Origin of the sequence: Bacillus sp. GC_Bacil_1 (genome assembly GCF_026540675.1) — a bacterium.
Classification (GTDB): Bacteria; Bacillota; Bacilli; order Bacillales; family Bacillaceae_G; genus Bacillus_A; species Bacillus_A cereus.
This window is the reverse complement of record NZ_JALNUG010000030.1, coordinates 1-40,846: the sequence shown is the minus strand read 5'-3', so window position 1 is coordinate 40,846 and position 40,846 is coordinate 1. Positions and strand designations below refer to the sequence as shown.

Here is a 40,846-nt window from a genome sequence, read left to right as displayed (position 1 = left end):
AGATGAAGATAAAGATAAAATGGAATCTTGACATAAATCAAGAAACGAAAAGAGGGGGTGACAATATGTCTGAAACTATGGGGAGTCGCATACAAAAGGTTCGTAAAGAAAAAGGAATAAGACAATATGAACTTGCTGAAGCGATTGGTGTAAATCATACAGCAATTTCACTTTACGAATCCGGTAAAAGGGAACCACGTAAAGATATACTTGAAAAGATCGCTCTTGTGACTAATGTTTCTATTGATTACCTTTATGGATTAACTGATAACAAGGTTTTAAATCAGGACAAGTTAAATAAAGAAGAAATAGAAGCAGCAAAGCTTATGGAACGTATCATGAAGTTACCACCTGAGAAGAGAAATATAATTAATAATTTAATCGATAACTTTTAAAAACAAAAAAGAGAGCTTCTCAGCTCTCAACATTTTTCCCTCATATTCTTCTTTTTTCGGCAATCATCTGTTATGATGAGGGATAGATACATACTTTTTTAAACAACTAACTTTATATAAAAATAAAAAAACCCCCGACAGAAGTTTTTAGATGGTAGAAGGTTGGTCGCCAGAACACCATTTAAAAACCGGAAACAGAGGTTTTGTGCATACGTTAATTTAATTGATACTTTGATAGTATCATAAACTCAAAAAAACGTAAATACAAATCCTTTATTTTGCTATACCCAATTTTTGTCGGGGTAAGAAAATGGAGGATTTTTTATTATGGCTAAAATGAAGAAATGGAAATTAGAAAGAGAATATGTACAGGTTCCAAATGAAACGGCGGTTGCAGTTGAATTGCGTGAATCAGAACCGGAAGAATGTATTTCACTACAAGCATTAGGATTGATAGTTAACCTTTGGTCTTACAATACAGAAGAATGGGAATTACATAAAACAGAATTGTACAAGCGTTATGGTAAAAACAAAGAAACATCCGTAAAGAATGCTTGGAAAGAGTTAATGGATGCTAACTACATCATTGAATATAAGTTCCGTGTAGGTAAGCAATGGGATTACGAATACTACTATCGTATTAAGCCTTTCACAGATGAAGAACGTAAAGAAATCCTTGCTTATGCTGAAAAAGAACACGGTCAAATTTGGGGACTTGATTTTCAAGACCTCAAAATGAAGACCTCAAAATCAAGAGATAATAAAAAAGAATTAAAGAAAGATATTATTAAAGAAAAAGAAGAAGAAGAAATTATAACTAACCTTGTTACTGAATCTATGATTCTTGATTTAATGAATCAAAAGATTAAAGAACGAGAGATTACAAACACAAAAACTATTAAAGCTATCCACGATGTCGTATCTAAATGTAAAGCAATTGGATCGACAGATTTAACTGCAGCTGAAAACTATGTAATCAAAGTTGTGGAAGAAAAGATGTCTAAGCTTGGCCAGAAACAGAAAGTAAGACAAGGTAAAGCAAAAGTATCCGGTTCTAAATATGTGCGTACTGAAATGACTCCGGAATGGGTTGGAGAAGAAGAGAATGAATCATCAACTGTGGAAGACGACGGACAAGCTAAAGAAGATTTAGAGGAAAATCAGAAACGCTTAGATGCTTTATTAGGTAAAAATAAAAAAGAAGAGAACTGATTAACAGCCCTCTTCCACAAAGAGTAAAATAATGTAATATTTTACCGCTACTAATTGGTAAACTTTTCTTTTATAGTGGAATTATATTACAACAAATCTTTGTTTTGAAGTAACATCTTAGAGTAAACAGCCATATGTTTAGCGTACTTACCTTGTTCGCGTCCATTTAACTTGTTGTAGTCTCTTTTAACATCACTTAATAGTAAATCTAGCAGAGAGTCATCTCGTTCGTCATTGAAGCCGAGAAGGACGTCTGATGAAACGCCAAAAATGGAACAAAGAGCTTTTATACTTTCCACATCAGGTTGATGACGATCTGTTTCCCAATGTTTAATTTGACCTAGACTAAAACCATACTTATCAGCAAATTCATCTTGTGTAAGCCCTAATCTTTTTCTAAAAAATTTTATTTTCTGTCCAATTGTATTCATATTTTAAGTATAGTAATTGTTGTATTTATATACCATAAAAGTTAGATATACAATCTATAAAGTTAATTTAACTAACTTTAATTCATGTAAAAAATAAATATAGAACGATTGTTCTGTTAGTGGTAAAATATTCATGTACTATTAAATCATTAGTTAATATGCAAAATTGCATGTGCACCGAAATCTTGATTTATAGCGATAAAAAAACTTTCTCAATATTTAATTTGCAAGTGTATTGGTAAAATTGTAAAAATTCGTGATAAAATTTGTTTAACAAAAAAATGAACGAAAAAAGACCCATATGAGCGTGTTATCAAGGAGGCTCCTACACTCACCTTAATAACCGTTCCCTAACCATCGCTTAGGAAACACTTGCCACATACGAGTCACATCTAAGTATAACACAAAAATGCAATATTCTTCCCTCGTATTTTGTTTCCGCCTTGAGAAAATCCTGTTAGGATGTGGTTCGTTTTTCTGGAAGGGGAATATTGTTGTGGAAAGATTAATTAAAAAGTTAGATGCAGAAAGAGAAAGCAAAGATATCAAAGTTAGAGGATTAGCAAGAATAACTGGAATAGACCGAAGTGTAATTGAAGAAGGTTTATCAGGCAAAACACAAGAAATGAAATTAGAGAATTTTATCCCTGTTGCATCTAATGTGTACGAAGATCATTCAACTAGAAAAGAAGTCATTAACAATTTTATTCTACGATGCGAGAAGGATTTAAACATTGTGAAGGCACTTTGTTACTGCCAAGGTCAAGGCGAATACGACGTGATCTCACAACTTATAGATAAACACCAAGGAACTAGGACGTTAAAAAAATACTTAACTATATTTGAACTATATAATCAACGAAACTTGAATAAGAAGACAGGCAAGGAATTAGAGAAGGCGCTTGATGAAGAAACATTTTCTAAATTACCAGAATGCCAGGTACTAGTGAACATGCTATATGGATTTGCAATGTACGACATTCCGAACTGTCGGGCGATCGTTCCTTATTCAGAAAAAGCAAAAGAAAAAATACCTTTAATTAAAAATAAATTCATTCGAGAATGTCTTGAAATGCAATATAAAGAGAGAGCTGCATATATCAGACTATTATCGGATGAAGTAGAAAAATCTCGTAAGGTATGCTGGGACATTATTGATGCAAAGTCAGACTATCAGATGATAAAGGCATCAGCGTATTGTTGCTTAGGGGAAAGCTACCAATATGAATGCTTGGAAACGTCTGAAAAATATCTCTTAAAAGCCATTGAATTATTAGAAGAAAATAAAATTGATAAAAAATCAAAAAAATATTGCTCGTTTAAGACAACTTTATGCCATATATATATAGACAATGCTTTCCACATTGAAAAAATTGATCGCAATTTTCTAGATGTAGGAGAAGAAGCACATTACCAACTTAAATTCGGCGATGCTGAACTAGGGGAAAAATTATATTCCGAAATGAAGATGACGCCCCATCGAAAAGCATCCCGCGCTAAAGTGAAAGGTGATATAATAGCTTTAAAAGAAGCATTGGTTGATTTTGAAAGAACAGGGAATTTATTCTATGCGAATGGCATAAAAAGAGAGATATTAAAGGACGAGGTGGAGTAAAATGAAAAGTTTATTATTAAGCTTAATTTTATCATTAGGACTAGGAACAGGTGCAGCAAGCACTCAAGCTGATACACAAGTTGCTCAAGCATCTGTAGATCAACCGGTTGTACAATACATGATGGTTGATCCAGGCGGTCACTAAGAACAAATAACAACTACATATAATCAATTCGAAAGACGTTACTATTAATTTAGTGACGTCTTTCCTACTTTCTGGGAAAGGCTGATTTTATATCACGTGATTAAAAAACCAGCCACCTAAAATATACCAATATAAACTGGGGAGGAAAATTACTATGATGAATCAAGGGGCAGCTTTACAAATCGAGAAAGAAGTTAGTGTGGAGGAAAGAGTACATAAATTAAGTATCATCATGAAGAAGGCAGAACAAGGCGATTTGAAAGCAATTGCACTTTTAGAACAAATTAATATGTTGACGAAATAAGAGCTTCGGCTCTTTTTTTATTCAAGATAGGACCAGTGTACTCATCACTTTCTAACCGGCTGTTAAAGTATGTTTTTAATAAAAAAATATGAAGAACATATTATAAAAAGCATAAGCATATTAATTTTTTAAGATTTTTGTTATAATCATTTTAGTACTACTACAGTAATACTTGTTTGTCCATAATAAAAAGAGAGAGGTTGCACCCTCTCCCTTGGTAACTGATATCGTAAATCGATCGGTTGCTAAATATTATTTACGTTTAGAAGACTTACCACGCTTGCGAGGCTGACGGTGAGTCTTCTTTTTATTTTTAGAAGTAAGTTTTTTAAATCCGTAGGTAACTGCTTCTTTTATGATAGTTCTTAAGATTTCTAGCACAATCAATATAGCGATCTCCATGTATGCACCTCCTCTCCCTCTAAAAATACTTGAGAAAGGATAGCAAGCCGACCGCCTAACGTTATCAGTTGGTTTTATCATAACATGAAAAATGACGAAAAAAGTAATGAGTGTTATCAAAAATAGATATATTTTCTACATTTTTTAAAGTTTTTTTAATTTTTGCCCTAGAATATAATTTCACATACCACAATGGAAGTATTTTATTTAAATATGTATACAGGGGAATTGCATGATATTGAAAGGGATATCGCTATTAATAGCAAAATAGTTATCAATATTACTATTGCTATCTTTATCTTTATCTTATAAACTATCAATAGTAAAATTGCTAGCAATATTAATAGTACTAGCAATATCATTATTGAAAGTTGAGGTGCTAATGTTATGACTGAAATCATTGCTGTATCAACGAACAAGGGCGGTGTACTGAAAACAACTTCCGTCACAAATTTAGCTGGTGTTTATGCAAGAGAAGGTAAGAAAGTTTTAATTATAGATACTGATAATCAGGGAAATGCAATCATGAGTTTTGGTAAAAATCCTCGTAAATGCAAAGTAACTATTTATGATATTTTGATTCATGGCGATATGGCTGAGAAAGGAATTATAAACGTACATAAGAATATTGACATGATTCCAGCTAACCATGATATGTCTAAATTTGATTTTAAAATTCTTCCTAATTTAAATATGTATCCGAATATGTTTGGATTATTGGCTGTAGCAATGAGAGATATTGTGGATCTATACGATGTGATTTTAATTGATACCCCACCAACTTTAGGATTAGTACAAGGTAACGTACTAGCTTTTGCAAATAAAGTTTTAATCCCATTCCAACCAGAAGCTTATTCTGTAGAATCATTACAAAATATATTAGAAATGATTAAGGAGTTTAAAGAAAAGAAAAATCCTAATTTAGAAATAGCAGGTGTTTTCGCAACATTGGTTGATGGTAGGACAAATATTCATAAAGCATTTATTGATAAAGCTAAAAAATATTGTAAGAAGAATAAAATTAATTTTTTAGAAACAGTAATCCCACAATCGGTTAGATTTGCGAACGCTGTAGCATATGAAGGGAAACCAGCGGTAATCCATGAACCTTATCATGAGGTTTCTCGATCTTACTTTAAATTAGTAAAGGAGATGTCATAGATGGCTAAGAAAAAGGAAACTATACTTGATTTTGATAATGATCCGGAAATTGTAGAAGAAGAAGGAAAAGAAGAAAATCCTCCTGTAGTTAATGATGGTGCTAATGATAATGGTAGTAATAGCAATAGTAATATTAATAGCAATAATGCTAGCATTTTGTCATCTGTCCTATCCAAGACTACAAAAAAGCCGAAGAAGATTTATACAGGATTTTATTTAGATGAACCTGTTAAAAAAACAATTGATAAAGTCGTAAAACAAAACAAAGATACGAATAAATCAGAGCTTGTAAATGACCTTCTAACAGAAGCGTTTAAACAAGCCGGATTAATGAAATAGGCCCCGCAATTAAGCAGGGCTTTTTCTTATGACTTCACTGCTAGTTTATCCATAAAATCATGTATGGATGTCGCTTGAAAAATACGTAAATTGGAGGATTGGATATCATATTTTTTATCAGTGATTATGAGGATGTTAGGGAAGAATTTTGATTCTTTTGGTTGCCACGATTCGTCGTGCCATTCCTGACTGTGGAAATATAACTCATACCTGTTAATCTTATCTTGCATAATCTTCTTGCTGTAAACGGACTTCTGCACTTCAATAAAGAATGGAGATCTGCGCCATATTGTAAATGCATCTGGTTCCATAAATTCTTTACCGTACTTTGGTTCTACTTTAAATAGTTTCGGTTTTTCATAATGAATGAGTTGTTTATATACATCCACAATGCCGAGGAAGTGGGGAATCTTTTGGCTAGTCTTTCGAATGGTAGAAGGTTGAGGGAAATATATAAATGGCTGCTGTGTGATATTGGCATCCACATGACCGTCTCTCCTTAATCGTTTCATGACTGTATTGCAGCAAGTAACTGCGTTTTTTACTCCTTGAAAATACAAATCGATAATATCATCCCTAGACATGCATCTGAAACGCTTCAAATCGCCCAGTATCGCTTTATCTCTACTATTCATCATCTAACACCCCAAACAATTTAATATCTTCTTGTGGATGATTCTGAAGCTTCATATCCTCTTTCGGAATGCGATAAGATTCAACAATTTGTTTCGCTTTGCTTAATTCTAAAAATGGAGCTTGCACTTTCTTTAGTCCGTTTAGTTTTAGAATCATTTGGCCCGATTGTTCCAAGTATTCTGAACCAGGTGTACCCATGATATTACTGTTGATTGTATCGGCACATTTAAAGCCCATTCTTACTGTCATATTGAGTTTTAACTTACCATCTAATACTTTTGCATCAGGACGTTGCGTAGAAAGCATGAGGAAGACTCCTAGCGCTCTACCGACAGCCGATATCTTTTCGATTGTGGACATACATTCCTTTTCGTCTTGCAACATGGCCACTTCATCAATAGCAAGTAAGATATACGGCTTCTGATTATCAGGATTCAATTTGTTGTATTCATCGATATGGTCCACTTCATACTCTTCCATCAACTTTCTACGTTCGCGTATTTCCTTCCACACTTTTTGCAGCATTATCTTCATTTCAATTTCTTCCATGCAAACCTCTTTTACGTGTTTGACTCTTCGTAAAAAATGAAATTCAGAGTTTTTTAAGTCGCCCAGGTACAAATGTAATTTATCTGGGGACATGTATTGAATAAGTGTGGACAACACAACACGTACCATACTACTTTTCCCGCTTCCTGTTTCCCCAGCTATAAGTAAATGTGGTGTATTTGAACCAACCATGTCGTATACAATCATATTTCCGAATTGGTCACGCCCTGCCACAACAGGAAGACGATGTTGTTTTAGTAACGGCTGCCATTTCTTATAACTGTAATTGTATGGTTGTAATCCGGCATCCGAATGAAACACATTGAGGACAAACTTTTTAATATCACCTTCAATCGATACATTACGTCCTAATATTTGTTGAAAACAAAACCATTTCTTTTCAATTGTCTTCGGATCCAAACCATTCGGAATGGTAAATACATATCTAACACTATCTTTTGTGGAAGAAACGGAATGTATCTTTGGATAAATTGGTACTTTCCCACCTCTTGTTTGATGGTCCATAAATAACCCTGCTTTTCCGAATACCTCTATAAGTTGGTTCTTTAAATTTTGTTTATGAATCCACTCTTTGATGATTCCCATTTCACATCCTCCTAGAACATGATTAAGATTTTGATAAATACATAGCCAATGAAACAAACTCCCCCTATTCTCATTCCGTGATACATTCCATCGCTTAAAAGTTTAGCGGCTGCAACGTGATCATTCTTTACAAGGTGTTTCTCTAATATTGCTCCACCAATTGTTGTTGCTCCTAAAACGCCTAAAGAAATAAATGTAGTTATCATATAAAACTCTCCTTTATAAACAGAATTTAGAATCCTTTTATTACATGGGTTTATAGGTCTAATACCTTGATAGCGTTACTTTGGTAGCTAACTTGATAGCTACTTTGATAGTACAAATACTAGTTACCTTGATAGCAATTATGCTATTTACTTTGGTATCTACTTTGATAATAAGTTTGATAGCTACTTTGGTAGTGACCTTGATAAAGCATATGGTGTATAGCTTGGACAATTTCTTATTTTTTTGCATTAGTTTAAAAAAGTAAGAAATAGGTCAAGCTGTGATTGAGGTGATAAGCGTGTTCGGATTAGGAAAAAAACGCACAAAATTTGGTCACTATCTCGATAGGAATGGGATAGCTCAAATCGAATTAGAAAGAACATCGAAACTAAGTACAGCAACAATTTCTAAAGTGTGTAATGATAAAAAATATAGACCGAAGTTTTCCACAATAATTCAAATTGTTAAGGGGATGAAGAAGTTAGGGAAGAACATAGATGAAAATGATTTCTGGATGTAATTAGATAAAAATCTTACAATTTTCTTCTTTAATTTTGATATAATCATATAGTTGGTAATATCAATTAGGGGGAAACGTTTATGAAAAAAGCTTTCAAATTCGGTTGTTTTGGGTTTATTGCATTATTTGTAATACTTGTTATTGCACTAATTATCGATATATCTAATGACGATCCAAAAGAAAAAAGTAAACCGAAAGAAACTGCTACAGTAACTGCAAAATGGGAAGAAAAAATTAAAGAAGTTGCATCGAGTGATAAATCTACAACTGAAAAGTTTGATGAAGTAAGCAAATACGCTCAAGGTTACAAACCATCCAAAGATGAAGTTAAACAATTCGGTGACGAAATTATTAAAGAATATAAAGATAAAAACTATATTAAAGATGTATCTAACCATGAATACATGCTAAAAAACCTTTTCAAATCACAAATTGTTGATAAAAATGCATCAGATAAAAATTTAAAAGATTTTGCTTTTGATTTCTGGCAAAACTCTAAATATAATTACCGTGGTGTTGAAAATGCAACAAGTAGCGCTACTCAAGCTAATGAGCGCCAAATGGATAAAGCTTTAAGTAAAATGAATAAATAGAAGAAATAAAAAAGCCGCCCAACAGGACGGCTCTTATCTTTTATTAAACTATTCTTTTGTATAGAAATATTTAAGTCCTTTAGCATCTAACCATGCTGTTGCTCGATCTAGTTCATTACCTTGGCGGTAATTTGTCTCAAATCTAACTAAACCTTGCTTGTCCCCACCAGAAATGATACGAGATTCATACCCTAAAGAATCCATTATCCCTAAAATTTCTGGTACTAACGCTGTTCCAAATTCATACGTAACAACTTTATTAAATTTATCCACTATAATCTCCACCTTTCCTGCTTCTTGTGTGCTATTTGATTTTTTAATGCTAGATGCTCTATTCACACATTGATTTTTAAACCACTGAACACGTCCTTCATCTAACATTCGATGTGGACAGTACTTTCCGTTTCGTTCTTGATGAGTCTTAACTTTACTAATTGGTATATCAAACTGAATCATTAATTGAGCAATAACTTCAATTGTATTCAATTCAGCCTTGCGATACCTTTCTCCACCTGATTGTGAATAGCAAATTTCAATTCCGATACTATGACGATTCCCTCTTCCGTTAGCGCCATCTCCTGCATGCCATGCGTTTCTGTTAAAAGGAATTAATTGAATAGCTTCTTTGTCGTCCGCAGCTATATGAAACGATGTTCCAGTGCTATTGTTAGCGACATTATTTCGCTCATTTATAGCTGGAGCATCGTTATACGTATTGTGGAATGTAATCTCGGTTGGATTCATCTCATGCGGACATAAAGCATCGTATCGACTTTTTGACACTAACATTTGTTTAATATCCATTATTCAACATCTCCTTTTTTATCTTCTTGTTTTTGTTTACCGCCCAAAACCTCAACTGCATTTGTCAAAGATTGTGGAAGGGGAATTCCCATTTTTCCTGCATTTTCTAAAAGTGAAAGCAATTCATTTCCGATAAAGAAAAAGATTGTAGCTTCACGAATAGCACTATTTGTCCCTATGGCTGCATCAGCTTGAGCGGCTGCTCCGACCAAAAGAAAAAGCACCACCTTTTTGGCGATGCCTTTGAATCCTACTTTACTTTTTAATTCTCCGTTATATCCTGCTGCAATTACTCCTGTGATATAGTCGATAGCTGCCATGATTAGTAGAACCCTCAATGTTGTATCCCACCCTCCCAAAAAGTACCCGCAGAAACCACCGAAGGTAAAAATAAATGATTTTATTAATACATCAATACGATCCACATTCTTTCCTCCTTTGCAAAATAAAAAATCCTGCTTATGCACGCTTTTACTAACAATTATCAATACAACTATTTATAATTATTAATTGCATTTGTTTGTTGTAGAGCTTTAACAATATATCACCTACCTTTTTTTACGTTGTTATTCGTTTCCAATCCGATACCAATGCAGTACCTGTTGCTATGTAGCCAATACCACCAACAACAGCGATTTGACCTATAAACAAAGGCGTAGCGGCAATCGAAGTTAATGTTTGATCTGTCTGACATGTAGATGTAACTATAGATCCTTCATTGCCTAGCGCTTTTCCTGATGTAAGTATTCTCGCTGAGTTAGCCGTATTATTTTTAAGACTGTTCAACATATAAGAAACCGAACTCGTTGTGTCTCCGCCAACAAGTAAAGCATATGAAGCGTCTGACATATTACGAACTTTATTGCTAATAACATGCGATTTGATATTTGGTCTAATGAACACTTGTGTGCCGCCATCAAATTCATTGTCTGTTATTGTTTGATAATCACAATATGAAACATAAAATGGATTTGATGTGCTCCCTTTAATTTTATTCTTTGAGTAAATAGCAGTTCCACCTACACCAACATGCCTGATGCCATTGACACAACTTTCAAGTTCATTATTCTCTACAATAATATATTTATCTATATCAGATTCTACACGAACCCCATAAAGACAGTTCTTTATTTTATTATTTAATGCTCTGACAAATTTATATAATGTATCTGTAACGTAGATACCATCAACGGCATTAGACCCTTCGATTTCACATTTTTCAATGATTCCTGACCCTGCACCACTAAAACGAATAACATGGACACCTGTTGAACTTAGGTTTTTCAGTTTACTATTAGATACTGTGCAATAACTAGATTGTAAAGACATTGGTAAATTATTAGATACTAAGATACATTCTCTTAAATGAGAATAATTTAAGTTAACGTTATCTATATGAGCATCTAATGTTTCCCAGATGCATATGTTTTGTCTATCAGTCCTATCAATAGTGATTTCTTTCAAATAAGCTGTTTCTGAGTAAGCTACTGCAATTCCATAGCCTCCACCTATATTTCCTGGAAGATTTCTAATAATCAACCCTTCAGCTCTAAAATTATTAATCCTATAAGCTATAATTCCACTGCAAGTACTTGTAGAATTTGTGCATATCACTTTATCCATATTTCCATCTAATATCATTTTACCTCTAAATGATATATTTTTTTTTATAGGTACCGAAGCATCATAATCCAAAGATATTCTCGGATTACCTGAATTATCGACTCTTGTAGTGAAAAAACCAATACCATTCGGGTATGTCCCGCCTAACATAGTTATCATAGCGCCATTTGATTCGACTATCATGTTATCGTATAACACTACTGGTACACCATCAAAGACATAATCATTTTTAGGGATTTTAACTGTCCCTATTCCGTTATTTTTTGCATAATCAAATGTACGTTGAAATCGAGGTCTATCAGTTTTTTCGGGATAAGTAACAGGGAATTGATCTACGCTTATTTGTAAATTGTTCAGAATTTGAATTTGGGTTGCGTTTTTCTGAAATTCTTCATCCAAACGTGATTTTAAAGTTTCATGAGCAGTTCCCTCCGTGTCTATTCTTGCCTGTGCAGCTTCAACTGATGAATCGCCATTAATAACAATTTCGTTTAATTGCTTTTGTATATTAATAGATAATTCATTGGCTTGTTCTGCAAATTCTTTTGCATCGTGAGCTTCTCTATAGGCTTCGCTATTCAATACATCTAATTGCATTTGTTCTAGTTGCCAAATCAATTCTTCTAATTGAGAAATATAAGTTTTAGATGGAATCCTATTAGTCAATGCATCTGGTAATGAAACGATAACAAAATCTTGAGTTGTAGCTTTTACAGTTGAATTCTTCTCTACAGTAAAATATGCTTGTTTAGATTTCCCCACAGATGCGAATGTTTGCGCTGGGAATGTATATTCAAAATGACCTTTCGCTGCATCTATCATAACGATTCCGTTTTTATCCCTTACAGAAGTATTGTCAGGTTTAGAGCATTCGAAATATACGTCACTTCCAGTTAGGTTATATGGAATAAAACCGTCAACAACATATACATCCACGGTATTACTGGATTTATCACCTACCCTTCCAGTGACAATAGAATTGAGTTGAGCGTGTTGTGTTTTATTAATGTCTAAAATCAGTTTAGTTTTCATGTCATCAATCCTTATTAATTAGATTTAGCTGCTTGTACTGCTTGTTGTTGCAAGTTAGCTAAACAATCTGAGCACACATTTAACGTGCCTAACTTATGCAAATGAGCATTCTTTTTGCACATATCACAAAATGTATCTGTTTTACGTAAATAAACCTGGTCATGATCTGAGAAAATTTCAACTACATCACCAGGTTTCACGCCGATATCGGCTAATTTATCTAAAGGAACTTTTACTGAACCATCTTCATTAATTGTTACTGTAACACCTAAATATTGATATGCCATGCGGACCTCCTAAATTGAAATGTTAATAAACGCCCATCCGCTTGAACCTATATGAAGGTAGGCTCCCCATCCTTTACTCCCATTCATATATTTGATAGTTCCTAAAGCGTCAGGACCGCCACCAGCAATATTCACTCCTTGCGTACTCACTTGAGTATTAAACGCCACCGTACCGTTTGTATTGAATGTAATTCCATTTGTTCCTTTTACGAATAAACGATCTCCGGACAATATATCCATGTTACTTGAAGCATCTAAGCGAATAAGATTAGCGAATGTACTAATTTGTTTATCTGAACGAAAATCGATTCCGTTTATACCAGTTAGAACAATGGAATTTTCTCCATTGATTGTTGTATTTCCATTCAAGTCAAACTTAATAAGACTTGCGAACCCAGTCTTACCATCAAAATCTTTCCCTTTTACAATCCCTATGTTCGCAGTATACCTACCATTAAAGGGTTGTTGAGAAATCATTAGTGTGCCATCAGCTATATTGTTATAGTCAACATTTGAATGCATTAATATTGTTGGTTGAATTTCGTTGTATAAGTTTTTGTAATATCCAATAAATAACCGGTTTAAATTTGATTCCATTAACCTAATAAATTGTTTTTGCAAGTTTACATACGTTGTTCCGTCGTCGGTTCGTATTGTAGAACCGACAATCTCGCCACCTCGTACTAAGTTACCGTTTAATGTCCCAGCTGTAATGAAATCGGCGACGATCCTTCCATCCATTGTGATTGCTGTATTATATGGTCCATTAATGCCTGTGGAGGAATAACCGAAACCATTGATATTCCATTGCCACACTTTTTTAGCGGTTCTTTCATCAGCTGTATCCATAATCAAAATTCTTTCTGGATATATACGAACATGGCCACCAAAACCGCTATTGATTAAATTCGTAGCATTCTCTCGTGCTTGTTCTAATATAGAACTTTCCATGTTATTAACATTTTTTTCTATGTTATCAACTCTACCTGTTATATCAGCGAAGGACTCTTTATAATTACCTAATGTCAATTCGATATATTCATCATTGATAGGGTCGTATTTGTAATGAATAACTTTAGCTTCAATTTCGAAACCGTCTTCTTCGTGTATAACTGTTACTGTATCTCCCATATATACACGTTGTAATACCGCAAAATCTTTATATTCTTCAGTTTGTGACAACTCTTGAAACTCTACTTTATATGTCGCTTTCGGAAAATCAACATGATGTTCATCGTACATTTTTTTAGCAGCATCGCGTAACATTTCATATGCTTGTGGTAACGGAACTGCGTCTTCGTCGTCAGCGTAATCGCCAACGGCTGCTTTTATATGATCGAATTCAACAACTCTAATTTTAGGCTTAATGTACTTGCTAATGTTATAGCTGTCCACATACTTCTCTGGTAACAATAGTCCATCAAAACCTTTTGGCATCATCCGAGTAATAACATTTGTCCAATCAACGTCTGATTCATATCCCAATAAATCTTTCTTATGTTGAATCACAACGCCACGATCTCTACCCCGATCTCTTAGCATGTGGACGGTGAAATTATCCCTTTTTAATTCCCCGCCCCAACGACTAAGGAAAGAATTGTCCTGACTGTTATCAAGTATTGCTTCGACTGGATTTTTACCAACTAAACGAGAACTAGCAATTGTACTTATATCGCTAATGAAATTAAAATTAGTGCTATATTGCACACGTTCTTTCATTTGTTGTAATGCTGCTTGTCCATCCTTTTCTTGAATAAATGTATCTTCAATTAAGTTATCAACGAGATCATAGAATACGTGATAACAAAATACATGTAATTCACCCATAGAAGGCGCTGGCCTTGCTACACGAAACAATTGATCACCGTCAGGTGTTGGCGCTTTGATTAAACATTGACCACCTATTTCTAATCCATGTGGGGCGAATAACGGATATTTAAAACTTAAGACATATAAACCATTTAATTCTTCTTCGATAACTGCATCGTAAATATTATCATCTAAAATACCTATACCATTGTGTGTAAAATCTGTTTCAGTTGGTTTATATAGTGTAATCATAAGTAACGCCACCTTGGATCAATTTGTACACTCGTAACAGTTCCAGTCCATTTTATTGTGTTTTCACCTTCAGAGAATGTGGGAAAATTACCGATCATATTACTATTCATCGGTGTAGTGTTCGAATATGCTTCTTTTAATTCGGAATCAATTACTACCGAACTATTTACATTTCTAATTAAGAATGAAACATCATTTATCGTAACGGTAATTGACCCACTACCATAAATCGTTATTTTAGGTAATGAATGTTTTGTACCATAGTTTACAAGAGTAGTTGTTGCAGTTATTTCCATTGGTTGTAGGATAGCGTATTCAAATGGGTCAGCTATAAAGGTCACTTCAAACTGTCCATATTCTTCAATCTCATTGTTTATATCGTCTATCTCCACTTTTTTTATCTTTCTAAACACGTTGTCATCTGTGAAAGAAAGAGTCTTTGCACTAAGTATCCATGCTTTTATACGCCTTAATAAAGGTTTAATGTTTTCATCTTCTAATAGATTAAAATTTATCTTAAAAGTAACGTCTTCATAACCATTCTTCTTTGTTAATGATCCGTTTTCTCTTCCTGGAACTTCAATTAATTCTATCTTTTCTTTTGCTGTTGGTATGTTAGGACGCTCTACCATACATAGATGATAGTCACGTCCTAACATTTCATTGATTCGAACGTCAAACACGTTACGTCCTCCCTTTACCTATATTTAACATTTGTCCTTTCTTTGCAAGCCAATCATCAGCTTTTTCGAACATTTTATTTAAATCATTGTCATTTCTAACAGTGGTGTGGAAAGTAACTTCGTTTTTAATTTCTTGTGGTTGAGACTTAACGACAGTAACCCCAGCCGAGCTCGCTAATGTGTTTCCTGCTAAATCAGGCAAATTAGAAAGTATTCCGCCCCCACTCATTGTTTTGCTTATTTTACCTATAGCGTCTCCTAGAGTTCCACCAGAAAACGTTTGAGCTTTTAAAGGTGCAAAACTTCTAGCTAAACTCATTGGCGCTAGAGAAGCCATTGCAGGAGCCGCTGAATCAGAAGAGGAAAATGCAGGTGATGCACTTCGACCCTCCACAGTTATACTCGCTGAACTAGCAAATGGATTTAATTTGTTTAAAACATCACCAGCGCTATTCCACGCTCTCGAAATTGTATTAACAATACCGTTCATTACTTTGATGATGGAATTCCATAAGCCATAGAAGAAATCAATCACACTATTTATTGGTTTATAAACGCCTTGAAGTACATCGAAAACATAATTCCAATTACTACGAACTACACTAGAAATATAATTAAATACTCCTGATACACCAGAACTCATAGTGTCCCAAGCGCCAGTTACCTTAGAAACGATATTGTTCCAAATACCTGAAGTTATAGAATAAACTACATTCCATGCGCCACCGATTCTACTTTTCACTTCATTTACTGCATTACTAATATTCGAAGTTATCGTATTCCAGACTCTCGAAATAGTAGAAGTTATTTCGCTCCATTTATTGGAGGTTGTGTTTTTAACAGAATCCCAACCCCTTGTAACAGTATCTTTTGCTTTATTTATCTTGTTTCCAATGTATCCAACGATTGCATTCCAAACATCAGAAATAAACGTCGAAACCGCGTTCCACGCTTGAGAAGTTATATTTAATACATAATTCCAACCTTGCTGTATTTTAAGTTTGATAGGGTCCAGAAATGCATTTACAGTATCAGTGATCCATTGCCACGATTCACGGATTATATTAGTAATCCAATTCCACGCTGTACTAGTTGAACTTGTGATTGCATTCCACAATTCACTGATAGTATTAACTAACATATCTCTATATTCTGTAAAAGTAGAGGAAATAGCGTTCCAAGATTCAACGATGTAAGGTTTAATCCATTCCCAGAATTGTGTTACCGGTTCTTTTATTAATTCCCATCCTAAAATGAAAGCAGTTAACAATAGTTGTAATGGTAATGTTATTATTCCGAAAAGGATATCCCACGCAGTTTGAGCGATTGTTTTCAACCCTTCCCAGAATGCAGAAAATCCTGATTTAACAGTTTCCCACGCAGTAGAGCAAATGTTAACGAATGAATCCCAAGTTGTGGAGAACCATTCGATTATACCTGTCCACAGTGTATTTGCTATCTCGCCAAATTGAGTCCAAAAATTAGACCATGCAGCTTTAAACTCTTCCCATTTCGTACTGAAGTATTCGACTATAGAATCCCAACTAGTTGATATCGTCTCCATCAAACTAGCCCAACCTTCAGATGCTCCAACAGAAATACTAGTCCATAATTCCGACATCCATGTTGTAAATTCACTCCACTTTTCTTTTAACCAGTCGGTAACTCCACCCCAGTTATTGAATATCGCAATTACAGCAACTACGATTGCAATGATCGCTACTATTGCTGCAACAACAGCAGCTACAGGAGCACCGACGAATGCCGCAATTGTTGTTACTAATGTTCCGATAGCTGTTCCAAAAGTAGTTATCCAGCCGACGACAGTCATTACAACACCTATTATCGATCCTATGGCGGATATAATCGGACCAAGTATTAAGAGAAATGGACCTAACACGGCTATGACCGCCATTATTACACCTATTACCTTTTGAGTTTCTGGCGATAAACTATTGAATGCATCTGTTAAACCTTTTACAGCATCAACAATGATTGGCATTACTTGTTCAGCTAATTCTAAAAATACTTTACCTAAAGGTTCTAAAGCTTTTTGTAGTTCTCGATAAAGTGATTGGGCCTTTTGACCAAACGCTTCCTCTTGCGTCATTACAAGGTCTTTCATTTTTCCATCTGTTCGTTCTAATTCATCATTTGCATCTGTTAAGCTATATACAACCTTGTTCCCTAAATCTTCAAATTTGACGCCAAATATTGAAACTCCAAGTTGTGTAGCCAAAACTTGATCATCCATACCTTTTAATTCATTAATAACAGCTTTAAATACATCAGCAGCAGGACGCTTACCAGCTTCAAACTCTTTCCATAAACCTTGTGTACCTTTTGACATTTGCCCCATCGCGTCAGATACACCTTTAGAACCATCTTGAACACGGATACCAAACTCTTTAACTAAATCGTTGACATAATCTAGATTGTAAGCACCTGCATCTAATCCGTTTTTTAAGATTGATAACATTTCGCCAGAAGTAAAACCAGCCTGTTTAAATAATGGAGTATATTCAGCTAAGTTATCAGTGAATTCATTTGATACATCTAGTCCCGCTTGTAATCCAGCTGTGATAACATCTAACGCTTGATCTCCAGTCAGTCCATATTGTGTCATTAAGGCTGAAGCACCACGAGTTGTTTCGTTTAAATCTACATCAAAAGTTTTAGATAATGCCATAACACCTTCTGTGACACTTTGCAGTTCCTCAAGTGGAACTTGCTTCATGTTTTGCCATACTCTCATGACAGCATTATCAACTTCTCGTAAATTCTCGCCCCATCCGTGTAAGAATACCTCTTCAGCTACTTTACCCACATTCTCAGCACCTTTAGCCGTTAGGCCTAAAGACGCTTGAATTTGCTTTTGCGAAGTATCAAAGTCATTCGCCCATTTTCCTGTAATGCCCATTACACCAGCAATTGCAGGAGTTACAGTGCTGGTTAAGTTAGAACCGATTTCTTTTGTCTTTTCTCCTACTTCTTTTAATTTATTACCTGTTCGTTCAGCAACATTTGCTTGTTCTCTTAAAGATGTACTTGTTTGTTCAACTTCATTTTTTAATCGCATTTCAGCGGTTCTAGCTTCATTTAATTTTGTTTCTAATTTGTTAACTTCAGCTGAATTTGAGCCATATGCGCTTTTTGCTGCTTCTAGTTGTTGTTCTAGGTTTTTAACTGAACGTGCGCTTAATTCTAATTGTTCACCCAAATGTCTTTGTTGCATTTGTAGTTTTTCTGAAGCCGATAAGCTACTACCTAACGCGACACGTTCCTCTTCTAAAGCTGATTTCAATTTGTTGGTTTCTGTTACTAATAGGGATTCGGCACGTTGTAATTCACTTAACTTTTGCTTCGACTTCGCAGATTCACTATTCCGTTCCGCTTCAGCTTGCCGCGCACGATCTAACGCTTGTGTCGTCAATTGAATCTTATTTGACATTTCAGCTTCAGCAATTTGAGCTTTTCTCATTGCTTCTTCGAGCTTTTTTACTTCAGTAGAGTTTTCTCCCCACACTTGTTTCGCTCTTTGTAATTGTTGAGCCGTTTCTTGTGTCTTCCTTTTGGCTAGTTCATATTGTTTCTCAAGTGTAGATAGAGAAGATGCATGTTTATCGACTTCTGATCCAGTCAACTTCATTTGCGTTTGTGTCAACTTTAATTCTTGATTCAAGGCTCTATTTTCGCGGTTTATATCGTTAATATTCTTTTTATAATCGGCTGTATCAGCTCTAAACTTTATTACCGTTTCCTTTGAAGGAGTAGCCATTTATTTTCCACTCTCCTTTTCCTGGATATAGGCTTTCCATCCTTCGTAAGCACTTTTGTTTTCCGCTATCCTTTGAACGTCACGTAAAGGTAAATGCCAGAATGTTTCCTCCGAAATTTCGAAAATAAAAACGTAGAGACTATACAAGTCCGCTATGCATTCTACCTCGAAGTTTGGAAGTTTTAAGCCTTTTTTCCAGCTTGTTTTTGGAAATTGCCAGCCATATTATTTTTTTGTTTTTCTTTAGCTAATACAGCCCCAAAAATTTCAAACGCTTCAGAAATGTTGATTTCGTATTGTTTCGTGAATGATTCAAAATCAAGGAATTCTTTTTGGTTAGCTTGACGATAAGAAGCGTAAACAACACGAATAGCATCTAATAAATCAAGATTTTGAGAACCTCCGCCAGCAACTAATAAAGTCCCTAAAAATGTTTTATTGATAATACCTTCTTTTTCTAAAGTGAATAAAGTCCATGCATTCAAATTCGCATTAACTTTTACTTCCTTTTCCTCTCTTGTTTCCGGGTTTACTAATGTGATAGTTTCCAACATATAAATCTCTCCTTTTAGACAAAATTAAAGAGCGCTAACTAGAGCGCCCTAAGTATTTTTATATTTTTTTATTATGGAGTAACCGTTTTTTGTAGTTCGGCAGGATCAAACTTAGTTAACCATTTCGTTTGAATGTCCGCTGGTAAGTTAATACCTTCGTAATAGAATTCCCCGTAAGCATCTGGTAAAGCTGTAATTTCTAATTCGAATTCAGCTAATTCATCCGCTCCATTTTCAATACTCTTCACAAATCCAGTAGCAGCAGAACATGCAGGGAACGCAATTAAACGGTTGTTTTCTTCAAACGTATCGTATTCTTCAGCAACAAACGCGAAATCTTTACCCACACTATCAATCCCATAAGAGTAAACATTATCAATCAAACCATCATTTTTAAGCCCAAAAATGTCACGAGCAACTTTTAATTCCATATGACCCGAAATTTTAACCGTTACTTGTGTTGGTTTAGATTTTTTCTTTTTAGTTACACCGCCGCAAATTTTTGCGATTGATTTGATTTCTGTTTCTGCATCTAATTTACCAATACATCCGAAAGGGCTTGTTACTGATTCACCTTTAAAAAGTATACTTGCGTTCTTAATCTCGACGGCATCAAATGTGTCAATAGTAGTTGTAGGCATTTAATTTCCTCCTAATGTCTTATTAATTTCTTCTATCAAGGCTTTATTAAGCTCTTCGACAGATTTATTTGTTTCTCTATCCACACCATGTAACATGAAATCTTCAGGCTTGTTCCCCTTACTTTTACCGACACCCAAATCAGGAAACACCAGGTAAGCGTATTTGACTTTAGGTTTTAAGGTTAAAGTTAGGTTTTCTTTTAAAGTTCCTTGAATAGACTTAGATAGTTTGGCATGTGGTTTCTTTCTATCTGAAATAGGGATTAATCCCAGGATAGACTTTTGCATAATTGGTGAAATCTTCTTTTTTAACTCTTCATTAATGATCTTCTCTGCAACGTTTGGTAATCGCTCAATATTTCTTTGATACGCTTCAAATTGCGCCGAATCAACGCTAAACTTAGCAGACAAGTTTGATATTCCTCGTTAATTCAAATGTGAGTACATCCACAAAGAATTCAGTATCTTTCTTTTTCATTCTGTCTTTGAGCGATTTATTGCAAGTGTGGCCAGTTTTAGAAAGGCTGCCCATGAATTCCAATTGTAGAGTGTCCAAGTCTTCTCTATTTTCCGAGAAGAAATAAACAGTAACTTCTTGGTTGTAATTTGTAGCGCCTGTCCTTTCGAATCCGCCAGTTTCAAACACCACATGATTAATTGTGGATAGATTAGCTTCATCTTCTTGTACAATGTCCTGGTAAACTTGAGCGCCACTGAAGAATGATTCTAAGTGCTCAACCAATTTAAGATTGTACTTTTCAATAAGTTCATTCAGTGTCATCAAGACCACCAACCTTTTGTAAATATAAATACATACCATTTTTAAAACGATCAGCTTTAATGATGCTATAAGAAACGCCACGCAATTTGAGAGTTAGGTTGTCCACATCTTTTCTCTTGAATATAGGAGCATACAACGTTTCAATCTTCATATCTAACTGTTTCCCCACACTATTCACTAGCTGTATATCAATCTCACGACACGAAAGTTCTGCAAATCTAAGTTTGATAATCTCGACATTTTCATATCCAATTACTTTCTTAGTGGCATTTCGAATAGTTTTCTTCTCCATGACACTTACAAACCCGTCATTATAAGTCTTTCTATGCCGTTCGATTGCCATTACACTTCCCTCTCTTTAAGAGCTACATGTAGAATTAACCTTGAAAGTGGTTTTTCAAAGTTATCTTCAAATTGATCTAAAGCGTTGTTATATTCGTATCGAATGCGGTTTATCACTAACTCTCGTGCGGTTAAATTGACTGTTAGGTCTAATTCAGCGCCTACTAAATCATTAATATAGTAAACAGAACTACCTATTAACTTTACGATGTGATTGTCTTCTTCAACCCACGTAATCCCTAGTGCTTCTTTCACATCATCAAACAAATCAAAAGGCGACACTAACGCCGCCCCTGATTCAATTTCACTCATAAAGGTTCACCCCTTTTTTACTCTCCTGCCGCTACTGCTGGCGCTGGTGTAGGTTCAACCATTGTTGTAATATCGAATACTAAGAATGATTCATTTTCTTCAGCGCGGCCATTTGCGTACATCTTAGCGATATATAAATCTTCATCTTCGATAGCGCGAGTTTGGTCATAAACATCTAAACGTTGAGCCCCACCTAGTCCTAAGAAGTAATCTTTCGCCATACCAGCAATTAATTTACCTTTTGGTACCGCATGTGATTTAATAATCTTCCCTGGAATTGGTAATACATTATATGAATAAGTTCCGTCTGCATTTGGTCGAGTAGTGTAACCGTAAATTTTAGCCCAATAATCAAAAGGGTTTACAATCAGTAATACGTTTTCCGGATTACGTTTTCCATCTTTAGTAAGAGGCGCCATGATTTTGTTACCTAGAGTGAATGGAGATAAGTTTTTTAATTCTCCTGATACAGCTTTATCGGCGTGAACGCCGTTTGCAACTGTCAGTAAGTCTTTTAACATTCCTATAGGTTGATCTTTACCAGTACCATTAACGATTGCTAATTCTAGAGCGATTTTTAATGATTCTACTAATACAGTACGAACATAACGATCTAACCAAACTGGGCCAAGATCCAACATTGATTTACATACAGGCATGAAAGCGGATAGTTTGTATTGGTTAACATCAATCGTTTCAAAACCTTCGTCTAAAAGTTCTTTATGAGCAGCGCATAATTTGCCCCAGAACGCCGTTTGAACGTCACCCTTTTTAAGAATCCATTCAGTTAAAGCGCCTACGTTAACAAAGTTGATTTCGTTTAACAACTCATGATTTTGTGTTAATTCTTCAAATACACGCTCGATTACAGTTGGCGGTACTAATGCTTCAGTACCAGCGAATGAAGCGCCTGCAATCACTTGATTATAATATTTAGTTTCTTGACTAGTTAAAGCACGTCCACCGCGTGAAGCTAAAATAGCTTGATCACTAGATTGAACAGATGCTTGTTGTAAAATTTCTTTTTGAATACCTTCAGCGAATTGAATTAATGCATTATCTACTTGTTCCGGCGTACCAGACGCTAATACCTCGCTTAATTGTTGACGATTTGCAATTTTAGATTCTAAGTCTTTACCCATTGTAAAGTACCTCCTATAGTTTGATAGATTTTAATAATGAAGCCATAAAATTTGCTGATTTTTCAGCATTTTGAATACGTTTGTCACCTTCGTTTTCGATAGGTGCTTCTTCTTCATGTTCTTCAATAACTGGTTCTTCGCTGTCCGCACTTTCTATTGAATCTACAATTTCATCACAGAAACCATAAGATTTAGCTGTTTCAGCAGTCATGTACGTTTCGTTGTCTAACAATGCTTCTAATTCGTGGAATTCACCGTTAAAACGGTTTCTATAAGATTGAATCAATGCATCGTCAACATCGCGTAACATTTTTGCTTGCTTTTCTAACGAATCAGCATTACCGTACGCATAAGTTGAAGCCCTATGAACCATCATTGTTGTATTAGATGGCATGATAATTTTGTCAGCTCCCATTGCGATTAAAGAAGCAGCAGAAGCAGCTAATCCATCCACATAAGCAGTAACTGTAGCCTTATGGCTTCTTAGGTAGTTACAAATCGCGATACCTTCAAATGCATCACCGCCACCAGAATGAATGTGTAGTTCAATTTCGTCAGCATCAATGTTGTCGAACATTTCGCGAGTCTTTTTAGCGTTAATATCGCCCCACCAACCAGCGCCAACAGTCCCATGCATATAAGCGACTACTTTTTTACTGTTCTCCTGATTCTCCATCATTAGGAACTTCGGTTGAATCTTTTCCATTTCCATCATTTTCACCCCCTTCCATAGTTCCGCTTATTCTTGCTCTCTCATAGTTCTTAGTGACATAACGTTCGTTAGCCCAATCTTCTTCTATTTGTTCTTTTCCTAATCGTTCTAATACATCGTTTATACTCATGCCACCGACTGCAAATAACTTGTCCACCGAATTAGCAAACTTAGTAAGATCGAACAATTTGAAGTTATCCATGCTAAATTTGACGTATGTTTTATTCAAATATTCGTCTCTTGTAAACATTTTTTTGTTGTATTCATTTACAATCATTTCACCGATAGGACGAACCGCGAAAAGTATGAAATTGTCAAGGTCACCTTGTTGTTCTTTCGAGCCTGGGTCCGGTATTCCACTTAATAATGATGGTGGAATGTGGAAAGCAGAAGCCACGAAATCTAGCATATCTTTAGCAAGATTTTTAATGTCTCTAGTATCTAGATTGCGAGGATCTTTACTTTGATCTTCCATTATTACGTTGTCAGGAAGGAAAAGAACTGATGCTAACTTCTCAGGGTCCATATAATCTTTCATTTTTTCTTCAAACAGTTCTTGAGCAGCTTTACCATCTTTATCTGTTAAGGAATTCATGAATCGTCCCTTGAATAGATATCTTTTTCTTCCGTTTCCACGATAGTCAGACAATGCTTTCGCAAGCAATAACCCATACGAGTTATAAAGACTATCAATAACACTGTTTATCGACTCTTTAGAAAGCTTCAAGTGTAGAACGTCTTGTTCTTTAAAATCTTTCGTTAAAAGATGATTGTTAATTGAGATGCTTTTGTAAACATACTCATTAAAACCATTAGTAGTTTCACGATGAAACGATTCGGCTACCCACAGTTCTTCTCCTATAGGTAAAATTAACGCTTCATTTTCGTAAATTAACTGATGAACAACCTTACACCAAAATTCATGAGCATTTTCGTTCTTATTTGGCGCTACATTTAATTGATAGTAGTTCAAACTTCTCTTTAACTTACCGATTCGATAAGATTCAAAGTCACAAGCCACTAAACTACGAGCAATTAAATCAATCGCAGCGTTGACATACAATTTTTTATAAGCGATTTCAGCTTTCAGTGTCATTACACTGCAATCAACCTCTGGAATCGTCCCATTATCACTTGTACCTAAAACAAAATTAAAAAGATTACGAATACCCATTTTTTCACCCCCTTTCTTAGAATGACCATACTTGCATATCGTTTAAATCGACTGCATAGTCTTCGAGATCACCGTCGAAATTGAGGGCGTGTGTGAATGCGAAAAACCCGTCAGTTTTTCTTTTGACAGGGTCGATTTTTTTATATTCTTTTGAGCCATTACCTAATTCATCCACATAAATATTCCCACAATACCAACGCATAACAGGGTCATCGTGAAAAACAATATTGTGATTGATGAATAAATGTTGGATTAACGGGTCTAACATCGCGTGGATATACGGACCGCGTCGCACTACTTCAACTCTTTCGTTAAAACCAGCTTCTTCTAATAAAGGTTTCAATAATACAGAACGGAATTTATCAATCGCGATACGTTTAATGTTGTATGTTTTCGCTTTTTCTAAAAACCAATTGATAACTCGTTTTGGCTCGATTTCTTTATCGTATACAATCGTGAAGAGTCCTTTTTCTAAACCGATATCGATAATATCTTGATTAATATCCTGCATTTTCAACGCCTGGTGCCATATGAAAGTGTGGTGAATCCAATAACTCTTCCCTTGTCGTTTAAATAGCAAACCGACGCTGCAGAAGTCGCGTAATTCTGCGTAATCCACACCACCAATACATTCATATTTGTGTAAATCATCAGGTAAAGGTTGATCTGTTGCAAGAATATCTTCATAGGTAGCGATTTTATGTTGAAATAACTGCTTAGGAATATTCATTCTTTTTGTCATAAACTCAACATGCATCGGAATGTTCGTCTGACAATCGGCCCATTCTTCTTTCATCGTTTCGAATAGCTCCGTATTATCTCTAAGAGAAGGATTAGCTTTTTCCCAGTTAGCGATATCTTCAACCTCTTCTTCTGTATCTAATTTACAAATGAAGGGGAAAATCTTGCTTTTTTCAACTTCTCCGCTTAGGATCATACGTGCTTTTTCTTTATAGTCGTCTAAAACGCCACCACGAACATAACCGTCAGTAGTTAAATAAAATGTTCTGCCGTCTTTCACTTTACCTAAAGCCGAACGGAATACTTTAATTGACTTATAATCTTCATATTCGTGAATTTCATCAAAGAAAATAGCGCCAGGACGACGACCGTCTTTTGTTCTTGCGTTAGAAGTGTTGAAATTCATATGTGATTTATTTGTTTTATGTTGGATGAGCACCTTTGTAGCATTGAATGATTTCTTTAAAACTTTATTTTTAGGGTTTTCTATTACATCTTTTACGTCATTAAATGTAGTCTTCGCTTGTTCTTCTGATGTTGCGACCCATTCAATATGATAACGATCAATACCGAATTGTTTAGATAACATATAAAAGTTTAAATATCCAGCATATCCGTTTTTACCGCCGCCACGACCCATTAATATTAATATTTGGTTCCACACTAGACGATTGCTGTCTTTGTATCTAACGCCGAATACACAAGCATTAACAAAACGTTGCCAAGAGAACAATTTGAACGAGTAATACTTAGCCGGAATATTAACACTATCTTCAATTGCTTGTACATCAACATAAACATTTGGATCATCCAAAGTTTTTCGAACTAAAGCCATTAATTGTTTCTGTTCATTACAGGAACGAATAGCCCCACTTTCCACAGACTCCATATACTCACTAATAAAAGGATGGTATTTATAAGGAAGATTAGACTTCTGCATCATCGTCGTCCACCTCTTCACTTACCGTTTTAAGTCCAAGTTCATTAAGAATCTTTAGCATTTGCGTATTAGTCTTATTCAACTCGTTAATGCTATCGTTTTTCTTCATAAATCCATTTGCACCTAGTACAGATACACCGCGTTCTTCAATATCAGCAATCAAATTGTTTTTGATATCCCACATTGCCATGTAATCCTCAACTAAATCAAGAAAATGTCCGTGAATGACACCGTTTGACCTCATTTGACCTAGTAAATCGTCACGAATCTTATCTCGTAAGTTAGTATGTTCTTTTAATGTTTCTTTCCAATGTCGCTTACGCCAGGTATCTCGGACAGTAGTTTCAGCAACGCCATATTTTGTAGCAATATCAGCGTATGACATGCCATTTTTATAGTCTTCAAAAGCCAATTCATAGTTCTTTTTTTTGATTGTCACGGTATCACCACACTTTCATTTATTAATTTAGACATCGAGATAACATGCATTTTTTCTCTGTTCCGCGCGCGAAAAGCAAAAAATAAAAAGACAAATCTCCCCCCTGCGTTGTTCGGTCCCCCAGCAAAATTGTTTCTATTTTTTACCCGGGGGGTGTCTCAGGAAATTTATCTTAAATTATTTCTTTCTCTAACTTTCGATTTGACTCATCAATAACAATGAGGCTAAAATTGCAAATCATTAAAAGAACAAGAAGAATGTTTATAAGTAAGTTAATCATTTAATAGCTAAACCAAAGAATAGCTCAGCATATTCAATAACAATGTGAGCTTCTGTTAATGACATGTTTAGATAATGTTCTAACCAATGTTCACGTAGACTTTTCTTTACAGTTTCAAGTGTAGTCTTCTCACATGCTCTTGGATTACATATGTGTCTTATCTGTTTGTATGTTGTGTAGATATCATTTCCAAATCGCTTGTATAAGTCTACATCAGCAAACGTTCTATCAGTTGGCTTCTTGCGTTCTATTTGTCTTATGATATTTAATTCATACGTATTACTTTGTATCGTTAGGCTGTCCACACTTACCACCTCTCTTCATCTACTATCGTGCAGCGCTTCTTCACTATGTTCTTTTCTTTGTTATGTTCTTTGTTATGGCATTGAATGCATAGCGTTTCTAGGTTGCTTAATATGTACGCTAAGTCTGGTCTGTCACGTAACTCCTTGATATGATGGACGTTCCTACCTTTGCTATACTTACCTTTACGCTTACACTCCTGGCATTCGTTGTTGTCTCTTTCTAATGCCTTGATTCTAATGTTCTTCCTCCAATAAGGATGCTTATAAAATTTAATAATATTATCTTGCTCATATAGTTTATTAATCTCTTGTATCGTTAGAGGTTTCATGAATCATCCTCACCTCTCTTTTAATCTCGACTTATCAATTACCCACGTCTTACCGATCTTCTTTGCTACAATCTTTTCTTGAGCACAAAGGTTCTTCACATAACCAGCTGATACATTAAGAATAGATGCAGCTTCATGTACACCAATTACATTGTGTAAGGGTTTATTCATTCCATCATCATTCTTCTACTTCTAAAATTTCCGGTTGTCCTGGTGTTACATCTGTTTCTTCTATTTCCCATGTGTTATAGATAAATTCCGTTTTAGTAAGATTTGTTTTTCTTCGTACTACTTTCTTCTTAATCACATACTCTTTGCCTAACATATCTAAAGACTTCATGACATCTAATAATACTTCTAATGATTCGATGGTACCTTTGTATGGCTTCATTTACGATCATCCTCCTCCAAAATAAAAAGCACCCAAATGGATGCTATAGTTTTATTAATTCACTTTAAATCAATATCGATATGATAATAAATTAGTAAAAATGTAAGTATAGGTAAATAGAGAAGAATGAAACCTTCTTACAGAAAGATAGATACTTATATCCATTTTTAATTACCTAACACAAAATGTATACATTATTGTCTATACATATCATTTATAAATATAGTCCGGTACGTGATATTTTAATATCCACGCAAAAACAAAAGAGCAACCGTTTCGTTCAGTTGCCCTTTCGTTAATTCTTTATGTTATTACTATAACTCATTTTTACAAGGGTTTCGTTACCCACAAAGTACCTTACTTAAAGGTTACCTACTAAAAAGTAACCTTTTATAATCCATCCACAAACTTTAACACCTTTCTTATTTCAGCGTGTTTACGTTTAATGTAATATGGACTGTAATCCAAATCATATGCAATTTGTTCTAATGTCATCCCATCGATGTATTTCTTTTGAATGATTTTATTGTCCAATCCTTCAAACTTATTAATCATTACCCTTAACTCATGCATATCGTTCATTGTATGAGCCAATTCATATTCAATGGCAGCAATACGATCCTCTAATTTAGCCCCTTCTGACTCTTCAGTTAAACGAACACCTTGAAGGTCACCATACACCCAACGTTTTAATTCTCTTTTACTTCGTAATAAATTGTTTTCTAGATAACAAATTCTATCTTCTAGGCTTCTATAATCTTTTAACCATTCTAACATTGTGTATGCCACCTCACTTATTTTAGGATGCCAGCTTGTACGAAAATGTTTCTCCAAGCATTATTAACACGATCTTTTTCGATTAATTTACCTCTACGAGCAATTGCCTTCTTCATTTTTCGTTTTTTAAGTTTTTTCATCGTTTTTCCCCCTTGTATTTTCACCTCAAACCGATGAATCGTTTTATACAGTGTTATTACACGTTTTTAGACGTTTTATATTACCCAAGACCTATTGCATTAGAAATTAATTTAAACGTTTAATTTCCTTATTATATAGAGCCGTTTTTTCGCAAGAAATGAAAATTAACTTTTGCTGTCATTCTCCTTTGGATAAAAGTCATTTTCCTTCGCATGTTCATCACAAGCCACAACTTCGATGAATTTATCCTTTGGATTGCCACTGTTTTTATATCTTCCATAAATGAAACCTTCTGTTGTAGCATCTTTATTACAACTGTTATAACAACAAACCTTTAAATCCGATTCCATTATCCTAACCTCACTTTCTATTCAAAGGATTATTTTGTTGAGTTTTAGATACTTTCATTGATTTTATCGATAAGCTCATTTAACTCTGATTCTGTTTCCATATCTGCTGTATTATCCGCGATTTCTTGTAGTTTTGTAGATAGCGCTAGTAAAAAATCAGTTGATGCATGCATCTTTTTCACTCTCCTTATCAAACGGTCCAATATCTTCCCCGACTGCCCCTAAGTAATTCTTACGATCCATTTCCCAACAATTACGGCACATCTTTTCACCTGGTACAAAGTCCAATAGATGCGGTCCGCGTAATTCTTTTCTAATTTCACCACACCATCCACATTCTCCACCGTTCTCGTACTCTGCCATAATCTTATTTAATTGACCTTCTGGAATACTTACATAACCAATCTGTTCTTCACACGCTAACTCGCCTGTATCGTATTTACTAGGCATTCCATCGTATCCGTAAGACTCCATATAATCATCTGTCATTTTATTCAAATCGATTACCAATCTATCATTAATAACTTTTAACCTTAATGTAGCCATTTTTTCTTCCTCCCCTGAATAAAACTCAATATTCCGTCAATACTGTAGACAACCCATTAAGTTACTTTCTCCTTGTTCCCCCTTGGAGATGAGCAGTTAGCTTTTGCTAGCTGCTCTTATTTCATCTTCAGTAGCATGTCTTAAAAATTCGATATGAACAAACCGTTCGGTATTATCTACGTATAAGTAAATCCAAACCAATTTTATTTCTTCAGATCCTTTTGTTACTATTCCTAATCCCTGTAATTCTGGATAATCAGGATGAATAACCATTACCAAATCATCTTTATAAAATCTCATGTGAATTACCTCGTTTTACTACAAAATGAAATTTTTATACTAATTTCTCAGCAATTGCATGAATCACATTAACTGTGACAGAATTTCCAGCTTGCTTATACAATTGCAAGTCAGAATTTACTTCTCTCGCCCGATCAAACGCCCAATCAGGAAAACCTTGTAGTCTCCAGCATTCTCTTGGCGTAAGTCGTCTAATACGATAAGGTGGTTTGTTTTCAATTGTCGCTTGGTTACAGGCCGTATCCAATGTTTGGGCAATCCCTTTACCAACACGCCCTCGTCTTGTTTCACTTCCTGGTACAGAACAGTTAATACTGTCACCAATTTGAGCTTCAGCATAACCTTTCTTAGTAGCTTCACGAACTTTAACTAATGTAGTTTCTTTACGTGCGACATTTCTTGGCAAGTAACATGCATGTGTTCGTGTAGTTAAACAGTATGCATTACCTTCCTCAGTAAGCGGGAATGGTTCTAATAAAACTTTAGGTTGTCTTCCACCACCTTGCATTGTATCTAGAGTAGGGGAAAGTCCTTCCGTTCCATAAATTCTATTTAAAGCTTCTTGTGAATAGTGGTTAAGATCTGCCGCTATTTTAATATTAGTTTTCCCACTATTTTCTCGGATAGGAAATACTTCTCGTCTACTTCTTCCTCTAAGATGTCCGATAATGAACACCCTCTCACGGTTTTGTGGGACTCCCAAATCTTTGCTGTTAAGTACTTGCCATTCCGCATCATACCCCAATTCATCAAGCGTGGAGAGGATTGTTCTAAATGTGTTCCCTCCGTCGTGATTGAGTAAGCCTTTGACGTTTTCAAGGAATAGATATTGTGGTTGGATTTCTTTGGCGAATCTAGCAATTTCAAAGAACAAAGTTCCTCTAGTTTCTGCGAATCCCAATCGCTTTCCAGCAATACTGAAGGCTTGGCAAGGGAATCCACCACAGATAACATCGACTTGTCCTCTAAGTAATCGTAAATCGTCGTTTGTGACAGTTGTAATGTCATGTGCCATCCACTCTCCTTTTGTATTATGAATTGCTTCGTATGATTTTCTAGCAAACTTGTCTATTTCTACATATCCCAGGCACTTATGACCTGCCTGCTCCATACCCATTCTGAACCCGCCTATGCCTGGCAAATAAGTCTATAAAAGTAAGACTCATATCACCACCTCGCTTTCTATTAAAATGAAGTGTTTTGTTAAGATGTTAAGAATTTACTACATAAGAACATGAACCGTTCTCTTCTAATGTCTTCAGTTCAATTTCAGCTACTTCATAATCTACTGATAGTTCGTTTTCAATGTACTCTTCAGCCATTTCTCTTGTAGGTAAAAAACAATTTTCACTAATTTCGAATGTATCTTCTCGTTTATTAAAGTCGTAAAAGACATCTTCATCCAATTGATAAGCAATCGCATAAAATCTCATCTTCCATTCTCCTTTTCTCCAAAATAACGCTTTTATTAAAAAATTCCACACATTGCTTTTACAATTAACGCTAAAGACTTTTCAATATCCTGCATACTTTCAACTCTTTTATTATTCAGAAGTAACTTGTTATCATCTGTCGCTTCTATAGTTAAAGTGGGATTACCATCTTCATGTTTAATAATTATGTTTTTCTTCACATTCGGCTGAAGTCTACCTACTGAGGAATTTACGTAAAGATCATTTTTCATTTTTTCTACCTCCGTTTTATACAAAATTCAAATTTGGTTATAAATGAGCCGTTTTAAAAATTCTTTTATCGCAATCAATACAATATGCAAATTTACTGTCCTTATAATTTAGAGAATCATGAAAATCTCCGTTCTCACGTTCACTCCCATCAAAATTGTGTCTCCATATAGATGAACCAGATATTTGTACTTTCGTATAATATCCTTCACTAGAGCCACAATGCGGGCATTCATCTATTGGCACTTTGACTTCATTCATCTCATCCCCACGTTTCTGTGCAAATTTGGTCTTACTTCACGTCTACACGTTTCTTACTATCTTCTTCACTAAATCCGTTTGGAAATCGCTTCATTAACTTATGAATGTTCTTCTCTGCGATCTCATTTAAATCAAGATGGTGCGTTTCTGCTAATGCTGCCAGGTACCAAAGTACATCGCCTAATTCCTTTTCTACTTCGTCTTCATTTAAATTATGGCCGTGATATACCGCCTTCTTGATATGGTCCGTAACTTCTCCTGCTTCTCCACATAATCCCATAGCATAGTTTGTAGCATTCTGCTCGTATGTTCTTCCTGCCGCAAATGTTCTTGTAACTGCTGTTTGATATTCTTTAAAATTCATTCCGTCCCGCTCCTTATAGGCAATTTAATAATGTTTCTCTACGCTCTTTTAATTCTTCTATCTTTTTCTTTGTCTTTTCTCTTTCAACATCCATCATTACTAGATGATATTCATACTTATTTATTTCTTCTTGATTAGATATAATCTCGCTTTTGACTTGTACGATGGTTTCTTTCTTCATTCAATCCCTCCTTACAGCCCTAATGCATTCATGATCTTCCCTTCGTGGAATCCATGTATGATATTTCCGTCTTCCATCAAGAAAGCTGGTAATGTCATTAACCCTTGTTGCTTTATGTGATGTTCATTTTCTTTTAATTCAACGTTAATTTCTTCAATTTCTACATCAACCGGACAATGTGCCAACATGAATTTCGCTCTTTTGCAGTCTCCACAATTATTTTTTGTGAACATAATGATCTTAGTTGCCATTTTGTTTCTCTCCCTTTAATAGTTTCCATAACTCTTTTTCATCCATTTCATAAAGCTGACGTCCTGTTTTTTCTTCTTTGTAAATTCCCTTATGTATTAGGACATCGATGTAAATTTGTTTCCTGTCCATTGCTTCTCCTTGCTTAGAAAATCCCTGTTTTTAGGTAATGTTTTGCCTGGTAATAAAACCTGTGATAAATATTGTGACCAATCATATTTTTGCTCATTGGTACTATTTCAAAGTTATATTTTGCTTTAAGACTTTCCAATCGACCTTTTAAAGCTTTCGGATCGTATCCGCTGCGATACAAACCCTTTGCGATTTTTTCATCAAAATCAGGTTCTTCCACAAATAATACAAACCTACTACCTTGCGCCCTAATAAGTTCATTGATAAACGCATGTTGTGTATTCTTCTGTAGATTCCCTGTAATTTCATCAACACCATTTTTCCTTTCTACGAAGCAATCTAAGTAAATATCACGATGGATTCCCAACTCTTCATTTTTTGGAATCATGCAAGAGTAATCTCCATGATCTAATTTTTGATTTTTTATTGGTACATCTTTTTGATGTAAGTAATCACGAATATGGTCATTTTTGTTTTCACGAGTATCAATTACGATTGTTAGCGTTTCAAGAATGCTACTTATTTCTTTATCTGTGTAATGGAAACGAATCATTTAGATGCCCCCAGCAACTCTGGGTTTTCGTAGATATTCCCACAAACAACACCAAACTTTATCGCTACTTCTAAACCTTTCCTTTCAGCGCCTTCAACTATATATTTACTTTTTAGCACTCTATATCCCCACGAATCAGTTAGCCAAATTACTTGTTTATATGTCGTTTCATATCTTCCTGTTTTAGTTTTCCCGAAATTTGTTAACAGTTCCGATGTACATTCAAGGATATCCCCGTCATAAATCTCTTTACCGTTCTTGTCTTTTAAACCCGTAAATTGTTGCGGTTCTAAACACGCCCACCAATTGTCATCTTCATGGTTTAGTATCCGCCAAACGTCATTATCTTTTGATACACATTCGCTATAAACCCAGCTTTCTCCGATCCATGCTCTAAACTTAATCTCTCTCATCTTCATGCTCCCTTCCTTGCATATAAAACCGCACGTTCATATATCTTTCTTGCCATTGCGTTTGATTCATCATTTTCAAATGGTCGATAATCTTCATACATGTCTGTCCATCCGTTCTTACTGAGAATGATTGTCCATTCATAAAACATTAGTAATGAACTTTGATCAGCAAGCAACCATTCATTTAACTTTTCGTTATGCTGCCATCCACAGAACTGATAGAAGATCTTTAAGATGGTAACTTTTTCGTTATTTGCACCCTTCCAGGACTTAAACCAATCATCGATTCCAGTGAAATTCTTTTCTGCAGCTTGCATAACTTTCTCAGTGATTAATTCCTGCCTCTTTATTCCGATTCGTCCATCCTTCGGATCGAGATAGATATTTGCGCCTGATTTCCAAATTGCACTTATAATTTCTAAGACTTTCAAATCTATCACCTCTGTTATCAGAAACTACTAAATTGTTACTGAAAAACGCCTAAAATCGCCATGTGTTACTAAAAAGTAACACGCTTCAGCCTTAGAGCCACAAGGGATTGAACCACTTTTGTTATTTTTGTTACCCATTTTGGGTATAAACGCTCCTAATAAGTACTTATATATATATTATTTTTTTGTTTATATATATTTTTAATAACAAAAGTAACAAAAAGAGTATAAAAAGTACCTTGAACCCTTGGTACATAAGGGTTTTAAGAGATTTTAAATGTGTTACTTTTAGTAACACTTTCGCTATTTTCATCGTTTTTCAGTAACTCTGACTGCTTAAAAGTATTTTTTCGGTCTGCTAAAGTAACACCCTTGATGAAATACTTATTTCGGTTGCCGCGTTCTCGTTTGAATCCTTGAGATTCTAAAATTCGATAAAACGCTCTATTTTTCAATTGATGTTCACCATTTTTAAAACACCAATTTGCATAAACTTCATATAAGTCTTTTGCTTCGACTTGAACATCTTCCCTTTTGAAACAACATTCGAACATGAACGGTCCGAGTATATCCATTTCTTCTTTATAATCGCCTGTTGCTTTCATAACGATTGCTGGATCGTTTAATCCCGACTGCTGCCACTTCAGACAACCTTCAATCGCCCAGTTTAGAATGCCTGGCATTTCAAGACTTAGTTTTTCAGGTAATTTCTTATCACGTTTTTCTTTTGGTAACTGTAGGTTGAACGGAATCAAGCGAATACGTCTCCAAATCCCTTCATCTACACCTTTAATTACTGGCTTATGGTTTGTTGTGAAGAACACCTTAAATTCTGGTATGAACTCAAAAAATTCTTGTCTAAGGAAACGTGCTAATACTGGCTCACCGCCTGTTATTTGTTTTACAAATGCTTCTGATAGTTGTTCTCCATCTTCACTTTCGATGGCTGATACAAAACGAGATCCAACTAATCTAGCAATATCGTTATTAGCTCCAGTTTCTTTTTTCTTGATGAAAGTATCTGACTTAGCTTGTTTGCCGTAATCACCCATAATATCCTTAATGATATTGATGAATGTGGACTTACCATTTGAACCTCCACCGATTAGGAAAACCATGATTTGCTCTGTAATCTCACCAGTAAGGGAATAACCAATTAACCGCTGCATGTATTCAGCTAGTTCTTTATCACCTTGGAAAATTTGATCTAAGAAATTAAGCCATTCGGGACACTTTGCATTTTCATCAAACGCGATATTCGTGATTTTAGTTAATCCAAGTTCTCGATCATGTTGCTGCAGCTTGCCTGTTTTTAAATCGACAATGCCATTTTCAACATTTAATAAGTATTTATGTGTATCAAATTCTTGGCGCTCTCCTGGAACAAGTGGCATAAGGTCCTTAATGCTATTCATTCGGACGTTTCTTCGTTCACACATCCGCGCCCATTTCATTTCTGATTCATCTTCAGATTTATTGAGACTGCGGAGTACCTTTGCTGTAATTCTTTCGATTTCTTTTTTGTTGTCTATCTTCCAACGTTTTCCGTCCCATATGAACCAACCGATATCATTAACAAATTTGATTACATGTCCATATTCATATGCGATACGTTCAGCATTACCTAGTTCTGTTAAACGGAATTTCTTTTTAGGCTTGTCCTCCACAACTTCAGCTACATCCTCATGTATAAAATCAAATGAAAATTCTTCGAATTGCTGTTTGTTATCCAAGATTGTTGTAGATGTGGAGGAAATGGCTACTCCTATTGTTCTTTCACCGTATGTTTCGTTTGTATCGCTAAAATGAATAACATCCCATTTATCACGAATTAAGCTACTTTCACGAAACATTGCATCCATTCTAATTGCTGACTTACCTGTCCAAAATGCAAGGTAATTACATAAAGCTAGGTCACTCGCTGAATGGTCATCATTTATTAAGTTGCCGTTGTACAGTGAGCGTATTTCATCACCATTTTTACTACGGAACATTTTCTCCCAAAGAGATTCGTTTGAAATTTTGATTTCGTCTTTTTCAAATTCCGCTAAGTTGACGCGTCCTTGAATGTCGCTATCATCAAAATACTGTTCAAACACTTCTGCTAGTTCATCCGTACGATCATAGACATCATTAGAATTTTCACGATTGCCAGTGAAAGTGAAGAATCGACCATAACTGTAAATTTCTAAACCGTGTTTTGTATTTTTCCTTCCAGTACCTAATACTGATTGTGGAAGACTACCTTTGATGATGATGTGGATACCTTTCTCTGATGGAGAAAACTCTGTGTAACTGTCTAATGTATCGATAATTTCTGTTGCAAAAGTATTTGTTTTTCCGTCCACAACACACTTATCAATATCTATTCCTATATAGTTGTCCTGCCTACTAAACACGAAACCTATTCCGTCATAGTCGCCTTCCAAGTAGAACTTGACCGCTGTTGCAAATGTTGACCAAGTACGTCTGTTATTTGCTTGAGCCATTTCACCAGTGACCTGACATGGAACTTTGGTTTGCTTGCCATTTCGTGTTTCAAACTTCCACAATATCCACTGAGGAAGGGCCTTTAACTCGGCAGGAATTTCATTAAAATTGTATGGATTCTTTTTCATTTCGCCCTCCGATTTGCCTTTTAGGGTATAAAAAAGAGAAGTCGGTCAAAACCAACCTCTCTATTTAGTTATTTAGAACGGTAAATCGTCTCCAATTTTGACTGTAGGACCGCTTGTTACCGGACTTACATCCGATACATCATAGTATTTTGCCTTAGCAGCAGTACGTTTTTGTTTTTGACCATCCACAACCTTGTCATACTCTTCATGTTTTACTGTGATTTGTAGATTCTTATTAATAAGTTGTTTACCCATATCCTCAGGAGAATTAAAGGCATGATTATTACCAAATCCGCATGCTTTTAATAATGAATTGACAATTTTTACTGAAACCTCATGTTCGAATGTAAATGTGTTATAAAGAATTTTTGCCCCTTGGTGATTTTGTGGTACATCACTACGAATCTCAAAATCTACCGATAATTTATCTTTACCAGCTTGTGTTTTACCCGCTTCGGCATTTACAATTACCGCTTCATATTTACCTTCAGCTACTAATTCAAAACCTGTATTTACGTTAGTTTCATCAAATTTAAAGAATGACATTATTTATTTCCCCCTTGTTTTTCTGGTACATAACCAATTTTAAAAATATCTTCATGAGCGCAAGCCTTACGTTTATCAAGTTGGTTCTTTGCAAAGATGTAAGGCGAAGGATCTAGAATAAACCCATAATTTTTTGTTTCTTCATTAATGAATGACTTAGCAACTACCTGGCATAGACCCATAAAGTTGTTTAGAATTTTCATTCGAATATCAGGATAAGCACGATTGACAGCTTGTCCACTAGGTAATTCCCATTTATCAGTGGTTTCCCATGCTGTAAATACAACACGTTTTCCTAACGTTTGTATAAAACGAACACTATCGATTATGAAAAAATCAATTTGTTGGTAATTCGCTTGTGAAGGAACACGATTGTTATTCCCCTCGCGACCTAAGTTAGCAAGCATGGATCTAGTTAACTCTGAAATGTTATCGAAAAAGATCGTATCGTATTGTGACAAATCAGTTGTGGATAAATCTTTCATGAGTGCATTCCAGTTCGTCCAAGCATCATAGGTATCAAATTTAACAATATCAATATCCGCATTGCCTGATAATGGAGCTTGTGTTTTGTCGATTGGAATGTAAAGTGTCTTACCTTCTAAATAATTTGCCGTGGATGTCTTACGCATTCCTGGATTACCATAAATCAAATACGTTGAGTTATCCGTTGTAATGCTAGAAGCATTTGTAATTTCCAATTAATTCACCTCCACTCTTCCTAATAAATAATCTGTTGATACACCTAAAGCAGTTGCTAAATCGCATAATACATAAATGGTAGGTCTAGAATCTCCGATTTCATAATTTGAAATCGTACATCTATCTTTATTAATCATTTCTGCTAATTCTTGTTGAGTAAGGTCTTTATTTCTTCTTATCTCTCTAAGCCTTGCAGGAAACATAATATTTACCCCTCTGCCATTTTCTTTAGAACAAAAATTGTAGCTTCAAAGTCCTTAATTTTACTTTCAATGTCTTGAATGTTTTGTTCAAGAATCGGCTTTCTTTCTATTACACGCTCTAATTTGCGTTTACAATCGTTTAAATTTCCTTTTTCCACACTTAATGACTTTTCTAATTCTTCAATAGCAGCGTTCATTTACTCACCTGCCACTTTCTTTATGGAATGAGCTTCTACATATTGTTTGATGCAATCTGTTTCATCGTGTATGTAATCTCCATCAATATCCCGGTACTCTTCACCAATGTATATTTCCTTGCCACAACTTTTGCAATCGCACATAACATTGCTTATTACTGAATCATGACGATTCCCGACTACCATTGAGTTTTCTACTATTTGGAATCCCTCCAATTTTTTCTTCCATTCTTTCTAGAGTATAGAGAGAGTAATAGACTATGTTGTCATGTATAAAAGCTACTTCATGCGGAAGTTCTTCAGAATCACGATTCGCTATAATTGGTTTCATTCTGTGTTCAGCTAATGCTGATTCAAATGTTTCATTATTAAGATGAACTTCATTACCACGAATACTGATAATGCCATCTTCATTACCTGCTAATCTGATAGCTTGTACAGCTTTACTTACTTCTTTAATGTTCATTAGCAGTTCACTCCTTTACATGAGTTGTGCTATAATCATCTTGAAAATTGATTTTATCTAGATCACCTGTTGGAGCAGGTGGTTTTTCTTTTTTCTAACCTCACCTTTTATAACTCGCTTATAATCAGGATTGATTTTTTTATAGGCCTTTCTTTTCTTCCTATTGATAGTAAATCTATCTTTTCCAATTTCTTTTGCAATTTCTTCATCTGTAAATCCATGAGATTTTTTTACTAATATAAGTCTTTCTTCTAAGTTCAACCCGCTTAATAATTCTTCGCATTGGACTGTATTCATAACTACTTCTTCTACATTGACTGGATCGACCGCGAAAAAACCATTTTCGTATTCTCCATCTTGATAAAGATCAATTGAATGAAATTGCATTTTATTTCTTTCTTCAGGTTTACACTCTTTGCTAACTTTAATTAACCTTCCTTTTTTGTGTACTTCGTTGATTATTTCCCATTTAATAGTCATTACTGCATAAGTATTAAACCCGCCAATTTTTTGTGGATTATGTTTCAAACACAATTCCCAAAGTTTTATTTTTCCAACTTGAACTAAATCATCAAATTCCATGTTATTATTCTCAGCAACTTGAGATGCTGTAAGATAACTACCAAATCCTTCTTTAATAGCTGTAAGCACAAGATGTTCTTTCTCTTCGAACAACTCTTCAGGTGTCATTGTCTTTGACCTTCCCTTCATTATTAGTTATTTAGATTTTTTATTTCCTTTGTAGTACCCATAACGATGATCAACTTCTGCAATAAACATTACAAGAATCATTACAATTGCTGCTTGTATAAAGCTTTTTGCATTTTCGAATACTAGAAACATGATGATTAAGTAAAGTGCCCCATACATACCGTAGAAAAGTTTAGAATTCATCTTCCTTCCTCCTTTATATACCTTCTATCTATCCAATCCATTAAACGAATAAATACAGCAAGTACAATGAATAAAACCAGAATCATTAAATGCGATAATGTGCTTTCTTCCATCCCTTACCCCTCCTTTTCAGAAACCTTCATTCTTTTGGATTTTTTAGCCCAGTATCGTTGATTTGCCGCTTTAACCTTTTCCTTGTTTTCAGCTCTCCACAACTTCATGTATTCATTTCTTGCTTTACGAGCTGATAACTCTTCATTCTTTACCAAAAGTAAACACCTCCTATAAAACTTGTCAAAATGTAAAGTTTACTTTAAAAATAAAACTTTACGAAATGTAAAGTGTCATCTTCATCTTTTTCTTTATCTTCATCT

The 40,846-nt window shown here is 35.0% G+C and carries 62 protein-coding genes and 1 pseudogene; 9 read left to right on the top strand and 54 right to left on the bottom strand.

Going from position 1 to position 40,846, the window contains the following annotated elements:
* Nucleotides 1-65 precede the first annotated feature (65 nt).
* Both OXT04_RS28390 and OXT04_RS28385 read left to right on the top strand, forming a co-directional pair.
* Nucleotides 66-395: a helix-turn-helix domain-containing protein gene (locus tag OXT04_RS28390; RefSeq protein ID WP_098505889.1), complete on the top strand. Its 330-nt coding sequence runs from the start codon at nucleotides 66-68 to the stop codon at nucleotides 393-395.
* Nucleotides 396-722: 327 nt separating this feature from the next.
* Complete coding sequence (locus tag OXT04_RS28385) at nucleotides 723-1,607, top strand: hypothetical protein (protein WP_267418871.1); 885 nt, start codon at nucleotides 723-725, stop codon at nucleotides 1,605-1,607.
* Nucleotides 1,608-1,693: 86 nt separating this feature from the next.
* Here the strand turns inward: OXT04_RS28385 and OXT04_RS28380 are convergent, their stop codons facing one another.
* Nucleotides 1,694-2,038, bottom strand: coding sequence for a helix-turn-helix domain-containing protein (locus OXT04_RS28380; RefSeq protein WP_267418870.1), 345 nt, complete (start codon nucleotides 2,036-2,038; stop codon nucleotides 1,694-1,696).
* A gap of 496 nt (nucleotides 2,039-2,534) precedes the next feature.
* Here OXT04_RS28380 and OXT04_RS28375 point away from each other — a divergent pair, with 496 nt between their 5' ends.
* The 3 genes from OXT04_RS28375 (at nucleotide 2,535) to OXT04_RS28365 (ending at nucleotide 4,102) form a co-directional block, all read left to right on the top strand.
* Nucleotides 2,535-3,653, top strand: a complete 1,119-nt coding sequence (locus tag OXT04_RS28375) for an AimR family lysis-lysogeny pheromone receptor (protein WP_267418869.1) — start codon at nucleotides 2,535-2,537, stop codon at nucleotides 3,651-3,653.
* Nucleotide 3,654: 1 nt separating this feature from the next.
* Entirely contained in the window at nucleotides 3,655-3,798 is a 144-nt protein-coding gene (locus tag OXT04_RS28370; protein WP_267418868.1) for a complement C1q protein, read from the top strand.
* Between the two features lie 154 nt (nucleotides 3,799-3,952).
* The gene (locus OXT04_RS28365) at nucleotides 3,953-4,102 is read left to right on the top strand and encodes a hypothetical protein (RefSeq protein ID WP_267418867.1); all 150 of its coding nucleotides are present in this window, start codon (nucleotides 3,953-3,955) and stop codon (nucleotides 4,100-4,102) included.
* A gap of 252 nt (nucleotides 4,103-4,354) precedes the next feature.
* Here the strand turns inward: OXT04_RS28365 and OXT04_RS28360 are convergent, their stop codons facing one another.
* Nucleotides 4,355-4,504: a hypothetical protein gene (locus tag OXT04_RS28360; RefSeq protein WP_267418866.1), complete on the bottom strand. Its 150-nt coding sequence runs from the start codon at nucleotides 4,502-4,504 to the stop codon at nucleotides 4,355-4,357.
* A 387-nt stretch (nucleotides 4,505-4,891) separates the two neighbouring features.
* Here OXT04_RS28360 and OXT04_RS28355 point away from each other — a divergent pair, with 387 nt between their 5' ends.
* Together OXT04_RS28355 and OXT04_RS28350 are read left to right on the top strand one after the other, a co-directional pair.
* Nucleotides 4,892-5,665: a ParA family protein gene (locus tag OXT04_RS28355; protein WP_267418865.1), complete on the top strand. Its 774-nt coding sequence runs from the start codon at nucleotides 4,892-4,894 to the stop codon at nucleotides 5,663-5,665.
* Complete coding sequence (locus tag OXT04_RS28350) at nucleotides 5,666-6,004, top strand: hypothetical protein (RefSeq protein ID WP_267418864.1); 339 nt, start codon at nucleotides 5,666-5,668, stop codon at nucleotides 6,002-6,004.
* Between the two features lie 26 nt (nucleotides 6,005-6,030).
* Here OXT04_RS28350 and OXT04_RS28345 read toward each other — a convergent pair whose 3' ends face one another.
* The 3 genes from OXT04_RS28345 to OXT04_RS28335 are packed head-to-tail and all read right to left on the bottom strand — an operon-like array spanning nucleotide 6,031 to nucleotide 8,001.
* Nucleotides 6,031-6,639, bottom strand: a complete 609-nt coding sequence (locus tag OXT04_RS28345) for a replication-relaxation family protein (protein WP_267418863.1) — start codon at nucleotides 6,637-6,639, stop codon at nucleotides 6,031-6,033.
* A complete protein-coding gene (locus tag OXT04_RS28340; RefSeq protein WP_267418862.1) occupies nucleotides 6,632-7,795 on the bottom strand; it encodes an FtsK/SpoIIIE domain-containing protein in 1,164 nt (387 codons plus the stop codon). The genes OXT04_RS28345 and OXT04_RS28340 overlap by 8 nt, the downstream gene beginning before the upstream one ends.
* 11 nt (nucleotides 7,796-7,806) lie before the next feature.
* Entirely contained in the window at nucleotides 7,807-8,001 is a 195-nt protein-coding gene (locus tag OXT04_RS28335; RefSeq protein WP_098505865.1) for a hypothetical protein, read from the bottom strand.
* Nucleotides 8,002-8,300: 299 nt separating this feature from the next.
* On the opposite strand from OXT04_RS28335, the gene OXT04_RS28330 reads away from it, so the two are divergent.
* Together OXT04_RS28330 and OXT04_RS28325 are read left to right on the top strand one after the other, a co-directional pair.
* The gene (locus tag OXT04_RS28330; RefSeq protein ID WP_267418861.1) at nucleotides 8,301-8,522 is read left to right on the top strand and encodes a transcriptional regulator; all 222 of its coding nucleotides are present in this window, start codon (nucleotides 8,301-8,303) and stop codon (nucleotides 8,520-8,522) included.
* Between the two features lie 80 nt (nucleotides 8,523-8,602).
* Complete coding sequence (locus tag OXT04_RS28325; protein ID WP_267418860.1) at nucleotides 8,603-9,115, top strand: hypothetical protein; 513 nt, start codon at nucleotides 8,603-8,605, stop codon at nucleotides 9,113-9,115.
* 48 nt (nucleotides 9,116-9,163) lie between these two features.
* On the opposite strand, the gene OXT04_RS28320 is transcribed toward OXT04_RS28325, so the two are convergent.
* From OXT04_RS28320 to OXT04_RS28080, 49 genes and pseudogenes are all read right to left on the bottom strand, one after another.
* Nucleotides 9,164-9,919: an N-acetylmuramoyl-L-alanine amidase gene (locus OXT04_RS28320; RefSeq protein WP_267418859.1), complete on the bottom strand. Its 756-nt coding sequence runs from the start codon at nucleotides 9,917-9,919 to the stop codon at nucleotides 9,164-9,166.
* Nucleotides 9,919-10,344: a phage holin family protein gene (locus OXT04_RS28315; RefSeq protein WP_267418858.1), complete on the bottom strand. Its 426-nt coding sequence runs from the start codon at nucleotides 10,342-10,344 to the stop codon at nucleotides 9,919-9,921. Before OXT04_RS28315 ends, OXT04_RS28320 begins: the two co-directional genes overlap by 1 nt.
* 133 nt (nucleotides 10,345-10,477) lie before the next feature.
* Nucleotides 10,478-12,574, bottom strand: coding sequence for a BppU family phage baseplate upper protein (locus tag OXT04_RS28310; RefSeq protein ID WP_267418857.1), 2,097 nt, complete (start codon nucleotides 12,572-12,574; stop codon nucleotides 10,478-10,480).
* A 14-nt stretch (nucleotides 12,575-12,588) separates the two neighbouring features.
* Nucleotides 12,589-12,861 carry a transcriptional regulator gene (locus OXT04_RS28305; protein WP_267418856.1) on the bottom strand — a complete coding sequence of 91 codons (273 nt, stop codon included), beginning with the start codon at nucleotides 12,859-12,861 and terminating at the stop codon, nucleotides 12,589-12,591.
* Between the two features lie 9 nt (nucleotides 12,862-12,870).
* Nucleotides 12,871-14,922, bottom strand: coding sequence for a phage tail spike protein (locus OXT04_RS28300; protein WP_267418855.1), 2,052 nt, complete (start codon nucleotides 14,920-14,922; stop codon nucleotides 12,871-12,873).
* Nucleotides 14,919-15,605: a phage tail domain-containing protein gene (locus OXT04_RS28295; protein ID WP_267418854.1), complete on the bottom strand. Its 687-nt coding sequence runs from the start codon at nucleotides 15,603-15,605 to the stop codon at nucleotides 14,919-14,921. The genes OXT04_RS28300 and OXT04_RS28295 overlap by 4 nt, the downstream gene beginning before the upstream one ends.
* Before the next feature lies 1 nt (nucleotide 15,606).
* Complete coding sequence (locus OXT04_RS28290) at nucleotides 15,607-19,383, bottom strand: phage tail tape measure protein (protein ID WP_267418853.1); 3,777 nt, start codon at nucleotides 19,381-19,383, stop codon at nucleotides 15,607-15,609.
* A 182-nt stretch (nucleotides 19,384-19,565) separates the two neighbouring features.
* Nucleotides 19,566-19,937 carry a hypothetical protein gene (locus tag OXT04_RS28285; protein WP_267418852.1) on the bottom strand — a complete coding sequence of 124 codons (372 nt, stop codon included), beginning with the start codon at nucleotides 19,935-19,937 and terminating at the stop codon, nucleotides 19,566-19,568.
* A 71-nt stretch (nucleotides 19,938-20,008) separates the two neighbouring features.
* Nucleotides 20,009-20,578, bottom strand: a complete 570-nt coding sequence (locus OXT04_RS28280; protein ID WP_267418851.1) for a phage tail protein — start codon at nucleotides 20,576-20,578, stop codon at nucleotides 20,009-20,011.
* Nucleotides 20,579-20,989 carry a hypothetical protein gene (locus OXT04_RS28275; RefSeq protein WP_267418850.1) on the bottom strand — a complete coding sequence of 137 codons (411 nt, stop codon included), beginning with the start codon at nucleotides 20,987-20,989 and terminating at the stop codon, nucleotides 20,579-20,581.
* Nucleotides 20,979-21,359, bottom strand: coding sequence for a hypothetical protein (locus OXT04_RS28270; protein WP_267418849.1), 381 nt, complete (start codon nucleotides 21,357-21,359; stop codon nucleotides 20,979-20,981). Before OXT04_RS28270 ends, OXT04_RS28275 begins: the two co-directional genes overlap by 11 nt.
* A complete protein-coding gene (locus OXT04_RS28265) occupies nucleotides 21,346-21,702 on the bottom strand; it encodes a phage head-tail adapter protein (RefSeq protein WP_267418848.1) in 357 nt (118 codons plus the stop codon). Before OXT04_RS28265 ends, OXT04_RS28270 begins: the two co-directional genes overlap by 14 nt.
* Nucleotides 21,702-22,013: a hypothetical protein gene (locus tag OXT04_RS28260; protein ID WP_267418847.1), complete on the bottom strand. Its 312-nt coding sequence runs from the start codon at nucleotides 22,011-22,013 to the stop codon at nucleotides 21,702-21,704. The genes OXT04_RS28265 and OXT04_RS28260 overlap by 1 nt, the downstream gene beginning before the upstream one ends.
* Before the next feature lie 17 nt (nucleotides 22,014-22,030).
* Nucleotides 22,031-23,155, bottom strand: coding sequence for a phage major capsid protein (locus tag OXT04_RS28255; protein WP_267418845.1), 1,125 nt, complete (start codon nucleotides 23,153-23,155; stop codon nucleotides 22,031-22,033).
* Between the two features lie 13 nt (nucleotides 23,156-23,168).
* Nucleotides 23,169-23,867, bottom strand: coding sequence for a head maturation protease, ClpP-related (locus OXT04_RS28250; protein WP_267418843.1), 699 nt, complete (start codon nucleotides 23,865-23,867; stop codon nucleotides 23,169-23,171).
* Nucleotides 23,809-25,041: a phage portal protein gene (locus OXT04_RS28245; protein WP_267418842.1), complete on the bottom strand. Its 1,233-nt coding sequence runs from the start codon at nucleotides 25,039-25,041 to the stop codon at nucleotides 23,809-23,811. Before OXT04_RS28245 ends, OXT04_RS28250 begins: the two co-directional genes overlap by 59 nt.
* A gap of 16 nt (nucleotides 25,042-25,057) precedes the next feature.
* Nucleotides 25,058-26,725: a terminase TerL endonuclease subunit gene (locus OXT04_RS28240; RefSeq protein WP_267418841.1), complete on the bottom strand. Its 1,668-nt coding sequence runs from the start codon at nucleotides 26,723-26,725 to the stop codon at nucleotides 25,058-25,060.
* A complete protein-coding gene (locus tag OXT04_RS28235; protein ID WP_276591309.1) occupies nucleotides 26,709-27,107 on the bottom strand; it encodes a P27 family phage terminase small subunit in 399 nt (132 codons plus the stop codon). The genes OXT04_RS28240 and OXT04_RS28235 overlap by 17 nt, the downstream gene beginning before the upstream one ends.
* Before the next feature lie 330 nt (nucleotides 27,108-27,437).
* The gene (locus OXT04_RS28230) at nucleotides 27,438-27,746 is read right to left on the bottom strand and encodes a hypothetical protein (RefSeq protein ID WP_098509247.1); all 309 of its coding nucleotides are present in this window, start codon (nucleotides 27,744-27,746) and stop codon (nucleotides 27,438-27,440) included.
* Nucleotides 27,747-27,748: 2 nt separating this feature from the next.
* Nucleotides 27,749-28,075, bottom strand: a complete 327-nt coding sequence (locus OXT04_RS28225; protein WP_267418831.1) for an HNH endonuclease signature motif containing protein — start codon at nucleotides 28,073-28,075, stop codon at nucleotides 27,749-27,751.
* A gap of 9 nt (nucleotides 28,076-28,084) precedes the next feature.
* Entirely contained in the window at nucleotides 28,085-28,246 is a 162-nt protein-coding gene (locus OXT04_RS28220) for a helix-turn-helix domain-containing protein (RefSeq protein ID WP_267418829.1), read from the bottom strand.
* A 7-nt stretch (nucleotides 28,247-28,253) separates the two neighbouring features.
* Nucleotides 28,254-28,466 carry a hypothetical protein gene (locus OXT04_RS28215; protein WP_267418827.1) on the bottom strand — a complete coding sequence of 71 codons (213 nt, stop codon included), beginning with the start codon at nucleotides 28,464-28,466 and terminating at the stop codon, nucleotides 28,254-28,256.
* A 390-nt stretch (nucleotides 28,467-28,856) separates the two neighbouring features.
* Complete coding sequence (locus OXT04_RS28210) at nucleotides 28,857-29,243, bottom strand: DUF1492 domain-containing protein (RefSeq protein WP_267418825.1); 387 nt, start codon at nucleotides 29,241-29,243, stop codon at nucleotides 28,857-28,859.
* 17 nt (nucleotides 29,244-29,260) lie between these two features.
* Nucleotides 29,261-29,383 (bottom strand): DUF3983 domain-containing protein, encoded by a 123-nt coding sequence (locus OXT04_RS28205; protein ID WP_267418823.1) that lies wholly within the window; start codon nucleotides 29,381-29,383, stop codon nucleotides 29,261-29,263.
* A 165-nt stretch (nucleotides 29,384-29,548) separates the two neighbouring features.
* Entirely contained in the window at nucleotides 29,549-29,734 is a 186-nt protein-coding gene (locus OXT04_RS28200; RefSeq protein ID WP_267418821.1) for a hypothetical protein, read from the bottom strand.
* 44 nt (nucleotides 29,735-29,778) lie between these two features.
* On the bottom strand, nucleotides 29,779-29,907 hold the full coding sequence (locus OXT04_RS28195) for a hypothetical protein (RefSeq protein WP_265328834.1): 129 nt from the start codon (nucleotides 29,905-29,907) through the stop codon (nucleotides 29,779-29,781).
* On the bottom strand, nucleotides 29,891-30,280 hold the full coding sequence (locus tag OXT04_RS28190) for a hypothetical protein (protein ID WP_267418817.1): 390 nt from the start codon (nucleotides 30,278-30,280) through the stop codon (nucleotides 29,891-29,893). The genes OXT04_RS28195 and OXT04_RS28190 overlap by 17 nt, the downstream gene beginning before the upstream one ends.
* 96 nt (nucleotides 30,281-30,376) lie before the next feature.
* Nucleotides 30,377-30,580, bottom strand: coding sequence for a hypothetical protein (locus OXT04_RS28185; protein WP_267418815.1), 204 nt, complete (start codon nucleotides 30,578-30,580; stop codon nucleotides 30,377-30,379).
* A gap of 34 nt (nucleotides 30,581-30,614) precedes the next feature.
* A pseudogene (gene dcm, locus OXT04_RS28180) lies at nucleotides 30,615-31,746 on the bottom strand (DNA (cytosine-5-)-methyltransferase).
* A gap of 45 nt (nucleotides 31,747-31,791) precedes the next feature.
* The gene (locus tag OXT04_RS28175; protein ID WP_267418813.1) at nucleotides 31,792-32,013 is read right to left on the bottom strand and encodes a hypothetical protein; all 222 of its coding nucleotides are present in this window, start codon (nucleotides 32,011-32,013) and stop codon (nucleotides 31,792-31,794) included.
* Nucleotides 32,014-32,048: 35 nt separating this feature from the next.
* Nucleotides 32,049-32,264, bottom strand: coding sequence for a hypothetical protein (locus OXT04_RS28170; RefSeq protein WP_267418811.1), 216 nt, complete (start codon nucleotides 32,262-32,264; stop codon nucleotides 32,049-32,051).
* Between the two features lie 37 nt (nucleotides 32,265-32,301).
* Nucleotides 32,302-32,523 carry a hypothetical protein gene (locus tag OXT04_RS28165; protein ID WP_267418809.1) on the bottom strand — a complete coding sequence of 74 codons (222 nt, stop codon included), beginning with the start codon at nucleotides 32,521-32,523 and terminating at the stop codon, nucleotides 32,302-32,304.
* 31 nt (nucleotides 32,524-32,554) lie between these two features.
* Nucleotides 32,555-32,887, bottom strand: coding sequence for a nucleoside triphosphate pyrophosphohydrolase family protein (locus OXT04_RS28160; RefSeq protein WP_098909138.1), 333 nt, complete (start codon nucleotides 32,885-32,887; stop codon nucleotides 32,555-32,557).
* Nucleotides 32,888-32,900: 13 nt separating this feature from the next.
* On the bottom strand, nucleotides 32,901-33,068 hold the full coding sequence (locus OXT04_RS28155) for a hypothetical protein (protein WP_179862671.1): 168 nt from the start codon (nucleotides 33,066-33,068) through the stop codon (nucleotides 32,901-32,903).
* Between the two features lie 11 nt (nucleotides 33,069-33,079).
* Nucleotides 33,080-33,319: a glutaredoxin family protein gene (locus tag OXT04_RS28150; protein WP_267418798.1), complete on the bottom strand. Its 240-nt coding sequence runs from the start codon at nucleotides 33,317-33,319 to the stop codon at nucleotides 33,080-33,082.
* The gene (gene fbpA, locus OXT04_RS28145; RefSeq protein ID WP_267418796.1) at nucleotides 33,309-33,449 is read right to left on the bottom strand and encodes a Fur-regulated basic protein FbpA; all 141 of its coding nucleotides are present in this window, start codon (nucleotides 33,447-33,449) and stop codon (nucleotides 33,309-33,311) included. The genes OXT04_RS28150 and fbpA overlap by 11 nt, the downstream gene beginning before the upstream one ends.
* A 13-nt stretch (nucleotides 33,450-33,462) precedes the next feature.
* Nucleotides 33,463-34,002 (bottom strand): ERCC4 domain-containing protein, encoded by a 540-nt coding sequence (locus OXT04_RS28140; protein ID WP_267418793.1) that lies wholly within the window; start codon nucleotides 34,000-34,002, stop codon nucleotides 33,463-33,465.
* Nucleotides 33,999-34,415 carry a YopX family protein gene (locus tag OXT04_RS28135; protein WP_267418791.1) on the bottom strand — a complete coding sequence of 139 codons (417 nt, stop codon included), beginning with the start codon at nucleotides 34,413-34,415 and terminating at the stop codon, nucleotides 33,999-34,001. The genes OXT04_RS28140 and OXT04_RS28135 overlap by 4 nt, the downstream gene beginning before the upstream one ends.
* Nucleotides 34,416-34,417: 2 nt before the next feature.
* Nucleotides 34,418-34,846 carry a hypothetical protein gene (locus tag OXT04_RS28130; protein ID WP_267418789.1) on the bottom strand — a complete coding sequence of 143 codons (429 nt, stop codon included), beginning with the start codon at nucleotides 34,844-34,846 and terminating at the stop codon, nucleotides 34,418-34,420.
* Nucleotides 34,847-35,109: 263 nt separating this feature from the next.
* On the bottom strand, nucleotides 35,110-37,464 hold the full coding sequence (locus OXT04_RS28125) for a phage/plasmid primase, P4 family (RefSeq protein ID WP_267418787.1): 2,355 nt from the start codon (nucleotides 37,462-37,464) through the stop codon (nucleotides 35,110-35,112).
* Between the two features lie 72 nt (nucleotides 37,465-37,536).
* On the bottom strand, nucleotides 37,537-38,010 hold the full coding sequence (locus OXT04_RS28120) for a DUF669 domain-containing protein (RefSeq protein ID WP_267418785.1): 474 nt from the start codon (nucleotides 38,008-38,010) through the stop codon (nucleotides 37,537-37,539).
* Complete coding sequence (locus tag OXT04_RS28115) at nucleotides 38,010-38,711, bottom strand: AAA family ATPase (protein ID WP_267418784.1); 702 nt, start codon at nucleotides 38,709-38,711, stop codon at nucleotides 38,010-38,012. Before OXT04_RS28115 ends, OXT04_RS28120 begins: the two co-directional genes overlap by 1 nt.
* The gene (locus tag OXT04_RS28110) at nucleotides 38,712-38,915 is read right to left on the bottom strand and encodes a helix-turn-helix domain-containing protein (protein ID WP_267418783.1); all 204 of its coding nucleotides are present in this window, start codon (nucleotides 38,913-38,915) and stop codon (nucleotides 38,712-38,714) included.
* Between the two features lie 5 nt (nucleotides 38,916-38,920).
* Nucleotides 38,921-39,112 carry a hypothetical protein gene (locus OXT04_RS28105; protein WP_098854645.1) on the bottom strand — a complete coding sequence of 64 codons (192 nt, stop codon included), beginning with the start codon at nucleotides 39,110-39,112 and terminating at the stop codon, nucleotides 38,921-38,923.
* Nucleotides 39,113-39,298 carry a hypothetical protein gene (locus OXT04_RS28100; RefSeq protein WP_276591308.1) on the bottom strand — a complete coding sequence of 62 codons (186 nt, stop codon included), beginning with the start codon at nucleotides 39,296-39,298 and terminating at the stop codon, nucleotides 39,113-39,115. It abuts the gene before it with no gap.
* A complete protein-coding gene (locus OXT04_RS28095; protein WP_267418780.1) occupies nucleotides 39,276-39,578 on the bottom strand; it encodes a hypothetical protein in 303 nt (100 codons plus the stop codon). The genes OXT04_RS28100 and OXT04_RS28095 overlap by 23 nt, the downstream gene beginning before the upstream one ends.
* A 57-nt stretch (nucleotides 39,579-39,635) precedes the next feature.
* Nucleotides 39,636-40,268, bottom strand: coding sequence for a sigma-70 family RNA polymerase sigma factor (locus OXT04_RS28090; protein WP_267418778.1), 633 nt, complete (start codon nucleotides 40,266-40,268; stop codon nucleotides 39,636-39,638).
* Nucleotides 40,269-40,295: 27 nt separating this feature from the next.
* Nucleotides 40,296-40,472, bottom strand: a complete 177-nt coding sequence (locus tag OXT04_RS28085) for a hypothetical protein (protein ID WP_267418776.1) — start codon at nucleotides 40,470-40,472, stop codon at nucleotides 40,296-40,298.
* 116 nt (nucleotides 40,473-40,588) lie between these two features.
* Nucleotides 40,589-40,741 (bottom strand): hypothetical protein, encoded by a 153-nt coding sequence (locus tag OXT04_RS28080; RefSeq protein WP_267418774.1) that lies wholly within the window; start codon nucleotides 40,739-40,741, stop codon nucleotides 40,589-40,591.
* Between the last annotated feature and the right edge of the window lie 105 nt (nucleotides 40,742-40,846).

Bases quoted from the DNA above. Each gene is read 5' to 3' on its own strand.
- OXT04_RS28390 (WP_098505889.1), top strand. From the start codon at position 66: ATGTCTGAAACTATGGGGAGTCGCATACAAAAGGTTCGTAAAGAAAAA.
- OXT04_RS28385 (WP_267418871.1), top strand. From the start codon at position 723: ATGGCTAAAATGAAGAAATGGAAATTAGAAAGAGAATATGTACAGGTT.
- OXT04_RS28380 (WP_267418870.1), bottom strand. From the start codon at position 2,038: ATGAATACAATTGGACAGAAAATAAAATTTTTTAGAAAAAGATTAGGG.
- OXT04_RS28370 (WP_267418868.1), top strand. From the start codon at position 3,655: ATGAAAAGTTTATTATTAAGCTTAATTTTATCATTAGGACTAGGAACA.
- OXT04_RS28365 (WP_267418867.1), top strand. From the start codon at position 3,953: ATGATGAATCAAGGGGCAGCTTTACAAATCGAGAAAGAAGTTAGTGTG.
- OXT04_RS28360 (WP_267418866.1), bottom strand. From the start codon at position 4,504: ATGGAGATCGCTATATTGATTGTGCTAGAAATCTTAAGAACTATCATA.
- OXT04_RS28355 (WP_267418865.1), top strand. From the start codon at position 4,892: ATGACTGAAATCATTGCTGTATCAACGAACAAGGGCGGTGTACTGAAA.
- OXT04_RS28350 (WP_267418864.1), top strand. From the start codon at position 5,666: ATGGCTAAGAAAAAGGAAACTATACTTGATTTTGATAATGATCCGGAA.
- OXT04_RS28345 (WP_267418863.1), bottom strand. From the start codon at position 6,639: ATGAATAGTAGAGATAAAGCGATACTGGGCGATTTGAAGCGTTTCAGA.
- OXT04_RS28340 (WP_267418862.1), bottom strand. From the start codon at position 7,795: ATGGGAATCATCAAAGAGTGGATTCATAAACAAAATTTAAAGAACCAA.
- OXT04_RS28335 (WP_098505865.1), bottom strand. From the start codon at position 8,001: ATGATAACTACATTTATTTCTTTAGGCGTTTTAGGAGCAACAACAATT.
- OXT04_RS28325 (WP_267418860.1), top strand. From the start codon at position 8,603: ATGAAAAAAGCTTTCAAATTCGGTTGTTTTGGGTTTATTGCATTATTT.
- OXT04_RS28320 (WP_267418859.1), bottom strand. From the start codon at position 9,919: ATGGATATTAAACAAATGTTAGTGTCAAAAAGTCGATACGATGCTTTA.
- OXT04_RS28310 (WP_267418857.1), bottom strand. From the start codon at position 12,574: ATGAAAACTAAACTGATTTTAGACATTAATAAAACACAACACGCTCAA.
- OXT04_RS28305 (WP_267418856.1), bottom strand. From the start codon at position 12,861: ATGGCATATCAATATTTAGGTGTTACAGTAACAATTAATGAAGATGGT.
- OXT04_RS28300 (WP_267418855.1), bottom strand. From the start codon at position 14,922: ATGATTACACTATATAAACCAACTGAAACAGATTTTACACACAATGGT.
- OXT04_RS28290 (WP_267418853.1), bottom strand. From the start codon at position 19,383: ATGGCTACTCCTTCAAAGGAAACGGTAATAAAGTTTAGAGCTGATACA.
- OXT04_RS28285 (WP_267418852.1), bottom strand. From the start codon at position 19,937: ATGTTGGAAACTATCACATTAGTAAACCCGGAAACAAGAGAGGAAAAG.
- OXT04_RS28280 (WP_267418851.1), bottom strand. From the start codon at position 20,578: ATGCCTACAACTACTATTGACACATTTGATGCCGTCGAGATTAAGAAC.
- OXT04_RS28270 (WP_267418849.1), bottom strand. From the start codon at position 21,359: ATGACACTGAATGAACTTATTGAAAAGTACAATCTTAAATTGGTTGAG.
- OXT04_RS28265 (WP_267418848.1), bottom strand. From the start codon at position 21,702: ATGGCAATCGAACGGCATAGAAAGACTTATAATGACGGGTTTGTAAGT.
- OXT04_RS28260 (WP_267418847.1), bottom strand. From the start codon at position 22,013: ATGAGTGAAATTGAATCAGGGGCGGCGTTAGTGTCGCCTTTTGATTTG.
- OXT04_RS28255 (WP_267418845.1), bottom strand. From the start codon at position 23,155: ATGGGTAAAGACTTAGAATCTAAAATTGCAAATCGTCAACAATTAAGC.
- OXT04_RS28250 (WP_267418843.1), bottom strand. From the start codon at position 23,867: ATGGAAATGGAAAAGATTCAACCGAAGTTCCTAATGATGGAGAATCAG.
- OXT04_RS28245 (WP_267418842.1), bottom strand. From the start codon at position 25,041: ATGGGTATTCGTAATCTTTTTAATTTTGTTTTAGGTACAAGTGATAAT.
- OXT04_RS28240 (WP_267418841.1), bottom strand. From the start codon at position 26,725: ATGATGCAGAAGTCTAATCTTCCTTATAAATACCATCCTTTTATTAGT.
- OXT04_RS28235 (WP_276591309.1), bottom strand. From the start codon at position 27,107: ATGTCATACGCTGATATTGCTACAAAATATGGCGTTGCTGAAACTACT.
- OXT04_RS28225 (WP_267418831.1), bottom strand. From the start codon at position 28,075: ATGAAACCTCTAACGATACAAGAGATTAATAAACTATATGAGCAAGAT.
- OXT04_RS28220 (WP_267418829.1), bottom strand. From the start codon at position 28,246: ATGAATAAACCCTTACACAATGTAATTGGTGTACATGAAGCTGCATCT.
- OXT04_RS28215 (WP_267418827.1), bottom strand. From the start codon at position 28,466: ATGAAGCCATACAAAGGTACCATCGAATCATTAGAAGTATTATTAGAT.
- OXT04_RS28210 (WP_267418825.1), bottom strand. From the start codon at position 29,243: ATGTTAGAATGGTTAAAAGATTATAGAAGCCTAGAAGATAGAATTTGT.
- OXT04_RS28205 (WP_267418823.1), bottom strand. From the start codon at position 29,383: ATGAAAAAACTTAAAAAACGAAAAATGAAGAAGGCAATTGCTCGTAGA.
- OXT04_RS28200 (WP_267418821.1), bottom strand. From the start codon at position 29,734: ATGGAATCGGATTTAAAGGTTTGTTGTTATAACAGTTGTAATAAAGAT.
- OXT04_RS28195 (WP_265328834.1), bottom strand. From the start codon at position 29,907: ATGCATGCATCAACTGATTTTTTACTAGCGCTATCTACAAAACTACAA.
- OXT04_RS28190 (WP_267418817.1), bottom strand. From the start codon at position 30,280: ATGGCTACATTAAGGTTAAAAGTTATTAATGATAGATTGGTAATCGAT.
- OXT04_RS28185 (WP_267418815.1), bottom strand. From the start codon at position 30,580: ATGAGATTTTATAAAGATGATTTGGTAATGGTTATTCATCCTGATTAT.
- OXT04_RS28175 (WP_267418813.1), bottom strand. From the start codon at position 32,013: ATGAGATTTTATGCGATTGCTTATCAATTGGATGAAGATGTCTTTTAC.
- OXT04_RS28170 (WP_267418811.1), bottom strand. From the start codon at position 32,264: ATGAAAAATGATCTTTACGTAAATTCCTCAGTAGGTAGACTTCAGCCG.
- OXT04_RS28165 (WP_267418809.1), bottom strand. From the start codon at position 32,523: ATGAATGAAGTCAAAGTGCCAATAGATGAATGCCCGCATTGTGGCTCT.
- OXT04_RS28160 (WP_098909138.1), bottom strand. From the start codon at position 32,887: ATGAATTTTAAAGAATATCAAACAGCAGTTACAAGAACATTTGCGGCA.
- OXT04_RS28155 (WP_179862671.1), bottom strand. From the start codon at position 33,068: ATGAAGAAAGAAACCATCGTACAAGTCAAAAGCGAGATTATATCTAAT.
- OXT04_RS28150 (WP_267418798.1), bottom strand. From the start codon at position 33,319: ATGGCAACTAAGATCATTATGTTCACAAAAAATAATTGTGGAGACTGC.
- fbpA (WP_267418796.1), bottom strand. From the start codon at position 33,449: ATGGACAGGAAACAAATTTACATCGATGTCCTAATACATAAGGGAATT.
- OXT04_RS28140 (WP_267418793.1), bottom strand. From the start codon at position 34,002: ATGATTCGTTTCCATTACACAGATAAAGAAATAAGTAGCATTCTTGAA.
- OXT04_RS28135 (WP_267418791.1), bottom strand. From the start codon at position 34,415: ATGAGAGAGATTAAGTTTAGAGCATGGATCGGAGAAAGCTGGGTTTAT.
- OXT04_RS28125 (WP_267418787.1), bottom strand. From the start codon at position 37,464: ATGAAAAAGAATCCATACAATTTTAATGAAATTCCTGCCGAGTTAAAG.
- OXT04_RS28120 (WP_267418785.1), bottom strand. From the start codon at position 38,010: ATGTCATTCTTTAAATTTGATGAAACTAACGTAAATACAGGTTTTGAA.
- OXT04_RS28110 (WP_267418783.1), bottom strand. From the start codon at position 38,915: ATGTTTCCTGCAAGGCTTAGAGAGATAAGAAGAAATAAAGACCTTACT.
- OXT04_RS28105 (WP_098854645.1), bottom strand. From the start codon at position 39,112: ATGAACGCTGCTATTGAAGAATTAGAAAAGTCATTAAGTGTGGAAAAA.
- OXT04_RS28100 (WP_276591308.1), bottom strand. From the start codon at position 39,298: ATGGTAGTCGGGAATCGTCATGATTCAGTAATAAGCAATGTTATGTGC.
- OXT04_RS28095 (WP_267418780.1), bottom strand. From the start codon at position 39,578: ATGAACATTAAAGAAGTAAGTAAAGCTGTACAAGCTATCAGATTAGCA.
- OXT04_RS28090 (WP_267418778.1), bottom strand. From the start codon at position 40,268: ATGACACCTGAAGAGTTGTTCGAAGAGAAAGAACATCTTGTGCTTACA.
- OXT04_RS28085 (WP_267418776.1), bottom strand. From the start codon at position 40,472: ATGAATTCTAAACTTTTCTACGGTATGTATGGGGCACTTTACTTAATC.